We start from the raw sequence: 56,677 nt of genomic DNA on the forward strand, positions 1-56,677 counted from the left end.
CCGGAAACCCGGGTGGGCCTAGAACTTTTTGCCACCTGGTCATAGAAGTCTTGCGTAACAAAACCCAGATCAAGTGCACGCCTTGCAATCACCAGACGACTGACCCGGTAGTGGGCTGCAAGATGCAGGAGATCATCTGGCCCGTTCCACCTGGATTTGAAGTCGGTCTCTGGCACGAGCAGTTCCCCAGCGACAGCGTTGCAGATGCGCTCGGTATTGCTGTTTGGCTTGGTGGTGATGTCAGAAACGCCCGAAATACCCATCCAGATGTGGGCCAACTCGTGCATCAAGGTAAAGAGGGCGGCGACCTCAGCATCTCGGCCGTTGACGAAAATAATGGGAGCCATCGGATCGCTGAGCGCAAAGCCGCGGAACTCTTTCTCATCCAGGCTCCGCCGCGTCGCTCCTTTGACGTAGCTCGCCTTGATGACCAATATTCTGGCCTCTTCGATTTTTGCGCTCAGCTTGGAGAAGTAAGCTGCCGCATCCTGACTTTTGCTTCGGTCATGGTCATCAAATTTCAGGACCTTCCGAATGTCTTGGACAATCGGGGCCACTTTCCGGGAAGTCGAGGTGTTGAAGCGGCCTACGACGGGCACTTCTTGGGCGCCCACCTCGTGCAGGTATTCGGCATACCACTGTTGCTTGGCGACGACGTCTTCCAGGACCTCATAAAAATCATTGCTGAGCGGGACAGGGTTTTGCACCTGTCGTAGGTCTGGAATGCTCGGTCGTTTGGCCTTGGGCGGCTCTGTAAGAAACAGGTATCCAAAGGGCACCCGAGCCTTCTTGGCCAGCTTTGCCGCTTGGGCCGGAGTCAGGTTTCCATTGGCAATGCGAGCACGGTCAGCATCGCGCTTGGTGATGGCCTCGGCAAAGGTCTGGGGTGTGAGGCCTGCCTTGTCCGTGGCCCATTCCAACACCGCCCGGGAGATCGTCACGGGTTCCATGTCGGTCTCATTCATCCCCCTGGAACTTTCAGACGACTATAAGACATCTTCGCTCATGAGGTGAGATTTGGGCCGCCTGAGAGGTGAGCAGGCGACCTGTGGGGCACGCCGAGCGTTGCGACTGGGCTCTGTCAGCGCTATAAAACATACGGCTGCCACGGTCACCCGTGACAGCCGCAGTCTCAAACGGCCTGCCATGGCCCTCTATCAGTCAACCCGCAAAGTTACCCTGATAGGGGGCCTTCTTCGTTGCGTCCGGCGGGCAAGCGTCGTCGGACGCCGTCGTTCTTGTCATGAGCTTCATGGCTGCCTCCTCCTGATCATTGCGGGGTTTCCCCGGTCTCACCTGAGCCAGTGGAGCTCCCAGGTGCCGGATCTTGATTGCCAGTTCCCTCCGTCGGCGGTGGTGGCGCCGCGGCTGCCGCTGAGTCCGGTTGGGCGGCTTGGCCTTGCGGGGCTGCCTGCGCCTGTTGCGCGGCTTGTTGCGCTGCGTAATAGGCGTCCATTGCCGTGAGCTCCGCCATGCCGCCCACCTCGATCAAGCGGTCACGAAAGCGCCCATAAAGTTCATCCTGGACCAGGTTATTGCGCCGCATCCAGTCAACGGCCGCGTTTGGATTGAGCAGCAGCACGTAGTGAAAATCGCCCGATGGGCCTTTCTTTGAAAGAAGGAACAGGTTCTTTTGCAGGACCTTCATCCGGCGGCGCCAGGTGTCTACCGCACGTGCCCCCGTGAACCCCGCTTCCGCGGCAAACGTGGCCGGATTTTCGATCACCACCAGGGGGCTATCAGGGGCGCGAGCCCATAGGCAAAACAGCGTATGGCCGCAAGGTTGCCCCTTGGAGCGGTGGTCGATCACCTCCATGGCGATCGGAAGGGTGCGCGGGACGGTGGTGAAGCCAGAGTTGGCCTTTCGCTTCCATACCCAAACGCCATAGTCGCCCGGGAAGTGGATCTCCATGAGGGCCGCGGCACGTTCTGCCATGCCCGCCCGCTTGGCTTGGAACTGTTTCAAGGAGGGCGGGAGGGCAACCATGGTGGTGACGGGCTCGGCTGGGTGAAGTTGGTGGCGAGCATCGTCACACCGAACGATTCGCCACGCCAGCCGTTTAACCGCGCATCAGGCCACGCCTTCTGGGATACCCAAAACCACTTTTTGAGCGACGCTTTAGGCGCCAATATCAATAATCTTGACTGCACGAATTTGCATGATTTGATGCAAAAAATGGAGAATAAATCTCTTATTTACAATGATATAGGACATTTATGCGGTGCTCCAGTGCTCTGCGTCCTCGACGTTATCCGGGTTCTCCGGTGATCTAGGGGGGATGCAAGGGGGGAGGTTTTTGACCCTAAACGGATGATGAACGGCTTCCGTTGGCTTTGTCCGCAGGCGAAAAACGACTCCGCTACGGGACGTGTTTTGGGCGCCGCCCTTTGCGGCTCACCACCGATTTCCCTTCTGCCTCCAGCCGCTCCGAATGAGCTGCCTGCGCGGCGGCCTGGGCCAAGTAGGCCGCGAACCGCTCCGACACATACGGCACCAGGTCCAGTGGTGGATATGTCACGCCATCCAGGGCGCGTTTGCATTCCAGCAGTGATCCGCGGGCGACATACGTTCGCGCGTCCACACCCTGGCCATCGCTGTGGCCGTTGATCGTCTGGATGACGCTCTTGGGGACGTGAGCACGGTCGCATCGGGTGGTTAGGGTGTGCCGGAAACAGTGCAGGGATTTCTTGGCACTGGTGATGCCACAGGTGTGGCGCAGATGGTGTTGATTGAACCACCGAGAAGTGGTGCGACCTGGGCCACCCTCCGGCCACTGCAAGCCGGGGAACAAGTGCTCGGATCCGGATGCTCGGACGTCCGCCACGTAGCGCTCGAACCCCATTTCCAACAGGCGCGCCGGCACGGGTATCCGACGCACTGAATAGGCCGTCTTGATGCTCTGTCCGTCGCGGAAAGGGGCGATGTCGAAATAAAGGATGGTGTGCTCCACACCTTCCTCATCCGTCTCAGTGTCGCTTTGGATGTCATCTACATAGAGTTGGGAAATCTCATTGACCCGCATGCCGGTGCACAGGGCGATCAAGGGCACCCAATACTTGTTGGGCTCGGTGTAGCGGCTCATATGCTGGGGCGCAAAGATGGCTTGCAGATCCTGCGCGGAGAAGATGTCCTTTTTCTTCCGGATCGCGTTCCGGTAGCGAGAGTTATCCACGTAGTGGAACGGGTTCTCCGTGATCGTCTTGGTCTCCACGCACCAGTTGAAGAAGGCGTTCAAGCCCATGAGGTGCTTGTATTGGGTGCTGAGCTGGATCGTCGTTAGCTTCTTCTTTTTGGTGATGGCGGCCACCTGTCGGGCCGGCATGTCGAGAAGCTCAGGGTGGTCGGTCCGGTAGCGCGGCCAAGAGGCGAGCACGTCCGCCATCGCGGTCGCATCCTTTGCCGTGATGTCAGCCACCGGTTTGTCACCCACCACATCCAGCAGCATGTCCAGGATGTAGCGGCGGTCGCGTGTGGCGGGCGTGGCTTTCTTGGGCCCACGCGCCAGGTTGGCGAGGTTCAAGGCCACCATCTCGCTCAGACGTTTGCCGATGGGTGGGACAACCAGTTCTGCGGATGGGTTTGCTTCCTTCTGCGGCAAGACGGGTGTGGCAGGAAGCAGAACCGGCCCAGGTTCCGAAAAGGGAACAGTATTCGGGCCAGGGGCTGCGGGTGGTACCACTGGCGGCGGTGTTGGCGCTGGCGCTGGCGGAGCAGCATGGACCACAGGCCAAGCCTTGGGGCTGTCGGTCTGAGCAGCCGCGGGCATGGGCAACAGAATGGCGTTCGATGCACGCCCCAACATGAAGCCGCGATCCACCGAGCCAGACCGGCCGGCGCGGGGCTCCATCCGGTCCAACAGCCCGAGCCGCTCAATCAGCTCTATGACCAAGAGATGGCCATCTGCACATGTCGGTGACACTCGGATCCCTTCGCGGGTGGCCACGAGATCGTAGAGATGATGTTCCTGGCTGACAGTGGTGAGAGGCATGGGGAGACCGGACGGCAAACGTGGGCCTTGTTCTAGTGACAAGAAGCCTTCTGTCAAGTCATTGATCTGCCAAAAAAATCCCAATTTTTGGAATCGGGTTTCTGGTGCGGTTTGCTGACCGTCGTCGTCAAAAAAGCCGTGAAAACTGGGTGCCAGCCCGGCCACTGTGTCGATACGCGATCTATTTCAGCCCATATCTGCCATTGACAGGGCGCCATTTTTTGAGAGGTTGGATCCCTCTGCCCGGAGGCCTCCATGGTCGTCTCTCGAAACGTGTTTTTTGCCGCTTCGACCACCCCAGGGAAATAGGTAGGGTCTAATAGTGTTACCACCTATTTTCAAGTAAAACCCTGCCAGCGCTGAGATTTTCCGAGCAGCATTTTTCCGGATACTCATGCGGGACCAGCCCACTCCTCAGCCTTCGTACCACTCCCCGACTGGGTCGGATTTTCTTACAGATTTCCGTGGCGGTTTGAGCCAAACTCGGTTGCATCCATGATTTAGGGGCCGGCGTGGGACTGCCGGCATGGATGGAACATCATCCTCAGGGGGAGGAACGGATGGCGACGTTCACCATTTACCTGCTGCGCGAGAGCGTGGCGACCGCAGAAGATGCTGTCGTCACGGGGGCCAAGCCTCACATCATTGCCGAAGGGTCTTCCGATTACGGAAAACTGTTCGTCAAGCAGACACACCCCAGGCCGCCCAAGTGGGCCGATCTCTTTGAAAGCTACGTGGACAAGAAACTGTTGGGCAGCGTGCAGTCGTCCGCCGCCGCTTTCATTGTCCCTGTGGATGGTCGCCTGTTCGCCTTGACCTTTGGGCAAGGGCGCTTCCTGCTTCATCCCGATGCCTATGAGGAACGGTTTGGCCTGGTCGTGACACTGAATTCCATCGGTTCGGATGCTCTGCGCAGCATTGATAAACGAACCTTTGTTGACGACCAAAACAGCCGCGTTCAAACCAGCCAGGCCTCGTCTGCCCTGAGCTTCGGCGTGGACATCGAACGTGACCTCATCCGTGGGATCGTGGGACGGCCGCTCAGTGCGAACCTGGGGCGCCGTCTCGCCGGTGCGGATGCGTTGACCGTCACCACCGATGCGGCGGTGCCCGATCTCCGCCGGCTGTTGCGCCGTTATCTGAAAAAGTTTCAGTCAAAGGACTATCAGGCGAATTTCCCTTGGGTGGATCAGGTTTGCCAGCTAAATCCCAAGGGACAGAAAGCCACGCGTCTGGATGCGCTCCTGGTCGAGAAACTTAAAGTTGCTTGGACCAAGAACGGGCTGATTGATGGCTGTTGGCTCGCCGTCCCCGACGTCATTGATTGGTCGTTGGTGGATGGCTTCAAGTTCACCCAATCGGCCGGCGAGGGTGTTGCCAACGATTTGCATCTTCCAGGGCTCGTGCAGGCGTTTCCAAATGAAGAGCCGACCTTGCGGTTCCTTCGGAAACACTACGCGATGCCGGTGGATGACGAAGAGAAGGTGCTGGACCGGTGGCCCATCTACCGTTGCATTCATTGCGAGATTGATGAGGGTGACAAGTCCTTCATCCTGTCCGCGGGGCGCTGGTTCGAAATTGACAAAGACTTCGTGACCGACATCGACACGACGTTCAAAAGCATCCCCCGATACGCCAAACCGCTGCCGATCTATGAGCAGGCTCATGCCGATGAAGATGGCTATAACAAGGCAGCAGTAGCGGGGAGCCAAGGGCAGTGGTGTTTGATGGACAAAAAGCTGCTCCCCGTTGGCGGGGTCTACAACAAGGTGGAGTTCTGTGACATCTATGGCGGTGGGGAACTCATCCACGTCAAGCACTATGGAAGTTCCAGTGTCCTGGGGCACCTGTTCAATCAGGGGCTGGTCTCGGGGGAGTTGCTGAAATCCCATGCGGGGTATGTGGACCTGGCCAATGCGGAGCTTTCCCAGGCTCACCAGCTCGCACCCGACGTTAACGGCGCCAAGATGCCCCGAAACGTAACGGGATACATCATCGTCTTCGCCATCATCAGCCAGTCGGATAAGCCGGATCTCCACCTGCCATTTTTTGCCAAGGTGGTTTTAAAGAGTGTCTACACCCGGCTTTCCGAACTGGGCTACGGAAACATCATGCTGGCCAAGATCTCCTGCGATCCAATGGTCAAAGTGATGAAGGCTGTTAAGGCCAAGAAGCAGAGAAAGAAGCGAAAGAAAAAGTAGTGGCGGTGTTTCAAAAAACTGCGGGAAAAAGAAAGGCCGCCTCAATCGGGGACGGCCCACAGGTTCGCGGTGCATCGGCGCGGGCGCCTGACTTCCCGGGTCACCTAAGCTTTAGCGGTCATGATTTCAGCATGGCGTTCAATCGGGCGTGCCACTCTCTGGCTAACTCGTGCTTGAAGTGGCCGCCCATCCACACCCTGTGCGTGGGGTGGTTGATGTCGCGGGTCTCGAGGACCAAGTAGTTATCGTTGTGCGCGATCATGCCGTATGCGTTCGAGCGATCCGTCCACTCGTGCTTCCAGCCGCGAATGTCGAGCGAGTCAAGGAGCCACTCCTTCCCCTTTTTATCCCTACACCACACCTGTCCCGTATTGGCATTGACGGCTAGGTTTTTCGTGCGGTGGGTGGCCTGAAAAGGTTTCCCATCCACTTGAAGGGTGACTGGCTCCTCGACGACGGACGTTGAGCGAAATGCGGGGAAAAACCGCGGCAGGAGAAACCACGCCGAGACCATGCAGAACGGCACGAACAAAGCGGGCGGCATCAGGCGGATGTGGAGTGGCATGAAGAGCAGCCAGCCCCCACTGAAACCGGCGATGATGGCCAGGATGATGCGGAGCAAGGCTTTCATGGTCCGCTCCTCACATCGCCGCCTGGTTGGTTTCCGCACGCAGGAAGCGTCCGGACTTGTCAAAGTAGATGTAGCTGTCTTTGCTGTCCGTGTTGGCGCTCTTGGGTGCAAAGGGCACGTAGTCGCTCACGCTCCCCTTGCTGACGATGTATTGGTAATGCCAGCGCGCGGTGCCATCACTTTCCATCTCGCGCTCCTGGGGCTGGCCAAGCGCGGCGATGACTTGATCTTGGGTCGTTTTCCCAGACACGAACTGGCCGACCCGGTTTTGGTCATAGTCCCTGCCGATCGTGGTTGCACAACCCGTCAAAGCCAGAGCCACGGTTAAGCTGAAAGCTGCCATCCATCCGAACTTCATGTGTCGGTCCCCTGTGATTGAAAGCAGGTGGAGAAGAGGGGCGCCAAAACGTCACCTGCCCAGCCTTGGCGTCGGGGTGAGGGATGCCGTCAGCGTCCCTGCAGTCCGTTACGCCAAATATACGAAAAACAAATGAAAATAGTAAAAACGAATATCTACGCCTGATGCGTAGCGTGGCGGTATGGTCAGCCCGCCCAAAACGCCGAAGTCCAAGCCAAAACCCACCTCCGTTCACCGACCGGAGCACCGGGTGGTGGCTCAGTTGCTCAGGGAGCTGCGACTGGCAGCCAGTCTGACCCAGGCGCAGGCCGCCGCAGCTGTGGGCATCACCCAGGCCGGGATATCGGAAATGGAGAACGGTGCCAGGGGCCTGGATCTCCTGGTGGTCCGGGACCTAGTGAACTTGTACGGCGCGGACTGGCCCGCCGTGATCATGGAACTGGACCGCCGGATTGCGGCCGACTTGACCCCCGCCAAGGCCCTCATGAGGACCAAGAGGCCGGAACAGTAAGTCGGCTTGTCGTTTCACGCTGCTGGCGAGGGATGGCGGCCGGCGCCGCTTTCATGCGACGGCAGGCCGCCATGGATGTCAGGACTTCCTGACCTGATCATCCCCTTAAAAATAGTTAGGCCATGCGCGACTATTGGGAAGATCTCACGGGGATGATCTTCCAATGCCAAAAGGCAAAAGCACCAAGCTCTATGGTTCGTTCGCTATGGCCGAAGGGCGCCAGGTATTCGGAGATATCCACATACAAGGGGAGGCCACAACGCTTACCCTGAAAGACCGTGGATATTTTTTGACCCCTGAGGACAGCAACCACATTTTTGGAGTCTGTGGACCTGGCCGAAAAATCTCCTGTATCGAATGCCACCACTCCTCTATCGGCATGGCTGGCGGGGGCGATGCGCAATACATAGAAATGTTCCCTCATTTTGTTGTCGTCGGCCCAGAGCATGTCGATCCTGCCGCCAAGGTGATCACCAATATTTCGTTTTCGACGACCGATTTGAACGAGCTGTTCTTTGACCGCAATGCCTTTGGGGTTGTCCTCGACGCTGGGCCGATCATGGATACGGTTCTGGCTGGACCTCGAAAATACGGGCCGATTGAAGTGGGCGAATGGCCAGAGGTCCATTACTACACTGGGCAACTTGCAGCCATCAGTGTGGACACATTGATCGGCAAAATTGAGGTCGGGTTTGAGCGCACCACACGCTTGGAGGGGCCGGAAGGTCCAAAGGTGAAAAACGTTCGTCGCCTGTCAGTTACTCCATCAGAACCCATCGCATTTGCACGAGCAATCGGTCATATCAGGGTTTTGCGGCGCTTTTTATCAGTAGTTGCTGGACGGCCCCAGAAGATTAAAGCCATTCGAATTATGACGAGCTCCGGCACTGCCAAGAGTGAGCCCTCTAAGGTGTATTGGAGCGATGCCCCGAAAGGGCCGCAGGGTGATCTGCCTGAGCCGTCATCTTGGGCTCGTCCACTCGATCCCATCAAAAGACCGGAAGAGTTTTCAACCACTATTCGAAACTGGCTTGTTCGAGAGCCGGCTATGAGAGTTGCCCGCCTTAGATTTATCGGTTGTATGGAAAAAGGTGACATATATGACATTGACCGTATTGTGGCCGCGGCAAATATGTTCGATCTGTTGCCAGCGGATGCATCCCCTGCTGACGTGGAGTTGACGCCAGAGTTGGCCGCGTTTCGGGATGAGGCGCTTAAATCGTTGTCGGCGCTACCGCAGTCCCTCGATCGGGATCGAGTGAAAGGGGACATCGGCCGCATGGTGAAGCCATCGCTCACGCACAAGGTGCTCCACCGATGGGCAACTGCAAGCAAAGACCTCCCCGGAGCGTTTCCCGATATGGACTACGTCCTTAAACAGGCGGTGAAATGTCGGAACCATTTTGTGCATGGCGGGGACAGATTCAAATACGACCGCGCCGAGCCATTTGTCCCTTTTCTCACGCAAACCTTGGAGTTTGTCTTTGCCTTTGCGGATTTGGTGGAGGCAGGGTGGAGTGCCAAACAGTGGTGGGGCCAGGGGAGCCATTCTGACGGCTACCCGTTTGGGCAGTTTCGACGTGCCTATCCAGAGCTAAGTAGAGAGTTCAAAGCCGCTATGGGCGGGTGATCTAGCCATCGGGATTGCCTAGCCAGGCATAAGGTGGATAGTCTTCCCCGAAACTTGGCCAACACTGGGAGGCAACTCCAACGGGTGAGCCAAGCGCTGCGGGCATTGATGGGGCTGGACGTTACGCAGCTCCCTCTCTCTCCGCCAGATACGCAAAACGCCCCCACGTGGGGCGTTTTGCGTATCTGGCGGAGAGACGGTGGTAGACGTGCCCCAATGGTTATTCGGCGCTTCCTGCGCCTCACCCTCCGGGCCATCGGCTGCGCCGATGTTCGCTTCGGCATCCTGCCTCCGTAGTCGACAAATTCGTCTGGAACGAATTTGGACAGCCGCAGGCTGGCCCTGGAGCGCGCAACGCGGAGGGGTGGGTCCGATGGATGGGACGAACAATCCCGTGCTCTTTCACCATTGCGTCGCATTGCTTCAAGCCAGTCTCGGTTCAACGCTTACACCGCCACTCCGACGGCGCTACCCTGCACCATCCCCATCCACGATTGCCCCCATGTTCGCCACGCTGCCTGCCCTGATCCGCATCCCGCTTGCGATGCTGTTGCTTGTCATCAACATCGTCCTGCACGTGCTTCCGCTGTTCGCGCTGACCCTGGTCAAGGTAGTGTTGCCCGTTCGCGCGATCCGGCTTGCGTGCTCGCATGCATTGGTGGCGATCGCCGAGAGCTGGATCGCAGTGAACAGCCGGATGTTCGAAGGCTTCACCCGCACGCGCTGGCAAGTGGAGGGGCTCGGCGGTTTGCGCCGTGACGGCAACTATCTGGTGCTGTGCAATCACCAGAGCTGGGTGGATATCCCGGTGTTGCAGAAGATCTTCAATCGCCGGATTCCGTTCCTGCGCTTCTTCCTCAAGAGCCAGCTGATCTGGGTGCCGCTGCTGGGGCCGGCATGGTGGGCGCTGGATTTCCCCTTCATGAAGCGCTATTCGAAGGAGACGCTTGCCACGCATCCGGAGCTGCAGGGCAAGGACATGGAAGCCACTCGCCGTGCCTGCGAAAAGTTTCGCCACATGCCGGTGTCCGTGATGAATTTTGCCGAGGGCACCCGCTTCACGCCGATCAAGCACGATGCGCAGTCCTCGCCCTATCGGTACCTGCTGCGCCCCAAAGCGGGCGGTCTGGCGTTCGTGCTCGACGCCATGGGCGATGCGTTGCACGCGATTCTCGACGTCACCATCGTCTATCCCAACGGTCCCTGCACCATGATGGATCTGATCGCCGGCCGCATCCGCGATATTCGCGTGTACATGCGCGAGTTGCCGATCGACGACGGACTGCGCGGCAATTACGAAAACGATGCGGCGTTCCGCGAGCGCTTCCAGACGCGGGTGAATGCGTTATGGAACGAGAAGGACGCGCAAATCGGACGCATGCTTGAATCAAACAGCGCGATCACGACAGGAGCCTGAGCGATGCGCATTCTGGTAGTCGGCGCCGGTGCCACCGGTGGCTATTTTGGCGGACGCCTGCTGCAGCACGGGCGCGATGTGACGTTCCTCGTGCGTGAGGCGCGTGCGGAAGCATTGGCGCGCCACGGTCTGGTGATACACAGTGCAACGGGCGATGCCAGTCTGCCGGCAGCGCCGACAGCGCTCGCGCGTGATCTGCGCCAGCCCTATGACCTGATCCTGCTGAGCTGCAAGGCGTACAGCCTTGAACAGGTGATGGCCGACATCGCACCCGCGGTAGGGCCGCACACGGCGATCCTGCCGCTGCTCAACGGCATGCGCCAGCTGGATCTGCTGGATGCGCGATTCGGCGCCGAACATGTGCTGGGCGGGCAGTGCGTGATCGCCGCCACGCTGGATGCGCAAGGCGCCGTGCAGCACCTCAATCAGTCGCACAGCCTCACGTTCGGCGAGCGCAACGGCAGCGCGTCCGAACGCATGCAGCGGATCACGCAGACCTTCGCGGATGCGGGTTTCGACGCGCGTCCGAGTGCCACGATTCTGCAGGACATGTGGGACAAGTGGGTGTTCCTGGCCTCGCTGGCCGGGATCACCTGTCTGATGCGTGGCTCGGTCGGCGATATCGTTGCTGCGCCCGGCGGCAAGGTCGCCACGCTGGCGCTGCTGGAAGAATGCCGGACGGTGGCGGAGCGGTCCGGCCATGCACCGAGCGACGCGATCATGCAGCGCGCCCGCAGTGTGCTGACCGAGGCCGGTTCGAGCCTGACCGCGTCGATGCTGCGCGACTTGCAGCACGGCCACGCGATCGAGGCCGATCACGTGATCGGCGACATGCTGGCGCGCGCCGGCCGACAAGACGACGCACGCTCACTGCTGGCGGCGGTGTATGCACATCTGAAGGTCTACGAGGCCGGCAGGGCGCGTGCGCCATTGGCATGACGGCAGCGGGCATCTTTCGGCACAGCTGACCCATGGAGAAAAGCCGCAGCTCGATGGCCGCGGCTTTTCGAGGGTGGCTCAGTAGTTGCGGCTTACCAGATCTTCACCTGCTTCTCGCCGTCGCGCACCATCGCATCGCCGCTCTTGCATTGGAATGCCTGGGCGAACTCCGGCATGTTCGACGGTGCGCCGATCGCGCGGAACTGCGCCGGTGCATGCGGGTCGGTGTTGAGCAGGGTGAGCTGTGCCTGCGGCGTGATGCTGCCGCGCCACACGCGAGCCCAGTTGAGGAAGAAGCGCTGGTCCTCGGTATAGCCGTCGATCTTTTTCTTTGCCTCGGCCGGATTCTTCGCCAGCGCCACCTGCAGCGCGGTGTAGGCCGCATTCAGGCCGCCCAGATCGCCGATGTTCTCGCCCATGGTGAGTTGGCCGTTGACGTGCTTGCCGGGTAGCGGCTCGTAGCTGTCGAACTGCGCGGCGAGTTTCGCTGTGCGCGCCTCGAACGCCTTGCGATCGGCATCGGTCCACCAGTTGACGTTGTTGCCGTGGGCGTCGAACTTGCTGCCCTGGTCATCGTAGCCGTGGCCCATCTCGTGACCGATCACCGCGCCGATGCCGCCGTAGTTGATGCCGTCATCCGCCCTGGCGTCGAAGAACGGCGGCTGCAGGATCGCGGCGGGAAACACGATCTCGTTCTGCTGCGCGCTGTAGTAGGCATTCACCGTCTGCGGCGTCATGCCCCATTCGCTGCGGTCCACCGGCTTGCCGATCTTGGCGACGCGGTAGTCATAGTTGAACTTGTCGGCTGCCTGCACGTTGGCGTAGTAGTTGTCCGGTGTCAGCGTGAGGCCGCTCCAGTCGCGCCACTTGTCGGGGTAGCCGATCTTGGGCACGAAGGTGGCCCATTTCTCCAATGCTTTTTTCTTGGTCGCGTCGCTCATCCACGGCAGATTCTCGATGCGCGTCTTGTAGGCGGCACGCAGGTTGTCGACCAGTTCCTGGGCGCGCTGCTTGGAGGCAGCCGGGAAGTTGTGGGCAACATACAGCTGGCCCAATGCCATGCCCATGCCGTCATTGGTGGTTTCGAGCACGCGCTTCCAGCGCGCCTGCATTTCCTTCTGGCCATTCAGGGTCTGCTGCTCGAACGCGAAGTCTTCCTGCTGGAATGGCGCGGACAGGTAAGGCGCTGCGTCGGCGATCGCGTGGTAGCGGAAATAGGCCTGCCATTCGGTGATCGGCACGTCGCCGAACATCTTCTGCACCTCGGCGAAGAACTTCGGCTGCGACAGCGAGAAGCCGTCCTTCACGTCCGCGCCCTGTGCCTTGAAGAACGCGGCCCAGTCGAAGCTCGGCGTCACCTTGTCGGCATCGGCGATGCTGACGTAGTGGTAGCGGTTTTCCGGCTTGCGCATCTCCACCCGTGCCAGCGAGGCCGCGGCGAGGCGTGTCTCGAATGCCAGCACGGATTTGGCCTGCTGCTGTGCATCGGCGGCGCTGGCGCCGGTGAGCTCGAGCAGCTTGGCGATATGCGCCACGTAGGCCGTGCGGATTTTCTCGAACTCCGGCTTGCTGTAGTAGTCGGTGGTCGGCAGTCCGAGGCCGCCCTGGCCGGCGTAGGCGATCTCGTTGTTGGAATTCTTGAAATCGGCGTTGCCACCGAAGCGGAACAGCACCGGCTCGCCGCGGGCATAGCTGTCGCTGACGTAGCGGACGATATCAGTCGTATTCTTCAGCGCGTCGATGTCGGCCAGCCGCGGCTTGATCGGATCGAAGCCGGCCTTGTTGATGGCGGCTTCGTCCATGCCGGAGGCGTACAGGTAGCCGATCTTCTGCTCGATCGATCCGGGTGCGGCCTTGGTGGCATGACTGGCGGCGTCCTCGACGATCTTGTGCTGCACGTTGAGGCTGGCCTCGCGCAGTTCATCGAACGAGCCCCAGCGCGTGCGGTCGGCGGGGATCGGGTTCGCGGCGACCCATTTCGCATTGACGAAGCCATTGAAGTCGTTGCATGGGCTGATCTTGCTGTCGAGCTCCTGCACGTTGAACACGCTGGCGGGTGCGGCGAGGGCGCCGGTGCACAGGGCAAGGCCTACGGCGAAGGCCAGCGGTTTCACGAGTCGATGTTTCATGGATTCTCCCTTGTTTGCGCGATCGCGCATGTGTTGCCCGATGGTGCACAGGCCTGACCGTGCACCGTAGGCAGGGAAGCCGTGCGGCAGACAGTGTCGAAGGTCACGAGTGGCCGTGGTCGGCCATGCTGCAGATCATGGTGGAGCGAACGGCGTGGGCATTATCATCAGCCGATGAGCGAACCCACGTTCCCCGTATTCCGTGCAGCCGGGGCTGCCGATATCCCCGCCATCGTGGCCCTGGTCGAATCCGCCTATCGTGGCGATTCGGGCCGGCGCGGCTGGACCACCGAATCCGAATTGCTCGATGGCCGGCGCACCGATGTGCAAGCTGTCGGCGAACTGGTGAGCCGACCCGGCAGCTGCATCCTGCTGGCCGAACGCGACGGGCGGTTGATCGCCAGCGCCCATGTGGAGCGGCAGGGCGAGTCCGGCTATTTCGGCATGTTCGCGGTCGACCCCGACCAGCAGGGCGGTGGTCTCGGCAAGGCGGTGCTGGCCGAAGCCGAACGCATCGCACGCGAGCAGTGGCAGTGCCGGGCGATGCGCATGACGGTGATCGAGCAGCGCGCCGAACTGATCGCCTGGTACGAGCGCCGCGGCTATCGCCGCACCGGCGAATACCAGCCCTTTCCATATGGCGACGAACGCTTCGGTATTCCTCGCCGCGACGATCTGCGCTTCGAGGTCCTGCTCAAGGATCTGGTGGGACAGCCGGCATGAACGGCTGGGTACAGGTCGGCACGCGCAGCGAACTGTTGCCGGGCGAATTCAGGGTGGTGTGGGACGGCGACACGCCGATCGCGGTCTACAACATCGACGGCGCGCTGTACGCGGTCGAGGACACCTGCACGCATGATGGCGGCGATCTGGCCGGTGGTGAGGTGCATGGCTTCGAGGTGGAATGTCCACGGCATGGTGCGCGCTTCGATCTGCGCACTGGCGCAGTAACGAGGCCGCCGGCATACGAGCCGATCGCGAGCTTTCCGGTGCGCGAGGAGGGTGGGGCGATCTGGACGCGGGATGATCGATGAGGAAGAGTGCTGCCGTTCTTGGGCAAGCTCCCCCGTCAGGCAGACACTGCATCCCTCACTTTTGGGAGTGATCGGTTTGCAGCATGTCTGTGCTGAAATATCCGATACGGGCTTGAGGAAAACATTCCTCTTTGTAGGTTGGGCTGGGTGAAGCAATGCCCAACTATCGAGAGTGATCGTCAACCTCGGGATTCGCATTCGCTCTCCCCAACCTGCGCGCTGACCTGACGGGTCGCGGATACGAGAAAAGCGATCAGTGTTATTTCAAGGCACAGGAGTGCTTTTGACTCGTCCTGCTTCCCTCACGAGGGTGCCCCAGGACATTCAACCGACTGATGGTCCAGCCCCTCGGCCTCTCTCTTGAAATTCACGGAAACCGGCTTGCCGTTCTGCCATTTCAGGCGAAGGACGTAGAGCGAGTCGTAGTCATCGTCAGTCCAGGTCGGCACCTGTTGCACATCACCGCCGACAGCGGCAATCAGCTGTTGCGCGGCACGCTGAGCCAGGTTGTGCTCCCAGGCGACGTAGATCGTGGCGGAACTGTTGGCTGGATTGAGTAACGCCTGCTCCAGCTGATGAATCTGCCAGAGTCCGAACGACGTGTTGACCGGCAAACCCAGGCGAATCGCCGTCGGCTCGATGGTGGCCAGGGGGCGCACATAGTTGTATTCGATGCCCTTGTCGGTCGCCATGAACCCTGGGTTGGGTGCATAAATGGCGGTGGGTGTCCCGAACCTCGCCTGCAGTACCGGCGGTAGCGCCAACGCGCGGTTCAAGCCCTGGCAATCGAGTTGTCCCAGCCCCTGTGCCGGCTTTTCTCCGTGGCGAAGGAACACGATCGTCTGGTCTGCCCTGGCGTCCGGCATCAGCAGGGTGACTGCCAATACAGTGACCAGCACGGCGAGCGATTTCGCCATATCGATTCCTCATCTGATGGGCTTGAACGAAGCCTTGAGTCTATCGTCCGATGCCTGGACCGTCATGACTGCGCGATGCGGCACACATCGACCGTTCATCTGAGCGGGCGCGTTTCATGTTCAGGGTGGCCCGGATGACCGTTTTTTTTGGTCGTCCCTGTTGTGAGTGAGCACGGTTGTGTGGATGACGTCATGGGGAGTTTCTCGAAATTCCCCCTGAAGAAATCTCCTCACAGGTGGTACATGAACGCCAGCGATTCGGACAGCTGGGTGCGTGAGCCGAATCGCGTCACCAGCGGGCTGTCGCCGGCATGGCCGAGCAATCGCCCATAGCTCAGTGCCAGTGCGAAGCCGGTGTGCTTGCTGGTAGGTACGAACAAGTCGTATTCAAGCGAGGCGAGCTGGCTGCCGGCGGCGGGATGCCAGGCGGGTACATTGAGTACGCTGGCCTGGCTCGGGTTGATGCCGAAGAAGCGGTTCATGGCATGGGCATTCATCGCCTGCCAGTGCAGTTCGACCGAGTGTTGCAGCAGCCATATCTGCGGCAGGTCCCATTCGGCATAGAGGTCGAGATAGGCACCCGCGCCATGGGTGTCGTGGCTGAGATTGGTGCCGATATCGACGTTCTTGCCGAGCTGCCATTCCAGGTAGCCGCCCAGCGTGAGGCGGGGCGACAACGGGGCAATCCGGTTACGCAGCACGCCAAGGTCGCTACTCTCGCGGCCCCACTGGTAGTCGCCGTAGATGCCGCCGTGCAGTACCGAGCCGCCGATCAGGTCGACCTGCAGGCCATCCTGGGTGGAAAGACTGATGCGGTTGGGGATCTCGATGTCGACGTAGGGTATCGGCTGGTATTGCGAGGTTTTTGCGCCGGGCCAGCGCGGCAGGTGCTCGATGCCGACGCCGCCGGCCAGTGTGGGCGGGTCGGTATCGGCCATGCCGGCCTGTGTCCATAGCAGGCACGTCAGCAGGCATGCCGACAGCCAGGGACGAGGGAACAATGACTTGGCGGGCGCGGTTATGCGGATCATGGCGGCGGCAGCATAGAGGCTGTGCCGGCGATTTGCCGTGTAGAGGCCGGTTTCGCTCAGCGTTTGTTCGGGAAGGGGGAAAGGGCGCCGAAAGGCAGCGTTTCTACCCTGTGCAGTATCGTTATTGGCGCGAGTTCCCGATGTCCGTATCTGGCTGGACCATCCTGTGTGATTTCGACGGCACCATTTCCGTCGAAGACGTGATCGACTCGTTGCTCGACCGTTTCGGCCGTCCCGGCTGGGAAGTGCTGGAGCAGGACTGGCGCGCGGGCCGCATCGGTTCGCGCGAGTGCATGTCCGGGCAGGTCGACTTGCTGCAGATGACCCGTGCGGAACTCGACACGCATCTGGCCGGGCTGTGGATCGACCACGCGTTTCCGGGCTTCGTGGCGAAGGCGCGCGAACTGAACGTGCCGATCCGCGTGGTCAGCGACGGTCTCGATTACGCGATCCACAAGATTCTCGGCCGCTACGGCCTGGATGATCTGCCGCTGGCGGCGAACCATCTGGCGCCGGCGCAGCCGCCGAAGCAGTGGCAGCTGACCTCGCCGTTCCAGGCGGACGGTTGCCGCAGCGGCACCTGCAAGTGCGCCTGTGTTGAACAGGCCCGCAAGACCGGCGCGAAGACCCTGCTGATCGGCGATGGCGCCTCGGATTTCTGCGCCGCCGACCGCGTCGATTTCGTGTTTGCCAAGCATCGCCTGATCGAGCACTGTCGCGCCACCGGCATCGACTACGTGCCGATCACCGGCTTCGAGGATGCGCTGGAGTTCCTGCCCAAGCTGCTCGACGGCAGCCTGGCCAGCCATTGGCATCATGAGCATGCGCCCGCGCTGGCCTGATCGCGCGGTGCACCTTGCTTCTTTCTGAATTTTCCTCTCTCTGAATCCCCCGAATCACTCCGGATCTTTCCCCATGAAAATCGACAAGACCGCCGCCGGTTTCATCGACGACGCGCAGCTGCTCGCCGACGAGGCGAAGTACAGCTCCTTCGGCGACACCGTGCATTACGTGGACCCGCCGAAGATCTTCCGCCACGGCGAAGGCAGCTACATGTTCGACACCGCCGGCACGCCGTTCCTCGATCTGCAGATGTGGTATTCGGCGGTCAACTTCGGCTACGGCAACCAGCGCCTCAACAATGTGTTGAAGGATCAGATCGACCGTTTGCCGCAGGTCGCCAGCCAGTACCTGCACCAGACCCGCATCGAACTGGCCAAGACGATCGCGCTGGACGCAAAGAAGAAGTTCGGTCTGGACGGCCGCGTGCACTTCAACGTGGGCGGCGCGCAGGCGATTGAGGATTCGCTGAAGATCGTGCGCAACGCCTGCAACGGCAAGAGCCTGATGTTCGCGTTCGAGGGCGGCTACCACGGCCGTACGCTGGGTGCCTCGTCGATCACCTCCAGCTACCGCTATCGCCGCCGCTTCGGCCACTTCGGCGAGCGCGCGATGTTCCTGCCGTTCCCGTATCCGTTCCGTCGCCCCAAGGGCATGACGGCGGAAGAGTATTCCGACAGCTGCGTGCGCCAGTTCGAGCGCCTGTTCGAGACCGAATACAACGGCGTATGGGATCCCAAGACCGGCCAGTGCGAATACGCCGCGTTCTACGTCGAGCCGATCCAGGGCACCGGCGGCTACGTGTTGCCGCCGATGAATTTCTTCAAGGGCCTGAAGAAGGTCCTGGACAAGTACGGCATCCTGATGGTGTCCGATGAAATCCAGATGGGTTTCTGGCGCACCGGCAAGTTGTGGTCGATCGAGAACTTCGGCGTGACGCCGGACATCGTGGTGTTCGGCAAGGCGCTGACCAACGGCCTGAATCCGCTGTCCGGCCTGTGGGCACGCGAAGAGCTGATCAACCCGACCGTGTTCCCGCCGGGCTCGACCCACTCCACCTTCAACTCCAATCCGCTTGGCACGTCGCTGGGTCTGGAAGTGATCAAGATGGGTTACGAGCTGGACTACGAGACCACCGTGCCGAAGAAGGGCGCGCATTTCCTCGACGGCCTGCGCGACCTGCAGAAGAAGCACAAGGAAATCGGCGACGTCGACGGCCTGGGCCTCGCGCTGCGCGCCGAGATCTGCACCGATGACGGCTTCACGCCGAACAAGGCACTGCTCGACAAGATGGTCGACATCGGTCTGGCCGGCGACCTCGAGCACAACGGCAAGAAGATCGGCCTCGTGCTCGACGTGGGTGGCTGGTACAAGAACGTGATCACGTTCGCGCCGTCGCTCGACATCACGCACGAAGAAATCGATCTGGCGATGTCGCTGCTCGACCAGCTGCTGACCAAAGCCAAGAAGGGCTGATGTCGGCCGCGCGTGGCCCACGCGCAAAAAGAACCCGGCGACCTGTCGCCGGGTTCTTTTGTTTGTTGCAGGGTGAAACCTGGTTACGGGGCGTGCTTGAGCGCGAGTACCGCGTTGAGTCCGCCGAACGCGAACGAGTTGCTCAGCGCCGCGCGCACCGGCATCGGTCGGGCGACGTTCGGTACATAGTCCAGGTCGCAGGCCGGATCGACCTTGTCCAGGTTCGCCGTGGGCGGCACCACGCTGTCGCGCAGGGCGCCGATGACCGCGACCAGTTCCAGCGCACCGGAGGCGCCCAGCGCATGGCCGTGCATCGACTTGGTCGACGACACGGCGAGGCGATCGGCATGTGCGCCAAACGCGAGGCGGATCGCCTTGGTCTCGGTGGCATCGTTGGCAAGCGTGCCGGTGCCGTGGGCGTTGATGTAGTCGACATCCTGCGGGGCGAGGCCGGCATCGGTCAACGCCTGGCTCATCGCCGCGGAGGAGCCTTCGGCGCTGGGCATCACGATGTCGGTGGCATCGGCGGTCATGCCGCTGCCGGCGAGCTCGGCAAGGATCATCGCGCCGCGCGCCTGCGCGCGTTCCAGCGATTCCAGCACGAAGATGCCGGCACCTTCGCCGAGCACCAGGCCGCGCCGGTTCGCACTGAATGGGCGGCAGGTGTCGTCGGCCAGCACCCGCATGGCTTCCCACGCGCGCAGTGCGCCATAGGTGAGGCAGGCTTCGGTGCCACCGGTGATGGCGACGTCAGCCATGCCATAGCGGATCATCTGTGCGGCCTGGATGATCGCGTGGTTCGCCGAAGCGCAGGCGCTGGCCACCGCATAGGTCGGGCCGCGCAGGCCATAGGCGATGCTGATCTGGCTGGCCGAGGCGTTGGTCATCAGGCGCACGATGGTGAGCGGGTGTGCACGCTGCGAATTCTCCGCATACAGCCGTCGACTCTGTTCGTCCTGGGTGGTTTCGCCGCCGACGCCGGTACCGACCACCACTGCGGTGCGCACACCGAGCCCGTTCTGACGGAAGTCCAGTCCGGATTGCGCGATCGCCTCACGCGCGGCATGCAGCGCGAATTCCGAGGTGCGGTCGAGCATCGGCAAGGTGCGTTCGTCGATATTCGCCGCCGGATCGAAACTCGCCGGCACCTGCGCGGCGACCTTCACGCGCAGACGATCGGCGTCGGGATGCTGCAGCGGGCCGATGGCACTGCGACCTTCACGAAGACCCTGCCACAGCGTTTCGGCGCCGACACCGAGCGGGCTGATTGCACCCATGCCGGTGATCACCACACGGCGCATCGGATTGCCCTGTGTCATTTCGCGGCCTTTTCGTCCAGCGCCTTCTGTACGGCGTCGATCAGGCTTTGCACGGTGTCGCTGTCGAAGTTGGCGCCTTGCTGGTCGGGGAAGGTGATGTCGAAATGCTCCTCGATGTCGAAGATCAGTTCGATCGCCTCCAGCGAGGCGATACCCAGGTCTTTCAAGGTGGACTCGGGCTTGATGATGGCCACATCGATCTTGGCCTGCTTGGCGATGATGTCGAAAAGCTCTTGCTGGGTCGTATCGTTCATGACGAGTAGGCTCCTGGCTGCACACGACAATGTTACATATCAACCAGTCTAGGCAAATTTGCTTACTTATGCCTTTCATATCGCAATTGGAGCCGGATGCCCTGCTCGCGCATTTCCTGGCGCAGCCGCCGATCGGCTTCACGGTGGAGCTGTCGCCGCAGGGCATGCCGAGCTTCGTGGCGCCGTTCGATCTGCTGACCACGGCGGACGATGATCTGCGTCGCCGGGTCACTCGTTTGCCGCTGTATCGCTGGTGGGGGCGCCTGCTGCGCTGGCGCACGCGCTTTGCCGGTACCACGGTGTCCGAATATGCGCCGCTGCCATCCGCGGTGACACCGGCTGATCTTGCGCAGGGGCTGAAGGCCGCGTACGGGCATGAATGCCGGCTGCTGATCGTCAAGGACATTGCACAGGATTCGCCCCTGCTCAGTGACGGCGAGAACACCTATGCGCGTGAATTCGCCCGCGCCTGTGAGGCTGCAGGTTACGTGATGCTGGAAGGGCAGGCGCTGGCCTGGGTTCCGATCGATTTCGCGTCGAACGACGATTACCTCGCACGGCTATCGTCCGGTCGACGGAAGAATATCCGGCGCAAGCTGCGCTCGCGTGCCGATCTCGAGATCGAGGTCGTGCGTACCGGCGATGCGCGCTTCCATGATGAAGCCACGCTGGCGGAGTTCCATGCGCTGTTCGACAACGTGTACGCACAAAGCGAGATCCACTTCGACCGGCTGAGCGCGGCGTTCTTCCGCGAGGTGTTGCAGGATGCCGGCAGCCACGGCGTGGTGTTCGTCTATCGCCACGCCGGGCAGATGATCGGCTGGAATCTCTGCTACGAGCACGGTGGCAAGCTGATCGACAAGTACGTCGGCTTTGCCTACCCGCAGGCGCGCGAGCACAACCTGTATTTCGTCAGCTGGATGCACAACCTCGACTACGCGCGGCAGCGCGGGCTGACCCATTACGTCGCCGGCTGGACCGATCCCGAGGTGAAATCCTTCCTCGGTGCCAGCATGACCTTCACGCGGCATGCGGTATATGCACGCAATCCGTTGCTGCGCGCCTTGCTGCGCAAGCTCGGCAGTCATTTTGAAAGCGATCGCAGCTGGCAGGCGGCAACGGAGGCTACCGATGAGTGATCTCGCAAACCGGCCCGTCGTACTCGATATCGACCGTTCGGTCGGGCCACTGCCTGATCGCCTGGTACTGCCGCTGGAGCATTGGCAGGAGTCGATCCGCTTCGGCTGCTCGCTCGCGACCATGCGGCGATTCGGCACGATGCTCGACGAATTGCTGCCGGCCCAGTACGGCACCGTGTTCATGGGCAGCGGTGATTTCCACCACCTGAGCTGGCCGCTGATCGCGCGCCTGCCGCGAGATACATCGTTCCAGGTCGTCGTGCTGGACAACCACCCGGACAACATGCGTTTTCCGTTCGGCGTGCATTGCGGTTCATGGGTACGCAAGGTGGCGATGCTGCCGCAGGTCAGTCACGTGCATGTGCTGGGCATCACCTCGGCCGACATCGGCGGCGGCCACGCGTGGGAGAACTACCTGACCCCATTGCGGCGCGGCAAGCTGAGCTACTGGAGCATCGGCGTGGACACCGGCTGGTCGCGCCGGCTCGGGCTGGCGCAGGCATTCCGTGGCTTCGACACGCCCGAGGCGATGGTCGATGCGTTCGTCGACCTGCAGCGCACACAGGCGGTGCCGAGCTATCTGTCGATCGACAAGGACGCGTTCTCGCCCGAGGTGGCGCACACCAACTGGGATCAGGGCCGGCTGTTGACCGGGCATGCATTGAGCTTAATCGGCAGCCTGCGCCACGGCCTGGTCGGCAGCGACATCAACGGCGAGGTTTCGCACTATCGCTATCAGAGCTGGTGGAAGCGCCGGTTGTCGGCGATGGACGAGCAGCCCGCAATCGATCCGGCCATGCTGGCCGACTGGCAGGCACAGCAGCATGCGCTGAATCTGCAATTGCTGGAGGCGATTGCAGCGACGTCCGGCTGAGTTCAGCGCAGTACGGTTTCGAGCACGCCGCAGATCGCCTCGAAGTCCCCGTCAGTCATCCATGGGCTGTTGCCGATGCTCAGGCTGCGCGCGGCGAAATCACGCGCATGTGGCACATCCTTCGCCGGCACCACGCCGGCGAGATAGGTGTAGTCCGGCAGGGCATGGATGAACAGGCGGCTGACCCCCAGACCGGCTTGCCACAGGTGTGCCAGCGCGGCATCGCGTCGTCGCTGGTCGGGCAGCAGCAACAGGAAGAACGGCCAGGTGCCATGTGTGCCAATCGGGTCACCCAGCACTTCAATGCCCTCGATACGGCGCAGCCGTGGCAGGTGGCGTTGCGCCTGCGCGGACAGCTGATCGCGGAAGGCCGGCAGGCGGGTGGCCGCATGCGCACCCACGGCCTGGCGCCAGCGACCGACGCGGTGCAGCGGTATCGTCAGCGGAAAGTCGTCGCCCACGGCGACCACCGGATCGCCACGGCGCAAGGCCCGGCGCAGCGGCCTGCCGTATGCCAGCCGCAGGCCGCGCGGCCGGTACAGCGTGGCGTAGCCGAGCAGTTCGATGCTGCGCTTCGCTTCCCAGCCGAGGCTGCGCGGCACGATGCGTGCGGATGTGCGGGCCAGTCGCTCGCGTAGCTCCGGATCGCGCGCCAGCAACAGGCCGCCCTCGTAGATCGACAAACCCTTGCCGGCGGCCAGGCTGAAAAATCCCACGTCGCCGGCCAGCCCCACGCTGCTGCCGTCGCGTCGTGCGCCCAGCGCCTGTGCGGCATCCTCGATCACGTACGCGCCGATGTTGTTGGCGACCGCCAGCGCGTCATCGACATCGGCGACGCGGCCGGCCAGATGGGTGGGCATGATCGCGAGCGTGCGTTCGTCGCAGGCCGCGCGCAATGCGGCGGGATCCATGTCGTAATGACCGGCGCGCAGATCGCACAACTGCAGTTCGAGCCCGGCCTGCTGCACCGCGATCGCGACCAGCGGACAGGTGTATGCGGGCACCACGACGCGGCGACGCTTGGGTTGCAGTTCGCGCAGAGCGGTCAGCGTGACCAGCAGGCTGGCGGTGCCGGAGCATTCCAGTTGCAGTGGCGGGGTGCCGAGCTGAGTGGCGATATCGTCTGCCAGTGTCGCGGCACCCGGACGCAGGTCGGCGAACCTGAGCGGCAGGCCGGCGGTGGGTGGCAGTTCGTGGCGACGGGGCAGCATGCGCAGCTTCACCGGTGCTCAGGTTTCGGCAGGTTCCGGCACGTGCTCGCGGCTCTCGGCCATGCCCAGGCAGACGATGCCGGCGATGATCGCGATCGCACCGAGGACGCGGGCCGTGTTGAGGTGCTCGTCGAACAGCCAGATCGACAGCAGCATCACCGATACCACTTCGAGATGCGAGGCGGCGAAGGCGGGACCGATCGGCGCGTGCTTGAGCAGGGCCATCCAGGTGAAGAACGCGCCGACATAGCCGATCACGGCACCGTAGACCCATGGGTGGCCGAACACGCGCAGCACCCACTCGAGGCTGGCCGCCACGGGCAGCGCCTGGGTGCCGGCGTACTTGAAGCTGATCTGCGCCAGGGTGTCGAACCCCATCAGCAACAGGAAGCCGATCAGGTAGAAGCGCTTCATCCGCCGACTCCCACGATCACCACGCCGAGCGTCACCAGCAGGATGCCGGCGACCCGCAGCCGGGTGAGTTTTTCGCCGAACAGGAAGCGCCCGGCGACCATGATCGCGACGATGTTGATCGAGCCCAGCAGCACGCCTTCGGACAACGGGAGCAGCGACAGGAAAGCGATCCACACCAGGAACTCGATCACGTAGCTGCCAACACCGAGCCAAAGCCAGGGCCGTGACGCCATGTGCTTCCAGCGCGCCAGGCCATCACCGGCTGCTTCGTCGCCGGCGGCGGCTTTGAAGGCCAGCTGGCCGCCGGTGTCCAGCACGATGTTGAGCAACCACAGACCGGCCACCAGCGGAGAGATGGAACCCTCTGCCAGCATCATCAGGCAGCGACGCGCTGCGTGCTGTTCGACGCGGCAATGCTGTCGAAGAAAGTGGCCGAGCGGTCGATCAGGGTGCGCCGCTCCTTGTCGATGGTGATCATGTGATAGCTGTCCTTGAGCAGCAGCAGCTCGGCCGGTGCGCTGACTTCGCGCATCACCAGCTCGGCATTCTTCAGGCTGGCGACGTCGTCCTCGCTGGCGTGTGCGACCAGACACGGTGCGGTCACCTGCGACAGCTGGCTGCGCACTTCGGCGGCCAGCCCGTACATCTCGGCCAGCGAATACCACGGATTGCCCGGCAGACCGGCAGCAGCGCTGTCGCCGCTGAGCATCGCCGTGCTGACCTGCGCGCGCAGGCGCTCGTCGCGGATGCCGTAGGGCGGTTGTTCCATGAAGCTGCGGTCACGGCCGATGCCGAGTTTCTTCAGCAGCGGCAGCAGGAACGACAGTCGCGCCATGCGCGGAATGCTCCAGCCGTCGTAGCGGAAGGTGGCGCCGTAGACGCCAACGCCGGAAATCTGCCGTGGTCGATCCGCGGCCAGTTTCAGTGCCAGCAGAGCGCCCATCGACAGGCCGCCGACGAACAGGTGGTCGACCTTGCCGAGCATCTCGTCTGCAGCCTTCTCGACGCTGGCATACCAGTCGCGCCAACCGGTGGCGAGCAGATCCTCGACGTTGCCGCAGTGGCCGGCCAGCTGCATGCCGTGCACGGTAAAGCCGGCACGGTTCAGCCCCTTGCCGAGCAGGCGCATTTCCATCGGCGTGCCGGTCAGGCCGTGGATCAGCAGCACGCCACTGCGGCCACCTTCGAAAAAGAAATCAGTTTGCTGGATCACACGCTAGCCCTGTTTGCCGGGCCGCCATCGCTTGATCGACAGCGGTCCTCGATACATTGCAGGGTCGCAGATCGCGGTTTCTTCAGTCTTTCGGGGCTGCCGGGGCCGCTTTTTGAGCTGTGCCGAAGCGCACGATCACGCGCTGGCCGATGCGCAGATCCTGGGTTTGATCGGTGCCGGGCTGGTCGAAGGCGAGTACGCATTCCACCGTGCGCGCGTTGGCGCGCACCTGCGGGTCGTTCTCCAGCGTGGCTGGCCCGTAAACCTGGCCGATACGCAGCACGTGCGCGCTCCAGCGGGCATTGTCGCTGCCGCTGTCGGCAACCACCTCGGCGTGCATGCCCGGCTGGATCACCCCGACGAAACTCTCGTTGAGTTCGGCACGGACAATCCGCGGCTTCTGCGGCAGCAGGGTGAACAGCGGGCCGGACGACGGCGACACGCTGGCACCGGGCTGGGCCAGCACGTGAACCACCTCGCCATCGAACGGCGCGCGCAGGCTGCGCTGCTTCAGCTCGTAGCGGGCTTCGTCCAGTTTCTGGCTGGCCATGTCCCGTGCGGCCTGGTCGGCCTGCTGCTCGGCATCGAGTTGCGCCGCGGCTTCGCGCGCGTCGTCGGCGCTCTGGCCATCGCCGGCGCCGGCGGCCGCCGCCGCGGTGAGCCGGCGGGCGCGTTCTTTCGCAGCCGTCTGCTTGACTGCCAGCAGCTTCAGTTGCGCCTGAGCCTGTTCCAGTTGCGTCTGTGCCGCATCTACCGCCAGTCTGGCCGGCTCGGTATCCAGCGCGGCGAGCAGCTGTCCCTGTTTGACGTGATCGCCTTCATGCACGGCGACCGTGGCCAGGGTGCCTTCGCGCGACATCGACAAGTTCAGCAGGCCGCCTTCGATATCGATCCTGCCACGAGCCACCGCGGCATACGCAGCAACGGGTTTGGCCGTGGTGCTGTTGGGAGCATCGGCGGATCTGGAACACGCGCTGAGCAGGTATGGCATGGCGATGGCGATGGCGAGACAGCCGAAACGAATCAGCAGCGAGGCCCGCGGGTGCCGTGACGAAAAGGGTACGGGCGGCTTGATGATGGGCTGCTTCATGACGGAATTCCCTGATCTGATGCGGTCGGCGCGGACGGACGCCGATCGCTGAGTATGCGGCCATCTTCCATCGCCAGGACGCGATCGGCGTGGACGACCAGGCGCGGATCGTGGCTGACGCACAGCACGGTGGTGCCGTGGGTGCGGGCGATCCGGTGCAGGATGTCGATGATCATCTGACCGTTCGCCGCGTCCAGCGCACTGGTCGGTTCATCGGCGAACAGCAACTCCGGCTCCTTGGCGAGTGCGCGGGCGATCGCCACGCGCTGCTTCTCGCCGCCGGACAGCTCGGATGGCCGCAGGCGCATGCGGTGCGCCAGGCCGACTTCTTCCAGCGACTGCTGTGCACGGCGGCGGGCCTCGCTGCGCGACAGGCCCATGTGGTTCAGCGGCAGCTCGACCTGCTCGAACGCGCTCAGCGCGGGAAACAGGTTGAAGCCCTGGAAGACGAAGCCGGTGTGCTGCAGGCGGAAGCGTTCCAGCGCGCGCATGTCGAGCTGGCCGAGTTCGCTGCCGAGTGCCCGCACATGCCCGCTGTCGACCTTCTGCAGGCCGCTGAGGATCGCCAGCAGGGTGCTCTTGCCGCAGCCGGAGGGACCCGAGATCAGGGTCAGTTCGCCGGCATCGAGGCTCAGCGAGAGGTTGTCCAGCACCTGGGTGCGCTGATGGCCGGACACGAAGGCCTTGCTGATCCCTGCGGCCAGCAGGGCGGGCGCGCGTGCGTGTTCGGTGGTGGCGGCAGGATGCATCGCGGCTACCTCAACAGGGTGGCAGGGTCGGCGCGGCGCATGCTGCGCATCGCGGCCAGTCCGGAAACCGCGGCCAGGCCCATCACCAGGACGATGCAGGCGAGCGCCGCCGGCACGTTCAGCACCACCGGCACATCCTGGCTGCGTGCCAGCAGCATCAGCACGATGCCGAGCACGCCGGCACCGAGCAGGCCGAGTGCCCCCACCCAGAATGCCTGTTCCAGCACCACCCGGCGCAGTGCGCCCACGCCCACGCCCAGCGCATTGAGGGTGGCGTATTCACGCATCGAACCATTGACCGCGGCGATCAGGGTCTGGCTGGTGATCACCGCGCCGACCAGGAACACGATGCCGGCCAGGAACAGCACGCCGGCACCTGCACCCGTATCGAACAGCCAGTAGCGCACCGAGATCCTGGCAAAATCCTTGGCGCTCCAGGTCGTGTAGGGACCGAACGCCGCGCTGCCGCGCAGGCGCGTGGCAACCGCCGCGGCCTGGGCCGGATCGCGCAGCTTGGCGACCAGGTAGGTCGGGCCGCTGTCGGTCGGATCGTCATTCAGCCGTCGCGCGGTATCCAGCGAGCACAGCACGTTGACACCGCCAAGTGCGCGCAGGCCGCTGCTGATACCGACCACGCGCACTTGATGGCCATTGATGGTGGCGGTCTGGCCGATGTCGACGCCGAGTTGGTCCAGCACCGAACGGTCGACGACGACCGCGTCCGGTTCCGCCAGCCGCGCGCGCAGGTCGGGCGCCAGCGCCTTGGAGAACATCAGACCATCGGGACGCGGGTCGATGCCGGAAACAAACACCGAGACACCGCCGGTTTCGGTGGGGCCACGCCAGTCCCCATCGACCCAGATATAGGGTTCGACACGCCGTACGGCCGGGTCCATCAGGATGCGCGACTCCACGTCGGCATCGATGGTTCGGCCCGAACCCACGCTCTGGGTGCCGGGATAGCCCACCCAGACATCCGCCGACGAGCCGGTGATGTAGAGACTGGTGCTGCCGAAGATGCCCAGCACCAGCGCAATCTGCAGCAGTTGCAGCAGGCCGGCGAAACCGACCGCGAGCATCGCCGGCAGGAAGCGGCGCCATTCGTAGATCAGCGTCTTGCGCGCGAGGGCCACCATTAGTGGTGCGCCTCGTCGTCGGCTGTCGGTGGCGTATCCGTCTCGGCAGCGGTTGGCAATGGCGCACCACCGAGTGCCTTGAACAACGCGACGTAGGCCAGGCTGTGCCCGGCACGGGCGTCGGCCAGTTCGATCGCGGCCTGATCGGCGGCAATCCGGCTCTCGGCAAGATCGAGCGGGCTGCCCAGTTGCAGGTCCACCCGGGTCTGTGCGGCCTGGTCGACGCGCTGCAGCGCCTGCCATGCGAGCAGACTCTGCTGTTCGCGCTGCTGCTGCTGCTGCACGGTGCCCAGTGCAGTCTCCACCTCGGTCACGCCTTGCAGCACGGCTTGCCGATAGGCCAATACGCTGGCTTTCAGCTCGTGATCCTTGGCGTGCTTGGCGGCCAGCCGGATGCCCCAGTCGAACAGGGGAATATTGAGTTCCGGCCCCAGCGAGACGATCGAATTGGGAGTGGTGGAATGCCTGGTGTTGTTGTCGATGTCGGTCGACCAGTCGATCGAGCCGCCGATGCCGATGCTGGGAAACAGGTCGGCATGGGCCAGCGCCAGTGCGCCGGCGGCCTGCAACACGTCCGCTTCGGCACGGGCAATCTCCGGGCGCGTGCGCACCAGGTCGGCCGGGGTGCTGTCGAGCTTCCACGCGCCCAGTTCGGGCGGCGCGCCCGCTTGCAGCCACGCGGCATCGGGCTGGTTCTGGCCAAGTAGCATGGCCAGTCGCTGGGCGCTGGCATTGATGGCCTGCCGGGGTGCGGCCAGGGCAGCTGTGGACTGCGCGAGTGCGGCCTGGGCCTGGTCCACCGCGCTGGATGCCGTCAGTTGCAGATGCTGGCGCACCTGCTGCAGTTGCCATTCATGCTTGCGGGCCTGATTGATCCGCAACAGCAGTTGTTCCTGCTGCTGCGCGGTGCGCAATTCGACCCATTCGCGCACGACCTCGGCGACCAGCGAGACCTGCGCGGTGCGCAGATCGGCGATGCCGGCGTCCAGCGCGCCGCGCGCTTCGCGACGGGTGCCCTCGGCCCGGCCGAACAGGCCAAACTCCCAGCTGGCATCGAAGCCGACCAGTTGGTAGGAGGCGTTTGCGCTCGGTTCGACCACATCGTTGGTGCTCGCACGCAACGACGGCAGGTAACGTGCCTGGGCACTATCGTGCAACGCACGCACGGCACGCAGGCGCTCGACGGCCTGCGCCACATCAAGATTGTTGGCCAGTGCACGGTCGACCAGTGCATCGAGCCCGGAATCACCGAAGGCATGCCACCAGCCGTGCAGGTCGCTCGGCTTGGCCGGATCCGAGGCGATCGCATGTTGCCATTGCGCAGGCACCGGCGGGGTCAGCCTGGGCATGGGGGCAGCGCAGCCGGCGAGGCCGCCGAGCAGGGCGCCGATCAGGCAGCCGCGAAGCAGGCCGGCGGCGGTTGCCTTGCTCAAGGTTCGGGATGGCACGATATGCATGGTTCCATGGCGATGATCCGGCGTTGCTGCGTTCAATGGATATCCGTGATGGTCATCGTTGGTCGTTGCCGCGGTGGTGTCATCGACTATTGTGAAGGCGAAGCACGGGATCGCAATAGGGGAGCGACCGGACGTACAGGCACGGTGCACTGAACTGGGTGGCCGGACCTCATCTCAGGCCACCGGCGGGAAGTGCACTTCGACGCACAGGCCACGTTCCTCGCCCGACCGATAGGTCACTTCGGCCTGATGTCGTTCAGCGATGCGCTGGACGATCGCCAGGCCCAGTCCGCTGCCTTCCTCGCCATTGGCGGCGGCGCGGAAGAAACGCTCGCTCAGACGCGGCAGCAGTTCGGGGGCCACACCGGGGCCGTCGTCCTCGACACGGAGGCTGGCGCCACCGTCGGTCCGTGCATGCAGCGCGACGGTGACTGTGCTGCCGCGGCCACCATAGCGCACGCTGTTGTCGATCAGGTTGTCCAGCAGATCCTGCACGCTGGCAGCATCGCCGAGGATGCACAGCGCTTGCTTGGCAGCCGGCCCTTGATAGCCCAGATCCACGCCGGCGACCAGGGCATCGTGCACACGCAACGAAACAGCTTCGGGAATCAAGCGGGCAAGATCGAGCAGCCTGCACTCCTCGTTGTCGTCCGGTGAGGCTTGCGCGCGCGCCAGCGACAGCAGTTGCGAGGTGGTCCGTGCAGCACGATGGGTCAGCCGCTGGATGTGCATGAGCGCGTCGGTCACGGTCTCCGGCTGCGGGTCGGCCAGCGCGCGGTCGACATGCAGGCTCAATCCGGCCAGCGGTGTGCGCAGCTGGTGAGCCGCATCGGCGATGAAGCGGTCATGCAGGGCCAGCATCCCGCGCAGGCGGCCGAACAGCGCGTCGATGGTGCGTGTCAGCGGCTGGATTTCCTGCGGTACATCGGGGCCGTTGATCGGCGTCAGTTCATGCGTGCGTGCGGCCAGCCGGGCTGTCAACGGATCGAGCACGCGCAGGCCGCGACTGACGCCGAACCAGACCAGCGACAGCACGCAGACGATCAGCAAGGTCTGCATCAAAGTTGCCAGCAGCAGGATTTCCCGCGCCTGTTCGTGGCGGTCGCGCAGGGTTTCGGCCACCGTGATGATCAGGCTGTCCCCGGCATCATGACTGGTGTTGGTGTGCACGCTGGCAGCGCGCAACGCATGCTTGTCCAACTGCGTGTCATATAGCGCCGGTGCATCGCCCAGCACGGGTGCCTGCGAAAGTTGCGGCAGGCGTCCATTGCCCGCCAGCAGTCCGTGCCGGGTGCTGATGACGCTGAAATAGCTGTGGCCGGCCGGATCGTATTCGAGCAGGAATCGCGCCTGTGGCGACAGCGTGCCGCCGAGCTGGTCGTTGCCGAGCATCTTCGCCAGCGTCAACGCATCGTCGCTGAGATCGCGGTCATGCACCTTGTTGGCGTAGCCCAGGGCCACGCTGTAAGTCAGCAATGCGTCCAGCAGCAACAACGCAGCCATCGGAATCAGCAGGAAAATCAGCAGGCGGCGGCGCAGACTGGGGCGGCGACGGCGGATGGGCTGCGGGCTCATGCCGGATCGTTCCCGGATTCCTCGGCTTCTTCCAGCAGATAGCCCAGCCCGCGGATCGTGCGCACGCCGGTGCCGCTACCCTGCAATTTGCGGCGCAGGCGATGGATCGCGATATCCAGCCCGTTGTCGGTCAGTTCCTGGTCCCAGTCGCACAACGCCTCGATCAGCTGTGCGCGGCTGGTGACGCGGTCGGCACGCAGGGCCAGCGCTTCCAGCAGGCCGAACTCGCGTGCAGTCAGCTCCAGCGGCACCTGGTCAATCCAGGCGCGATGCCCGGGCAGATCCAGCCGCAACCGGCCCAGTTGCAGCTCCGGTTTGCCCTGGCTGCTGGCCCGGCGCAGCAACGCACGCACGCGCGCCTCGAACTCGGTCAGCGCAAAGGGTTTCACGAGGTAGTCGTCGGCACCCAGATCGAGCACGCGAATGCGTTCTGGCAGGCCGTCACGCGCCGTCACCACCAGCACGGGCAACCCCGTGCCGCGACCACGCAGACGACGCAATACCTCACTGCCGTCGAGCGACGGCAGACCCAGGTCCAGCACCAGCAGGTCATATTCGTGGTCGCGCAGCGCCGTATCGGCGAGGCTGCCGTTGGCAACGTGATCCACGGCATGGCCGCCGTGTCGCAGCGACGCGCAAATGCCTTCGGCGATGGATGAATCATCCTCGGCCAGCAGGATGCGCATGAGGGACTCCCGGGGAGGTGGGCCGCGGATCAACAACCATGAGGCGTGGTACGACCCGATGTCAGCCTGCTGCCCATGGCGGGCACGGCGTGTTGTCGGATTCTCCGGCGTTGCGTCCTTGCAGACAAGCCATGTCCGCTGCAGTTCCCGCTCGCGGCAGCGGCGTTCGGGGGACGGTCAGGCAGGATCGAAGCCGGAAGCCACCCTGGCGGGTTGCTGCCGCGTGTGAAGGTCATGCCGAGGCGTATGCGCGCCGGTGTTCGCGGTGCGGCGGATAGTAGGCGAACACGTGGCTGTTGCTGCCGTAGAAATCCATGTCCTCGATGTGCTCGCCGCCAAGCCGCTCGGCCACCCGATCGGAGGCTTCGTTGCCGATCCGCACCAGGCTGATCACGCGCTGGGCATGCAGCTGGTTCCAGGCAAAGTCGAGCACCACGTCGCCCGCTTCGGTGGCATAGCCGTGGTGGCGGTGTTCCGGTTTCAGCATCCAGCCCAGCTCCAGATCCGGCCAGCCATCGGGATACATCAGGCCGGCGCGGCCGATGAATTCACCGCTGGACTTCAGCTCCAGCGCCCACATGCCGCAGCCGCGCAGCTGCCAGTGGCCCAGCAGCATGGCCAGCGAGCGCCAGGCATTGGTGCGGTCCAGCGGCTGTCCGTCGCCGATCCAGCGCGTGCTGTCCGGGTCGGCCAGCATCGCGGCGTAGTCATTGAAGTGCTGTTCGGTCAGCGCGGTCAGGCGCAGGCGCGCCGTTTCAAGAGTTGGAATATCAAACATCACAATCAGCGGTGGGTGGCGTCCAGCAATCCGGCCAGCGCACGGGTGCTGCTGGCGAGGCTTTCATGCCAGGACAATCCGGTGATTGTCTCACCTGTGACCGAATCGACAAAATCTTCGTTCTCACCGGGCGGGAGCAGGTGCCGATAGTCCACCGTGATCTCGGTGCCGGGCGGCAACTCGGCCAGCGCGAACACGAAGCCGAGATGCCACAGTCCGTTGGGCGTGAAGCTGTGGTTGATGTAGCACTCGTCCGGCCAGTCGGGCGACAGCGTGTAACGATCCTCGAACCAGCGCGCGCTGGCGTGGAACTGTGCGCTGAGCTCCGGCGAGGCGGTGATGTCGGCGTGGCGGTAGGTGTGATTGATGCCGTCGGGCGCGGTGATGATGCGTCCGGCTGCCACGGTTTCATCCAGGAACAGGCCCTTGCCGGCGCCGTGGATGGCGGAGGCGGCAATGTGATAGCGCGGCAGGATCATGGCGGATATAGCGGCAGGAAAGGGCGCGCGAGTGTAACGCAAGCGGCGCGACCCACGATGGATCGCGCCGCCGGACTCCGATCCATGGAAAGGGCTCGCCGATTATTCGCCCGTCGCGGCATCCTCGACGGCGGCTTTCTTGCTCCGGCGTCGACTCTTGACAGGCTTGTCCGCCTTGGCTGCGGTCGTGGTTTCGGCGGCGGTGTCGGCGAGCAGGATGGCTGCCCGGTTGCGTTCCAGCGTCGCCTGACCGATGCCCTTGACCTGGGCCAGGTCGTCCGCGCTCTTGAAGGGGCCGTGCGCGTCGCGCCAGGCGACGATCGCCTGCGCCTTGGACTCGCCGATGCCATCGAGCGAACTGGCGATGGTGGCGGCATCGGCCTTGTTGATGTTGACGGGCGTCGCGGCGAACGACAGGGCGGGCAGCGCGAGGATCAATGCAAGGGCAAACGAAGCAAGTTTGTGGAACATGGCCTTTCTCCCTGGTGTGATGGCGGTATCCGGGTACCGCGCCGTCACTGTGGCTGGCGGCGGGTGGCCATGCAGTCGGCAACGCCATGGCGAGACTGTGCGCCAGCGTTGCAGTCTGATGTGGGCATCCCCTGATGCCATGTCGGCGCGTTGCCGGTAACGTAATGCGCCGAATGAACCAGAGCATTCCTGGGGGCGCTGTTACAATGCCGGACTGATCTTCGCCGGAGCTTGACCATGGATACTGCCCGTCTTTCCCGTTACGTCAGCGGTTTGTGGGACGACGAAATCGTGCCGCAACTGGTCGAGTACATCCGCATTCCCAACAAGTCGCCGATGTTCGACAAGGACTGGGCCGCACACGGCTACATGGACGCTGCGGTGAAGCTGATGGAAACCTGGGCGCGCTCCAAGCTGGCGGCGTTGCCCGGTGCCACGCTGGAGGTGGTACGGCTGGAAGGGCGCACGCCGCTCATCTATATCGAAGTGCCCGGTCAAGGCGACGACACCGTGATGCTGTACGGCCATCTGGACAAGCAGCCGGAAATGACCGGTTGGGCCGAGGGCCTTGGTCCGTGGACGCCGGTGATCAAGGGCGACAAGCTGTATGGCCGCGGTGGCGCCGACGATGGCTACGCCATCTTCGGTTCGCTGGCCGCACTGCTGGCGTTGCACGAGCAGGGCATCCCGCACGCGCGTTGCGTGGTGATGATCGAGGCCTGCGAGGAATCCGGCAGCTACGACCTGCCGTATTACGTCGATCATCTGGCCGCGCGCATCGGCAGCCCATCGCTGGTGGTCTGCCTGGATTCGGGCTGCGGCAACTACGATCAGCTTTGGCTGACCACCTCGCTGCGCGGCATGACCGGCGGCAATCTCACCGTGCAGGTGCTGGAGGAGGGCGTGCACTCGGGCGATGCCTCCGGCGTGGTGCCGTCGAGTTTCCGCATCCTGCGCGAATTGCTGTCGCGGCTGGAGGATCCGGCCACCGGCCAGATCAAGCCGAAAGAGCTGTACGTCGAGATTCCGGCACAACGGATCGAACAGGCCAGGCTCTCGGCCGAGGTGCTTGGCGACGATATCTACAGCAAGTTCCCGTGGGTCGAAGGCATGCGGCCGGTGACCCATGATCTGGCCGAACTGGTGCTCAACCGCACCTGGCGTCCGCAGCTGGCCGTCACCGGCGTCGGCGGCATGCCGCCGCTGGACAGCGCCGGCAACGTGTTGCGTCCGCAGACGTCGGTGAAGCTCAGCCTGCGCGTGCCGCCGACGCTCAATGGCGCCAAGGCAGGCGAGTTCCTCAAGCAACTGCTGGAAAAGGATCCCCCGTATGGGGCCAAGGTCACCTTTGCGCTGGAAAAGGACGGCAGCGGCTGGAATGCGCCGGCGCTTTCGCCGTGGCTGGAGCAGGCGGTGGCCGAAGCCTCGCAGCACCACTTCGGCGCGCCGGCGACCTATATGGGTGAGGGTGGCAGCATCCCCTTCATGGGCATGCTGGGCGAGAAATTCCCCAAGGCACAATTCCTGATCACCGGTGTGCTCGGCCCGCATTCCAACGCACATGGTCCGAACGAGTTCCTGCACATCCCTACCGGCAAGAAAGTGAGCATGGTGGTGGCTGAAGTGGTGGCGCGGCACCACCAGCAGGGTGCGAAGGCCTGAGCCCGATCACCGGCGCATGAGCACGGATACCACCTATGTGGCTGCCAACTTGGCGCAGATCCGCCGACGGGTCGACGACGCCTGCCGCGAGGCCGGACGTGATCCAGCCACGGTAGGCATCCTGCCGGTCAGCAAGACCTTCGGTCCGGACGTGGTCCGGGCAGCGGTTGCGCTGGGCCTGCGCCGCTTTGGTGAGAACAGGGTGCAGGAGATTCGCGACAAGGCAGCCACGCTGGCCGATTGCGGCATCGACTGGGTGGTGATCGGTCACCTGCAGACCAACAAGGCCAAAGAGGTGGCGCGACTGGCCAGCGAGGTGCAGTCGCTGGATCGGCTGGAACTGGCGGCGGCGCTGCATCGGCAACTGCAGCAGGCAGGTCGGTCGATGGACGTGCTGGTACAGGTCAAGACCTCGCCCGAGCCAAGCAAGTACGGACTGCTGCCGGCCCAGCTGCCCACTTTCCTGGATACCCTGCGCGGTTATGACACCCTGCGGGTGCGGGGCCTGATGACGCTGGCGATCCATTCCGACGTAGCCGACGAAGTGCGCGGCTGCTTCCGTCTGTTGCATCAGCTGCGCGACCAGTCGATGGCGCAAGGTCATGATCTGCCAAGACTTTCGATGGGAATGAGCGGCGACTTTCCGCTGGCCATCGCCGAAGGCGCCACCGAGGTGCGTATTGGCACGGCGATCTTCGGTGGCCGACCCTACCCGACCCCGGATTAACGGCATGAAAGTCTGATCAGGCTCTGAAATTACCGGGAAAGATCGTGGCGTGGATTTTAATTATTTAAAATCAATTAGTTATGCTAGCGTGCAGCAGGTCACGGTTTTTTGAAACGATGGAGTTCAATTAACCTCGATAGAACAAATGGCCTATGTCTTCTTGCTAACTTCACGTTCCAGTCACGTCGTCAGCTTCGCAGGCGGCCAATCCTGATGTACTCCAGGGGATTTTTCCCGCATGCCAATCAACCGATTGACCGCCTTCTCCGTGCTCGCTGCAGCCTTGCTCGTTGTCGCACCCGTGCAGGCCAACACCAGCAAGACGCACAGCAAGCCGGTCCATGCGAAGCACGTGCAGCACAAGCAGGCGAGCAGCAAGTCGGCCCATCACAAGCCGACGCACAACAAGCTGGCAAGCGCGGCGCACAAGACACTCCACACCCATTCGGCGAAATCCAGCACAACCCTTGCAGACACCGCCATCGCCGATACGACAGATACCGTCGAGGCGACATCGACACTGCCGGCAGCCCATCTGCTCCAAGCCAATGCCTTCGCGGCGACCGCAGCTCCGGTCAGTATTGACGCCACGCCGACCTGGCTGAACCAGGCGCCGGTATTCAATCCGGCCCAGATGCTGGTGCAGTCCACCAAGCCGACTTATTTCGGTGCGTTGACCGCCGGTGATCGGAGCGCCGTGGTCGGGAATACCGTGGCAATCGGCAAGTCGGGTCAGACGCCGGACACAGCCGGTGCCGAGAACGTCACCGATCTGCGCAAGGCGCTGATCACGATGGCGATGAATCTGCGTGATATCCGCTATGTGCGTGGCGGCCGCGATCCCTCGACCGGTTTCGACTGCAGCGGCTTTGTCCGTTACGTATTTGCCCATGCGATCGGCCTGCAGTTGCCGACCAATTCGGCCTCGCAGTTCCTGGCCGGGCTCAAGGTCAACCGCGCCGACATGAAGCCCGGTGATCTGGTGTTCTTCCGTACCCATGGCAAGCGGAATATCTCGCATGTAGGCATCTACATTTCCGAGGGTCGCTTCATTCATTCGCCTGCCACCGGCAAGTCGGTGGAGATTTCCAGCCTCAACGATGCCTACTGGGCCAAGCGCTTTGCCGGCGCCAAGCGTCCGGAGGCGATCGTGCAGGTCGCGCACAACGGTTGATCCGATGCTTGCTGTCGTCGCTGCCGAAAGCCGCCGCGAGGCGGCTTTTTCGTTCCTCGCGCCAAGCCAGTAATGTCCTGGATGAACGATCTTGTGCAATGCCGGTCAGCGTACCCATGTCGGTGTCGCACCGATGCCTGTGCAGCGCTTGCCTTGCTGCCGTTGATCCACCGGGAACCTTCTGATGCCGTTTGATCTGCCGCCCGTCACACGCAACCTGCTCATCGCCAATATCGCCGTATTCCTGCTGCAGCAGGTGATGGGCGACGTCATCGTGCAGTATTTCGCGCTCTGGCCGCTTGGCAGTGGCCTGTTCGGCGTCTGGCAGATCATCACCAGCGCATTCCTGCATGGCGGCCTTACCCATATCCTGTTCAACATGTTTGCGCTGTACATGTTCGGCGGAGCGATCGAGCGTACGCTGGGTGCGCGCGAATTCACCATCTACTACTTCGTCTGCGCGATCGTCGCCTCATTGCTGCAGCTGGCGGTGCTGTGGTTCTTTCCGCCGACGGAATACGGTCCCACGCTCGGTGCGTCCGGTGCGATCTTCGGCCTGCTGCTGGCGTTCGGCATGATGTATCCGCACGAGAAAGTGATGCTGATGTTCCTGCCGATCCCGATGCCGGCATGGCTGTTCGTGACGGGGTATGCCGTCGTCGAACTGACCATGGGCGTGACCGGCTTCGAGCCGGGTGTTGCGCATTTCGCCCACCTTGGTGGCATGCTGGGCGGCATTGTGCTGATCCAGTACTGGCGCGGGCGGCTACCGCTCAAGCCGAAGCGGCGCCTGATGCGCTGACCGATATCCATCCATGAGAAAACCATGTCCGAATCCCTGCAACGCCGGCTGACCCCGCGCCACATCACCTTCATGGCGCTGGGCATGTGCATCGGCGCCGGCCTGTTCCTCGGTTCGGCCAGCACGATCCGGCTGGCCGGGCCGTCGGTGCTGTTCGCCTACCTGTTCGGCGGCGTGATGATCTTCATCATCATGCGCGCGCTGGGCGAGATGGCCGCGCACGAGCCGATCGCCGGTTCCTTCAGCGCCTACGCGCACAAGTACCTGGGACCATTCGCCGGCTATCTCACCGGCTGGAACTACTGGATCCTGATGATGGGCGTGGGCATTGCCGAGAGCACTGCGGTGGGCATCTACATGAAGGCGTGGTTTCCCGAACTGCCGCAGTGGATCTGGGCGTTCGGCAGCGTGGCGATGATCGGCGGCCTGAACCTGATGGCGGTGAAGGTGTACGGCGAGCTGGAGTTCTGGTTCGCGCTGATCAAGGTGCTGACCGTGGTACTGATGATCCTTGGCGGCGCCGCGATCATCTGGCTGGGCTGGGGCAATGGCGGACATCCGGTCGGCCTGTCCAACCTGTGGACGCATGGCGGCTGGTTCCCGAACGGCATCACCGGCATGGTGCTGGCGTTGCCGGTGCTGGTGTTCTCGTTCGGCGGCATCGAGACGATAGGCATGGCGGCGGCCGAGGCGGCGCAGCCGGAGCGCACCATTCCGCGCGCGGTGAACTCGGTGATCTGGCGCATCCTGATCTTCTATATCGGTGCGCTGTTCGTGATCATGGCGATCTATCCGTGGAACGCGCTGGATGCCAACAGCAGTCCATTCGTCGGCACGTTCGCGAAGCTCGGCATTCCGCAGGCGGCAGGACTGATCAACTTCGTGGTGATCACCGCGGCACTCTCCAGCTTCAACTCCACCACCTTCAGTGGCAGCCGCATGCTGCACAGCCTTGCCGGCAAGGGGCAGGCGCCGACGGCGATGGGGCGGGTGAACGCGCACGGCGTACCGGTACGCGGTGTGCTGGTGACCATCGTGTTCCTGTTGTTCGGCGTGCTGATGAACTACCTGGTGCCCGGGCGCATCTTTGGCATGATGATGTCGATCCTCGCCTTCAACACCGTATGGACCTGGGGCATGGTGCTGATCGCGCACTGGCGCTTCCGTCGGCAACAGACAGCCGCGCTGGCCTTCCGCTTGCGCTGGTGGCCATTGAGCAGCGTGGTGTGCCTGGCATTTCTCGCCTTCGTGCTGGTGATGCTCGGCTACAGCGCGGATACCCGGGTGGCACTCTATGTGGGCGTGGCTTGGGTGCTGTTGCTGACGGTGGCCTACAAGGTGTTTGGCATAGACCGTCGCCTGCGGGCAACCGGGTATCAACCCGCCGCTTGATCAGACGGGAAGTGAACAAGGGGAGCGCGCTGCTCAACGCAGCGCGAGGAAGTCCGGGCTGACCACGAAGCGCACCGCGTCCAGCCGCAGGCGGGATTGCGGCAGCGCCGCCAGCAGGGCGGAACGCTCATCGGCGACGGCGGTGATTTCGGTTTCGCTGACTGACGGATTCACCGCACGCAGCGCGAGCAGGCGCGACAGCTCCGCATCCAGCGTGGTCGTGGCCAGCGCCACGGCCTCGTCGATGCTGGCCCGTCCGCGCGTACCGGCGAGTGTCTCGGCACGTTCCAGCATCGGGGGCACCAGCTTGCCGAGGAACTTGCGGTAGCGCGCCACTTCGATATTGCGGTCGCCGGCCTTGCGCAAGGCGATGTCGCTGGGTGAGAAATCGACGCGTTCGGCCAGCCGGGTGTCGACCGTGACGGTGATCGGCAGGGTCGGCAGGAAGCGCTCGGCGTCGAGTTGTCGATCGGCGACGCATTCGAGCAGGAACACGGCCTGCAGCAGGGCCGTGCGCGGCGACAATTCATCGTCGACCATGAAGGCGGCGTTGCCCTGTTCACCTGACAGCGCCAGATCCAGCGCACCGGCCACCAGCGGGTGATCCAGCCGCAACAACGGCAGGTCTTCGCGTGCCAGCGCCACCTCGCGGGCGAACGTCACCGACTGCGGGCCTTCAGTGAAACCGGGCAGGGCATCGGTGGACAGGTATTGCGGATCGAGCAGCAGCACCTGGCCGCCGAGTTCTTCGGCATGGATGCCGAAGGCTTCCAGCAGGCGTTGCACGAAGGCATCGCGGCCGGGATCACGATCTTCGCGGGCAAACGCCTGTTGCAGTTCGTCGGCGTGCAGGTCGCGGCTGGACGCCAGTTCAAGAAGGTGGTCGCGACCGGCACGGATCAGTTCAGCCATTTGTTCGTGGCTGGCACGCGTCTCGGCGAGCAGTACATCCATCTCCTGATCGCGATTGTCGTCGCCACGTGCATGTTCATCGGCCAGCCGTGCCAGCGGTTCGCCATAGCGGCGCAGCAGCTCGCGGCCGTCGGCCGGGCTCAGGCGGAACGCGTCGATGCCTTCGTCGTACCAGCGCGCCAGCACATGCTGCGCGCTGTCGGCGACGGCAAGGATGTGGATGTTGATGTCGTGTTTCTGGCCGATGCGGTCGAGCCGGCCGATGCGCTGTTCGAGCAGGTCCGGATCGAGCGGCAGGTCCCACAGGACCAGCCGGTGCGCGAACTGGAAGTTGCGCCCTTCCGAGCCGATCTCCGAACACAGCAGCAGGCGCGCGCCGTCGGGCTGGGCGAAATACGCCGCGTTGCGGTCGCGCTGGATGATGCCGAGGCCTTCGTGGAAGCGCGCCACACCGACGCCGCTGCGAGTGCGCAGCGCTTCCTCCAGCGCCAGCACCTTGGCCTGGCTGCGGCAGATCAGCAGGAACTTGTCCTGCGGGTGCTGGTCGAGCAGGGTGATCAGCGCGTCGACGCGTGGATCGGTGTTGTAGTCGACCTCGATCAGGGCCGGCGGTTGCTGGATGTCGGCATGGAATTCGGCCAGCAGGGACTGGCGCGCGCTTTCCTCCAGCGTGCCGGCGTCGAGCAGATGCCACTCGGGCAAGCGCTTGGGAAAGCCGCCCACGCCGGCGCGGTTGTTGCGGAACATCACGCGGCCGGTGCCGTGGCGGTCGATCAGTGCGGCGAGCAGTTCACGCGCGTTCGCCGGCTTGGTCGATTCGGCCAGCTGCGCGGTGAGCGTCTGATCGCCGTGGAAGGCCTTGGCCAGGGTGTCACGCTGGGCATCGTCGAGCGCGACGCCATCCAGCAACCGGTCGGCAATCCGCGACAGCGCCTGATAGCTGTCGGCCTCGGCCAGATAGCCGTCCAGATCGTGATAACGCTGCGGATCGAGCAGGCGCAGGCGGGCGAAGTGACCGCTGCGACCGAGTTGTTCCGGCGTGGCAGTGAGCAGGATCACACCGGGGATCGCGGCAGACAGTTTCTCCACCATCGCGTAGCGCGGGCTGGCGGCTTCCGGCGACCACGCCAGATGGTGCGCCTCGTCGACCACCAGCAGATCCCACGGCGCGTCCAGCAATTGCTGCGCGTACTTCGGCGAGTTCTCGAGAAAGCCGAAATCGGCGATCACCAGCTGCTCGTCCTCGAATGGGTTGCCGCCGTCGCCGGATGGCTGCTCGTCGGATTGAGTCAGTGCCTCGCAGCGCTCCTCGTCATAGATCGCGAAGCTGAGATTGAAGCGGCGCAACAGCTCGACGAACCACTGGTAGACGAGGGTATCGGGCAACAACAGCAGCACGCGCGAGGCGCGGCCGGTGGCGAGCTGGCGCGCGATGATCATGCCGGCCTCGATGGTCTTGCCCAGGCCGACCTCGTCCGCCAGCAGAACCCGCGGAGGCCGGCGCGCCGAGGCGATGCCGGCCACGCGCAGTTGGTGCGGCACCAGCCCGATCCTCGCTGCGCCCAGGCCCCAGGCCGCCGAGCGGCGAGCCTCGGCACGGCGCTTGAGGCCTTCCATGCGCAGCTCGAACTGCGCCACCGGGTCGGTGCGGCCACCGATCAGGCGATCATCGGCCTGGCTCACGCTCTGCTCGTCGTCGAGCTGGCCCTCGTGCAGTTCGCGACCCTCGCCGCGATAGATCAGCAGCTCCTCGCGGATCTCCACGCGCTCCACCAGGAACGCGATGCCCTTGCCGGCCACTCGCTGGCCGGCGCGGAATTCGGCACGCAGCAGCGGTGCCGAGTCGACCGCGTACGGGCGCAGCACCCCGGCCTTGGCAAACAGCACCTGCACGCCGCGTCCTTCGACGCGCAATACGGTGCCGAGGCCCAGCTCGGGTTCGGCAGAGGAGATCCAGCGTTGACCAGGTACGAACATTGCGCAGCCGCTTAGCGTCGAGGGTTGCCGATTATCCGCTCAACGGCTGTGGCTGACCATGCCTTCAAACGCACGGTCGTTCGGGGTGGAGCCAGCATCACCACACCGATGGATCACCAGCAGCCGGTACCACCGCTGCTGGTGCCGGTGGCATTTTGTACCCCGAGGTCCGTGATTGAATAACTGCCGCAACTGTCGTTGGTCTGGTTGCCTACGGGTGCCGCCGTTGCCGTGTAGCCGGTAGCGGTCGGCGTGCCCAAGGTGATCGTCACGCTGTAATAGTCCTCGTTGGTGTTGTTCGGGACCTGGATGGCACCATTGCCATCCACATTCGCATAGCCGACGGACCCCAGGGTGGCGGGGTAGTTGTTGTTGGTGGCGTAGTACTTTTCTTCCCGGCTGGCCAGATCGAGCAGGGCGGTTTTTGCCGAGGCCCGCCGTGACTTCATGATCTGCTTTTGATAAGACGGAATGGCAATGGCCGCGAGGATGGCCACGATCGCCGCCACGATCATCAGCTCGATCAGGGTGAAGCCGGCGAGCTTCCGCGGTGCCGGATTGTTTGATCCTGATCGAAGCAGTTGTGTACCGCTGGCTTCTGGCATGGCTGTTGAATCCTGGGTGGTGAGATGTCGCATGGTGAATGTCGTGTGCATGGCTGTTCACCTCACTCAATGCAGTTCGATCCAGGTCAACCGCCCACCGTACGATCCACCCGGGGGATTGATCTGGTTGACCGTGCCGGCTCCCGTCGTGGTCTGGTTGACCAGGTAGGGATGGTTGTCCGCCGTCACGACGGATGGGCTACCTGTCGCATTGAGCGCGATGGCGCTGACCGGCTGGCCATTGACGTTGGCGAAATTGCCATTGCCGGTCGAGAAGAACGACTCCTGGAAGGCACCACCCGTTCCCGGATTGAGCGCCATGGTCCAGCCCTGGGCGCCCGCCACGTTGCAGGTGAGCGGGGTGTTGTTCGCCGGTACCGTGGTGTTCACGATGAACGCACCATCGGTTTCGATCGGACTGTAGACGACCTGTTCGGTCTGATTGTTGCCGGTGACTCCGGAGCCGCCATTTACACCGGTGACGCCAGCATAGTTCGGCAGGTTCATGTACCAGCCGAAATCGGTTCCCGTGGTGGGTGTGCTGGTTCCGTTGGCACAGGTGGTTCCGGCGAAACAGAGCGTCGTATTGCTGACGGTTTCTACGCCCTGTCCGGTACTAATGGCGCCCGTGCTGGTCACCGTCTGCACTTGCAGGGTGCTGATTGAGATCGGTGCAGCCGTCGTCGGGGCACTGGACGATCCGATCAAGCCGGCATAGCTGGATCCGGCGGTTCCTGACTGCCCCATGTACCAGTCCCAGATGCCATAGAGCGCCTGCTGGCCAGGCGAGTACTGGATCGAAGAGACCGTCGACTGCGGCGTCACGGAGCCGGTACCGAACTCGATCATGACGCGTGGTTGCCCGACCGCTGTGGGTGCTACCGAGAGTGCCACCACGGCCGTCGTGATCGGCTGGGTCGTGGTCACCTGCGAGGCGGCCGGGCACGGCGATGTCGTCACCGTGCAGGTAGTCGTGCTGGGCGTCGTGAACAAGGGCGTCGCGCCGGTATGGCCGTAAGTGGACACCGCCCAGCTGCTTGCAGTGTCGCTGGTCAGATCGAACCGCCATACGTTGCCATAGACGTCGCCCGCGTAGACATAGTCGGTGATGTGATCGCCATCGAGATCCGCTGGGGTTACATACGCGATGCCGTCGGGATTGGTTGAGCTGCCCACGCCGGTATCCAGGAAATACACCGCGGAAGGTGCACCGCTGGCCGAGATCGTCATGACATAGATGCCGGCATGACCTGTCGTGCTGTTGAGGCCATTGCCGAAGATGATGCCCCACAGGCCATTGTGCAGGCGGCGGATCTGTGGCGTGCCGTAGGTCTGGCCCAGATTGTTTCCGCACGTTGAACGGGTGCCGCACAACGCGCTCAGTGCCGCGGCATTCCATTCACCGATCACGCTGCTGGCGGTAAAGCTGGTCGTGCTGGGGTTGGTGATGTCCAGGGCGAAGATCGCGTTGCCACCTGCACCCAGGCCACTGACCAGCCAGGTATGCCAGGCACTCCCGTAGAAGAGATCGCCGGTCCCCGGTGTCGCATCCACATAGTAATTATGCGAGTACTGCGGTGATGAGTAATCCAGCGTCGGCGTGGTGCTGTTGTGGATGGTTTGCAGGATGGCCTGCGGCATGTAGGCCACCAGTTCCTTGCCATCATTGCCGGTGGAGTTGTAGGTGGTGCCGTCGGCGGCATACGAGCCGGTTTCAAAGCCGTGCATGAAGCCGTCATTCGAACCGTCGTAGACGACATTCAGTCGGGTGGCCATGCCCGTAGTGCCACTACCCGCAAACGTTGGGTAAGTTTGCGCGCCAGAGCCGTTCTCCGGAACGGTGTCTGTGGGGTGCAAATTATCCTTCCAGGTTGCCGGGTAAGGCGCCGAGGGAGGGCCGACCCAGGTCGGGCTGGAGTTGATGATGTCGGCCAGCACACTGTTGCGATTCCGGAAAATCTGCGTGGCGCTTGCCGTGCCGGTGGGGACTTCATTGCTGCGGTCGCCGCTCAGAAAGGCAAGACGATTTGCGCCCGCGTTGTCGTCGTTGAGCCAACCTTGTTCGATCGTGCCGAGCGTGTTGAAGGCGGCCGTGTCACTCGTGGCGGAGAAGCCGCCGGTATTGGAGAAGTTGACTGCGCCATTGCCATCGACGCCGTCCCAGGTGAGCAGGGTGCGTGGCGTCTGTGCTGTCCCGCTGGTGGCGCCGGTGGCGGTGCAAGCTCCGCCGGTCAGGACGCAGGATGCATCCCAGTTGGCCGTTGCATCGATCGACACCACACCCGTAGTAGCGTTGAAATCAAGATTCTGCGCGTCCAGTTCACCCCACCAGTTGTTGGGATGGTAATAGGCCAGGTAGACCTGGGTTCCGGTCCGGACCTCACCCGACTGCTGCACGTTCAGTCCGGCCGAACTGGCCGACACATCCGCCGGGGTGACCTGGAAGCAGGTGATCTCGTGGACGTTGTCACTGCCACCGGTGGAACCGCCGAAGCCGAACAGGTACGAGCTGGGTTGCGCGGCATTGGACGCGGTGATGAGCTGATTGGTGAGCACAGGATTGTAAGTGCCGCCATTCCAGCTGTACCAGAGGCTCAGCTTGTTGTCGCTGGTGATCTGCAGCTTGTAGGAAATTGGTGTGGCGCCAGCCTTCGTACTGGTGCCAGCCCTCGAGGTGGCTGCTTCATTGGCGATGGGAGTACTCGAAGGAAGGTTGACGAAGGCGCCGGGTATCGCGGCGTAATCAGGGAATGTCTGCGTAAGGGTGGGCGTATTCGATGTGGTTGTTTCGGTGATCGGGTAATAGTTACCGTCCGAACCCTGCCCGAACATCATGCCTGTGCCGTTCCAGCCGTCATTGTTGGTCGTGGTCGGTGTCGAAACCGTTGCGCTCGCCGTAGGGGTAGTGCCGCTGTATGAATAAGCTGTCGTGGTGACAACGGTGCTCGTTTTGCAGGTATAGGCAGTGCCTTTGTAGGTCACGTTCTGCGTGCCGGTCACAGCCTTGGCCGAGTTTGTGGAGCTCGATTGCTGATAGAGCGTGCCTGAATAGTTCAGAGGCGACCCTGTGGGGGTGCCGGCGCCGCCGGTAGTGGTGCTCGTCGGATTCAGCGAGTTATTTTGGCTGGGATCGCAAGCTTTTTTCTGCGAATTGCTGGCGCCGCTCGGAGCGCTATAGGTCACACTGGTAGTGACTTGGTTGGTGTAATACCCGCTCGCCCGATAGGTATAGGCATAGGAATACGTGGTGGCCCCACTGTAACTGTAGGTGCCCCCGTTTTTGCAGGTCGCTTGAACATCACTTGTGGTGGCAGAAGGATTGACAGCCTGGAGAGATGCCAGATTGATATTGCCATAGGCACGCAGGCCGATTCGACCGGGCTGATATTCCTGGCCATTGCCGCCATTGCTGCTGGTGGCCTGATCGCCTGATCCAGTGTTGTCGCTGTTATTGAGGAAATTTCCGAACTCGTCCATGCCCAGGCCCAAATAGGCATTGGCCATGCCATTGTATGGGTTGTTGGTGTTCGAGCAGCTGTAACCGAGGCTGCCGCCCCAGGCGCCGATATTGGGGGTCGCCTTTGTGGCATCCAGCAGGTAGAAGCCGATACCATCCGCACCATGACCGCCCGAGTTATCACCACCATAGGTGTATGTGGTGAAGGTGACCTGGATGCCGTTATTCGACGGATACGATTGCGTGTCGATAATGGCGCCATTCTGGTCGTAGTAACACGTATTTGTAGTGGTGGTTGTGCCGTTTTTTGTCGTTGTTACCGGGGCACAGCCATTGGTCAGGCGTAGAGCGCCTGAACCCGCGGGATCCGTGTTGGGATTCCCGTTATTGGTGGTTAATCCGGTCTGGGTTTGGGTTCCATAGTAGGTATTCAGGTAGCAGGCGGGTATCCCCGTAGCACCGGCAGCAGGCATTCCCTGTGTACCGGCGGTAAGGCAGGCGCCATTGAACGCCTGCCAGGGCAGTTGGGCGGTGGTCCCGGTGAAGCCGTCCTGGATGACATTTGCCGTTTGCGCGTCCGCCACGGGCAGATGGGCCATGAGGCATGCGAGGACGATCCCTGCGGCAAAGGTCCGAATCGTTTTCATCACAGCCCCCCGAGATTTTTGACATTGGTCGTCAACTGGAAAACGCTCTGTACAACGGCGGTCGCGTTGGCGTTGCCGCCATAGCCCAGGGCAGTGATCTGGTAGATCTGGTCAAGCCCGCTGGGTGACAGGCCAAGGTATCGAATATAGAACTGCGGGTAGTCGTAGTACGTACCACTGCCGCCGGTGGATGAAATCGTGATGGCGGGTACCATGGTTGTATATTTCGTGCCGTTGCCGATGATCATCACCGCACTGCTGGATGGGTTCTGAACGATGGAAACGTCGTTGGTGCAAACCGTTATTACAGCGAGAGCCGCGTTGCAGTTGCCGCTTTGCGCGAGCAACGACAGGTTGGTCGTCAATTGGTACTCGGCGTATTGCAGTGCGCTCTGAGCGATCTGGAAGGCGCGTCCCTTTTCCTTGGTGTTCGCCGCCATGTTTTCCTGCACACTGAAGCTGTGATACATGCCCACAGCCAGCACCGTCAGGATGATCAGGATCAGCAGGCTGGTGATAAGCACGAATCCGCTTTCGGCCCGAGCCCTCGATGTTTTTGCGAAATTCATAGGCTTTGTCGGTGATGGTTTCTGGCGTGAAATAGACATGGGTCAGATGGACGGAGTCGTTTGCGTCACCGAGACAACTCGACTGATCACAGGCAATGTCTGCTGGGTCTGTCCGGGCTGTCCGTACAACGGATTGTTGAACGTCAGTTGTATGTTGACGGACCGAACGGATGGCCAGTCGTTATCGGCAGTGACGGTGGCGGCATCCATGTATTGATGCACCGAGAAATCGTTCTGGGTATCGACGCCGTAAAGAATGGTGAGTTTCGCGATGCCGGTGATGACGGTCTGCCACGTCGGTGTGGCGGAGCCGGCATTGAGCGAACACTGCAAGTCACCGTTGGCGTCGATTTGATAGGTGTTGACGACGATCGTACCCACGGGATCGAGCTGCCCCTGGCAGTCGAGCGTGTTGATGCCATCGGACTGATAGCGAACCCACAGGGTATCGCTTGCCGTCGCGGTGGCCGCCGACGTGCCATAAAAAGCCTGATAGGCCATCTGCGAGCCGTTGACCACGGGCGTGACGGTAAAGGGCGTGGTTGCCGGAAACGCCGTGATCACCGAATAGGGTGGACTCGGTGCGACGGGGTAATTGAGAGCGTACGGATAGTAACCACCGGTCTGCACGGTGTTGGCCATGATGGTCAGCGCCATGCGCTGGTTGTCCTGCAACTGGGCCAGCTCCGCCTGCGCCTTGAACGTCTGGCGTGTCTGGAACCAGATATCGAACAGACCGGCCAGCAGGAACGTACCGATGGTGAGCGCAATCATCAGTGAGATGAGGCCGATACCACGTTGATTGGCGGGATTCGTGCGCATAATGCTCAGAATTGGTTGACGAGCGTATAGCTCATGTTGTTCGCCAAGGTAGCCTTGCTCTGCGTACCATTGTTGACGGCAGCCGTTGCTTTCTGCGTCCAGGTCACCGTGATGCTGCAGATGGAGGGCGAACCTATCTGACAGGTGATGGTTGCATTGGAGCCGGGGATCTGGGTAAACAATTGCTTCGCCCATTGCTGCAGGTCGTAGCCGGCCATCGCAACGTTACCCAGGTCGGTAGCCGTTTTGAGGCACGGTGTCGTGGAGCAGTCGGTGGCCTGCGAATTTAGGGTGGTGTCACTCAGTACCGGCGCCGCTGCCGTACCGGTTACGCTGATGGTGGCAGGCATGTTCCCACTGGCCCAATAGTCGGGGTTGGCCTGCATGGCGTCGGCCAGACTGCGCGCCTCGATGGCTGCCAGCGATTCCGTTTGCGAGGTATGCGTGCTGGCAATGGCAGTTGCCTGCATCGCTGCGATGCCGAGCAGACCGATCGAGATGATGACCAGCGCAACCAGTACTTCCATCAGGGTGAAGCCCTTGGTGCGGGCGCACGAGAGGCGGTTCATGGGCAATCATCTCCCGGGTTCTGATATTGCGTGGACAGTTGGCTCGTGCCCACTCCAGCCACCAGCAGGCAGCGGCGCCAAGCTACGGTGTTGGCCTTGTCGTGCAGACTGAACACATCGAATTCGGTGCTGCCACCAGCGATTTGCGTGCCGCCCATGCGGTTGAACTCCAGCACGTTGAGCGTTCCGCCATATGCGCCGAGGGCCCCAGTGCTGCCCGCCAGCGTGTCGCCTCCCTGCAGTGCGGAATGAACGCGCAGCAAGGTATCTCCGCCTGTTGCGCTATAGGTCTGGTCGGCGGGACTGGCGACGTCGGTGAAGACGATCCAGCCGGTACTCCAGTCCGTACCGTCGCAAGCCGGAGCAGCAGCGCTCGGGGTTGCCGAGGCACAGATCGTGACGGGCACGCCTTGTTTGACGGCGGCCGAGCGCGCCAGTTCTATATCAGTCGTGAAGTCACCGATCTCGCTGGCCATTCGGTCCTGCACGGTGACGCTCTTGTAGGAGGGAATGCCCAGGGCCAGCATGATGGCGACGATGGCAATCACCACGAACAGTTCGACCAGTGTGAAACCGGCCACTGGCTTGCGGTGCGGGTGCATCGTATTCATGAATCGCCCCCTGTATGGCGTCGAATGCCCGGATGTCGTTTCATCGGGCCGTGTGCGATGAGTCCCCTGGCGCCCCTGTTGCTGGTACCCCTGTCATCCATCCGGACGATCCAGGTAAAGGTTTCAATCTGCTGGAACGCGCTGCTGTGCCGGGCGCGGACATGCGGATTTGACCTGCCAGGATGGCCGAATGGCAGAAATAGCTTGATCCAAATGGACGTCGATTTGAACTGCCGCCCATCGGGGAAAATCCACCGTTCGTCGGCTTGAACTTGATGTGGATCAACAAGTTATCGCAAGTTCTTGCGATTCGTCACGTCGACTGCTTATCGTTGCTGCTGGCGGCGATGCCGGCGCGGTGTCCCGGTGCATGCGGCGACCGGGCTGATCTGATTCACGTTGTCCGGAAACGAAAAGACCTCTTCGTTGCATCGAAATCCATTTTCGTGCTGCCGGTGTATTAGGCGTTGCAGCCGTTCCTGCTCAGGTCTCGGCCCACTGCCGCAGCAGGTTGTGGTAGATGCCGGTCAGTTGCAGCAGCGCATCGGCATCGGCGCCGGACTGGGTCAGGGTCTGGATCGAGCTGTCCAGTTCGAACAGCAGGCGGCGGCGGCTGTCGTCACGGATCAGACTCTGTACCCAGAAGAACGAGGCGACGCGCGCGCCACGCGTGACTGGTGCGACCCGATGCAGGCTGCTGGACGGATACACAATCAGGTCGCCGGCGGGCAGTTTCACGTCGTGCTCCCCGTAGGTGTCGCTGACGATCAGCTCGCCGCCGTCGTACTCATCCGGTTCGCTCAGGAACAGGGTGCAGGAGATGTCGCTGCGCAGTTGTCCGGCCTCGGCCGGGAGTGCCATGACCGCGCCGTCGACGTGGAATCCGTACTGGCCACCGCCTTCGTAGCGGTTGAAGCGCGGGGGCAGCGTGCGCAGTGGCAGGGTCGCTGCGTGATAGACCGGATGTTGCGCCAAGGCGTGCAGCACCAATTGGCCCAGTCGCTGCCGCAGTGGCGAAGCATCCGGCAGTTGCTGGTTGTGCTTTACCTTTGCGCCCTGCGCACCGACGGTCTCGCGGCCGTCCGTCCAGTCGGCGGTATCCAGTGCGCTGCGCAACTGCGTGACCTGGTCGCGGCTGAGGACTTCGGGAATATGCAGCAGCATGATGGATTCCGGCGTTGGGTTCCTGCTCTCGAGTCAGCACGTGGCTCGGAGAGCGGGCAGCGTTCGAGCGAGGGTGGCACTCAGTCCCCGCATCGAATCCCTGTCCTGCGCATCCTCCGGAACGGTGGGCTCTGCAGCCAGGGATCAGAAGTGGAAGTTGGCTGTCAGCATGGCCGAGCGGGTGACCCCCGGAATATAGCGGTAACCGCTCTTGTTGATCGCCGCGACGTAATCCTTGTCGAACAGGTTGTACACGTTCAATTGCAGATCGAAATGTTTGTTGACCGTGTAGCTGGTCACCGCGTCGAACACCCAGTAGGCCTGCGTATACGCAGGCGTGCCGATGGCACTGTCGGTACCGCGCTGCAGCTCGCCGGAGTAACGCGCGCCACCGCCGATGGTCAGGTTGAACGGGAGGCGGTAAGTGGTCCATGCGGTGAAGGCGCTCTTCGGGGTATAGGCCAGCGCGCTGGAACCGACGGAGGTCACCGAATTGCCATTGATCACCTTGGTATTCATGATCGTGTAGCCGGTGCTGAGCGACCAGTTGTCGGTGAGCTTGCCGACGGCGTTGATCTCGATGCCTTGCACGCGCTGCTTGCCGATCTGGTCGTACACGGCGGAATTGGTCGGATCCTGCACCAGCTGGTTGGTGACCGTGGTGCGGTACAGCGCGCCGGTCAGCAGCAAACGGTCGTCGAGCAGGTCCCATTTCGTGCCGATCTCGGCCGTGTGCGCCTTCTGCGGTTCGAGGTCGGGATTGTCCAGGCTGTTGGCCGAACTGCTGAAGGTGAGCGTATTGCCGCCCGGCGGCTCCTGCGACATGGCGAAATTGACGTAGATGCTCCCATTGGCGGTCGGTTTGTACAACACCCCGAGCTTGTAGTTTGGCAGGTTGCCGGAGACGCGGGTGTCGATGCCCGGCACGACACTGCCGGCCGGCAACGTGCCGCACGCGGGCGTGGTCTTGCTGCCGCAGACCACCGTGCTGGTGAAATCGGTGCTGTAGTGGTCCAGCCGTGCGCCGGCATTGATCTGCCACTGCTCGCCGAACTTCATGGTGTCGAACAGGTAGGCCGCTTCGGTAGTGGTCTTGCCGCTGGTGAAGGTGCCGTTCGGGCCGTAGATCAGTCCGCCGACATTGGCGTCGGGATCGTAGAGGTTGGCTGCCGGCCAAGTGCTGCCATTCAGCGCGACGATACCCAGCGCGGTGGCCTTTTCCTGGGTCAGCTCGATGCCTGCGCTGAGGTTGTGCGTGACGGCACCCGTCTCGAAATTGGCAGTCAGGTTGGTCTGGTTGGTGGCGATGCGGTTGTTCTGATGCTTGAAGTTCAGATTGCTGCGCGCCACGGTCCAGGTCGACGGGTCGGCCGGATCCGGCGTCAGCAGGTTGGCCGCGGTTGCCATGAACGAGGTCAGCAGATAGTCCTGCCGCGTGCGGCCCCAGCGCAATGTGTCGTGCAGCGCGAAGTTGTCCGAGAAGTCGTGCTCGATGATCGCGGTGAACATGTCCTGCTGGTCGCGGTCATGATCCTGGCTGGTGCCGTAGAAATTGCTTGGGTCAACCGCCGGTGCGTCGGCGAGGAAGGGGCGTGACGGATCAGGGCTGCTGTAACCGGGCAGGCCGATGGTCGAGACGCCGCCGTCGGGAATGTTGTTCTGCTTGATATGCAGGAAATCCAGGTAGACACGGGTCGGCGTACCCAGCCCGAAAGCCAGGGACGGCGCCACGCCCCAGCGGTTGTTCTCCACGTCGTTGCGCCCGGGCACGCCGCTGTTCTGACCCATGACGTTGAGCCGGAACGCGGCGTTCGCGCCGATCGCCTGGTTCCAGTCGGCAGTGCTGCGTTTCTGGTCGGCACTGCCATAGCTGACCGAGCCGGAAACGCTGTTGCCCAGCTGCGGCTGCTTGCTGACCATGTTGATCGCCCCGGTGGGCGCTGTGCGCCCGTACTCGGTGCCGTCCGGCCCCTTGGTCACCTCGATCTGCTCGATGTTGAACACGTCGCGCGAGATCGTGCCGAGGTCGCGCACGCCATCGACGAAGATGCTGCCGGAGGTATCGAAGCCGCGCATGTAGATCGCATCGCCGGTGCTGGTCGTGCCGTTCTCGCCAGCGTAGAAGGTGCCGACGCCGGGGCTGTTGCGCAGTGCCTCGGTCAGCGTGGTGGCACCTTGTTGCTGGATCAGCTCCTTGCTGATCACGCTGACCGTCTGCGTGGTGTCGAGGATCGGCTGGGTGAATTTGGGCGAGGAGACCTTGTCGATCTTGTAGTCGTTGGGGGTGGCTTCCACCTTGACGCCCGGCAGGGTCTTTGCGTTGGCGACCTGTGCGTCGGTGGCGGGGCTGGTTGCCGGCATGTCGGCAGCAGCAACGGGCAGCGCCAGCGCCAGGCCGGTGAGCAAGGTGGCGGCCGTCGCCATGCTGCTGGTTGATGGTGACTTGGCTCGGGCAGTGGCGTGCTTGCGGCTTTTGATGAAGGCCATGGGGATTCCGTGGTGGATACAGCGTCGCGTGTCGACAGGGCCTGGCGGGTCTGGCGAATGCGGGTTTTCGCAATGGCTGGATGGCAGGTATTCAGGTCTGTAGTGGCACGTGCAGCAGGTGGCTGCGTGGCCGTGCAAACCGCAGTGAACGGTGAAACGGTGATCTGATCAGGCGAGATACCTCGGCGTCGCCGAAGTGCTTCCTGTCAGAGCAGATGCATACGATATTTTTAATGAGAATGATTTGCAATACATTTGTTAGGCGGATGTGTGCCGCTGGGCCGCAAAGAGCCATGCATGGCCACGCCATACAACGAAAAGGGCCCCGCACTTGCATGCGGGGCCCCGGTTTTCATGCCGCAGTGATTTGCGGCATCCAGCAGTGACGACTTACCAGATCTTCACCTGCTTGTCGTCCGCTCGCACCATCGCATCGCCGGTCTTGCACTGGAACGCAGTGGCGAAGGCAGGCATGTTGGATGGTGCGCCGATTGCGCGCAGCGAGGCTGGGGCGTGCGGATCGACGTTGAGGTACAACAGAGCCTGCTTCTCGCGCACGTTGCCACGCCACACACGGGCCCAGTTCAGGAAGAAGCGCTGGTCCGGGGTGTAGCCGTCGATCTTCTTATCGGCTTCGCCAGGGTGCTGCTTCATGGCGGCCTGCAAGGCGTCGTAGGCCACGTTGAGGCCGCCCAGATCGGCGATGTTCTCGCCCAGGGTCAGCTTGCCGTTGACGTGCGCATCCGGCTTGTCCTTGATCGGTGTGTAGTCATTGAATTGCTGTACGAGCTTGTCGGTGCGGGCATCGAACTTGGCGCGGTCGTCCTTGGTCCACCAATTCTTCTGGTTGCCGGCGCCGTCGAACTGGCTGCCCTGGTCGTCGAAGCCGTGGCTGGCCTCGTGGCCGATCACCGCACCGATGCCACCGTAGTTGATGGCGTCGTCGGCCTTCGCATCGAAGAACGGCGGCTGCAGGATCGCGGCCGGGAAGTTGATCGTGTTGTCGGTCGGGTTGTAATACGCATTGACCGTCTGCGGGGTCATGCCCCATTCCTTGCGGTCGGTCGGCTTGCCGATCTTGGCGATGTCGTAGTCGTAGTTGAACTTGCCGGCGGCTTCGACGTTCGCGTAGTAGTTGTCGGCGGTGACGTTCAGGCCCGACCAGTCGCGCCACTTGTCCGGATAGCCGATCTTGGGCAGGAAGGTGTTCCACTTGTCGATCGCCTTGGCCTTGGTGGCATCGCTCATCCAGTCAAGGTTCTGGATGCGGGCCTTCAGTGCATTGCGCACATTGTCGACCAGCTCCTGCGCACGCGCCTTCGCCTCAGGCGTGAACACCTTGGCCACGTACAGCTCGCCCAGCGCCTCGCCCATCGAACCGTTGACCGCACCCAGCACGCGCTTCCAGCGCGGCTTCTGCTGCGGCTGGCCGGCCAGGGTCTTGCCGTAGAAGTCGAACTTGTTGTCCTGGAAATTCTTGCTCAGGTAGTTCGAGGCATCGTCGATGGTGTGGAAGCGCAGGTAGGCCTGCCACTGGCTGATCGGCGCGCTGGCCAGCAGCTTGTCGAATTCGGCAAAGAACTTCGGCTGCGACAGCGAGAAGCCCTTGTCGATGGTCACGCCCTGAGCGGTGAAAAACTTGTCCCAGCTGAAGTGCGGCGTGGCCTTGTCGGCGTCCTTGACGCTGACGAAGTGGTATTCGTTGTTCGGGTCGCGTTCCTCGACCGGCGACAGCGAGGCGGCAGCCAGCTTGGTCTCGAACGCCAGCACGTCGTCGGCCTGCTTCTTGGCATCGGCCTCGGACACACCGGTCAGCTCGAGCGCCTTGGCGATATGGGCGACGTAGGCATCGCGGATGTCCTTGTACTTCGCGTCGCTGTAGTAATCCTTGGTTGGCAGGCCCAGGCCGGCTTCGTTCGCGTAGGCGATCTGCATGTCGGCGTGCTGGAAATCGGCACCGGAACCGAACTGGAACACCTGGCCGTCACCTTCGGTGTAGGCCTTGGTGATGTAGTCGGCCACGTCGGCACCACTCTTCAGGGCGGCAATGGCATCGAGCTTCGGCTTGATCGGGTCGAAGCCCGCCTTCTCGATGGCATCCTCGTTCATGCCCGACTGATACAGCAGGCCGATCTTCTGCTCGATCGAACCGGCCTTGGCGCTGGCAGCGTCTTTGGCGGCCGCATCGACAATCTCGTGCTGGGTGTTCAGGCTGGCCTCGGCCAGCTGGTCGAAGGCGCCCCAGCGGGTGCGATCCTGCGGGATCGGATTGGCGGCGACCCACTTCGCATTGACGAAGCCGTTGAAGTCCTGGCAGGCGTTGATGTTCGGATCCAGCTCGCTGACGTCGAACACGCTTTTCGGTGCGGCCGCTGCGCTAGAGGCCGTAGTGGCGGCTGCGGCTGGGGCACTCTTGGCCGGGGCGGGCTGCTGCTCTGCCGTCGGTTCCTGCTTGCCGCAGGCGGTAAGCGCCAGGCTTACGGCCAATGCCAGTGCCAGCGGCTTCAGATACTGCTTGGTCATGGATATCCCTCTGTGAGTTATATCGCCCGTCGGGCGGGTACGGTGGTTGCTCACTGGCTACGTACTGTCGGATCTTCCCCAAAACGCAGCCATGCCTTTTCACGCTAGGTCAAACGTCATGGGTGAGACAGTGTCAAAGGTCAGGGGGTGACCCTTCCGGCGAGCCGGTGGCGTATGCGGTCATGGCGACAACTCCAGGCGCGACGGAGAGCAGGGTGTCGCGAATGCTCATGCATGATCCTCGGGACTGTCGTGTCGCAGCGTTGCGGGTGAGGCGGGCAGGGTATCGGGTGCCACGGCACCACCGGAAATGATGAAGGCCATCGCCTGATCCATCGTCCAGTCGGTCGGCGTCAGTTCGTCCAGCGGCACCACGACCAGATAGCCGCCAGTGGGGTTCGGTGTGGTCGGGACGAACACTGCCGCCATCTCGCGGCCGGTGTCGTCCTCGCTCATCACCCGGGTGACGAAACCGACCGTCTTCATGCCGCGGCGCGGGAATTCCACCAGCACCACCCGCTGCACGCCGGAGGGTTTGTTCTGCAGCACCGCCATCAGTTTCTTGGTGCCGCCGTAGATCGTCTGCACCACCGGGATGCGTGCCAGCAGGCCATCGAAGGCATTGATGA

At 62.8% G+C, this 56,677-nt stretch carries 51 protein-coding genes (2 of these 51 only partly in view); 17 read left to right on the forward strand and 34 right to left on the reverse strand.

Features of this window, described 5'->3' with window-relative positions:
- Positions 1-950, reverse strand: partial view of an ImmA/IrrE family metallo-endopeptidase gene (locus ACYVKM_RS16720; protein WP_460878739.1) — the 5' portion only. Its footprint begins 172 nt before the window's first position; only the first 950 of its 1,122 coding nucleotides appear in the window; the start codon lies at positions 948-950; its stop codon lies off the left edge, out of view.
- Positions 951-1,270: 320 nt separating this feature from the next.
- Positions 1,271-1,936, reverse strand: coding sequence for a hypothetical protein (locus tag ACYVKM_RS16725; RefSeq protein WP_460878740.1), 666 nt, complete (start codon positions 1,934-1,936; stop codon positions 1,271-1,273).
- Positions 1,937-1,951: 15 nt separating this feature from the next.
- Between ACYVKM_RS16725 and ACYVKM_RS16730 the strand changes: the two genes are divergently transcribed.
- Positions 1,952-2,269, forward strand: coding sequence for a hypothetical protein (locus ACYVKM_RS16730; RefSeq protein WP_460878741.1), 318 nt, complete (start codon positions 1,952-1,954; stop codon positions 2,267-2,269).
- Between the two features lie 91 nt (positions 2,270-2,360).
- Here ACYVKM_RS16730 and ACYVKM_RS16735 read toward each other — a convergent pair whose 3' ends face one another.
- Positions 2,361-4,154, reverse strand: a complete 1,794-nt coding sequence (locus tag ACYVKM_RS16735) for a site-specific integrase (RefSeq protein WP_460878742.1) — start codon at positions 4,152-4,154, stop codon at positions 2,361-2,363.
- Positions 4,155-4,549: 395 nt separating this feature from the next.
- On the opposite strand from ACYVKM_RS16735, the gene ACYVKM_RS16740 reads away from it, so the two are divergent.
- A complete protein-coding gene (locus tag ACYVKM_RS16740) occupies positions 4,550-6,190 on the forward strand; it encodes a DUF6119 family protein (RefSeq protein ID WP_460878743.1) in 1,641 nt (546 codons plus the stop codon).
- Positions 6,191-6,308: 118 nt separating this feature from the next.
- On the opposite strand, the gene ACYVKM_RS16745 is transcribed toward ACYVKM_RS16740, so the two are convergent.
- Both ACYVKM_RS16745 and bamE read right to left on the reverse strand, forming a co-directional pair.
- Positions 6,309-6,821 carry a hypothetical protein gene (locus ACYVKM_RS16745; protein WP_460878744.1) on the reverse strand — a complete coding sequence of 171 codons (513 nt, stop codon included), beginning with the start codon at positions 6,819-6,821 and terminating at the stop codon, positions 6,309-6,311.
- A 10-nt stretch (positions 6,822-6,831) separates the two neighbouring features.
- Positions 6,832-7,179: an outer membrane protein assembly factor BamE domain-containing protein gene (gene bamE, locus ACYVKM_RS16750; protein WP_460878745.1), complete on the reverse strand. Its 348-nt coding sequence runs from the start codon at positions 7,177-7,179 to the stop codon at positions 6,832-6,834.
- 253 nt (positions 7,180-7,432) lie between these two features.
- Here bamE and ACYVKM_RS16755 point away from each other — a divergent pair, with 253 nt between their 5' ends.
- The 4 genes from ACYVKM_RS16755 to panE all read left to right on the forward strand — a co-directional run bounded on the left by ACYVKM_RS16755 (position 7,433) and on the right by panE (position 11,676).
- Positions 7,433-7,690: a helix-turn-helix domain-containing protein gene (locus ACYVKM_RS16755; RefSeq protein ID WP_460878746.1), complete on the forward strand. Its 258-nt coding sequence runs from the start codon at positions 7,433-7,435 to the stop codon at positions 7,688-7,690.
- 163 nt (positions 7,691-7,853) lie between these two features.
- The gene (locus tag ACYVKM_RS16760) at positions 7,854-9,320 is read left to right on the forward strand and encodes an ApeA N-terminal domain 1-containing protein (protein WP_460878747.1); all 1,467 of its coding nucleotides are present in this window, start codon (positions 7,854-7,856) and stop codon (positions 9,318-9,320) included.
- 502 nt (positions 9,321-9,822) lie between these two features.
- On the forward strand, positions 9,823-10,737 hold the full coding sequence (locus tag ACYVKM_RS16765) for an acyltransferase (protein ID WP_460878748.1): 915 nt from the start codon (positions 9,823-9,825) through the stop codon (positions 10,735-10,737).
- Between the two features lie 3 nt (positions 10,738-10,740).
- The gene (gene panE, locus ACYVKM_RS16770; RefSeq protein WP_460878749.1) at positions 10,741-11,676 is read left to right on the forward strand and encodes a 2-dehydropantoate 2-reductase; all 936 of its coding nucleotides are present in this window, start codon (positions 10,741-10,743) and stop codon (positions 11,674-11,676) included.
- 92 nt (positions 11,677-11,768) lie between these two features.
- Here the strand turns inward: panE and ACYVKM_RS16775 are convergent, their stop codons facing one another.
- Positions 11,769-13,805, reverse strand: coding sequence for a M13 family metallopeptidase (locus tag ACYVKM_RS16775; RefSeq protein ID WP_460878750.1), 2,037 nt, complete (start codon positions 13,803-13,805; stop codon positions 11,769-11,771).
- A gap of 174 nt (positions 13,806-13,979) precedes the next feature.
- Between ACYVKM_RS16775 and ACYVKM_RS16780 the strand changes: the two genes are divergently transcribed.
- Both ACYVKM_RS16780 and ACYVKM_RS16785 read left to right on the forward strand, forming a co-directional pair.
- Positions 13,980-14,528, forward strand: a complete 549-nt coding sequence (locus ACYVKM_RS16780) for a GNAT family N-acetyltransferase (protein WP_460878751.1) — start codon at positions 13,980-13,982, stop codon at positions 14,526-14,528.
- Positions 14,525-14,839 carry a non-heme iron oxygenase ferredoxin subunit gene (locus ACYVKM_RS16785; RefSeq protein WP_460878752.1) on the forward strand — a complete coding sequence of 105 codons (315 nt, stop codon included), beginning with the start codon at positions 14,525-14,527 and terminating at the stop codon, positions 14,837-14,839. Before ACYVKM_RS16780 ends, ACYVKM_RS16785 begins: the two co-directional genes overlap by 4 nt.
- Before the next feature lie 302 nt (positions 14,840-15,141).
- Here the strand turns inward: ACYVKM_RS16785 and ACYVKM_RS16790 are convergent, their stop codons facing one another.
- Together ACYVKM_RS16790 and ACYVKM_RS16795 are read right to left on the reverse strand one after the other, a co-directional pair.
- Positions 15,142-15,756, reverse strand: a complete 615-nt coding sequence (locus tag ACYVKM_RS16790; protein ID WP_460878753.1) for a hypothetical protein — start codon at positions 15,754-15,756, stop codon at positions 15,142-15,144.
- Positions 15,757-15,986: 230 nt separating this feature from the next.
- Entirely contained in the window at positions 15,987-16,694 is a 708-nt protein-coding gene (locus ACYVKM_RS16795; protein ID WP_460878754.1) for a MipA/OmpV family protein, read from the reverse strand.
- A 233-nt stretch (positions 16,695-16,927) separates the two neighbouring features.
- Between ACYVKM_RS16795 and ACYVKM_RS16800 the strand changes: the two genes are divergently transcribed.
- Together ACYVKM_RS16800 and ACYVKM_RS16805 are read left to right on the forward strand one after the other, a co-directional pair.
- A complete protein-coding gene (locus ACYVKM_RS16800) occupies positions 16,928-17,629 on the forward strand; it encodes an MtnX-like HAD-IB family phosphatase (RefSeq protein ID WP_460878755.1) in 702 nt (233 codons plus the stop codon).
- Positions 17,630-17,702: 73 nt separating this feature from the next.
- A complete protein-coding gene (locus tag ACYVKM_RS16805) occupies positions 17,703-19,103 on the forward strand; it encodes an aspartate aminotransferase family protein (protein ID WP_460878756.1) in 1,401 nt (466 codons plus the stop codon).
- Positions 19,104-19,186: 83 nt separating this feature from the next.
- Here the strand turns inward: ACYVKM_RS16805 and ACYVKM_RS16810 are convergent, their stop codons facing one another.
- Together ACYVKM_RS16810 and ACYVKM_RS16815 are read right to left on the reverse strand one after the other, a co-directional pair.
- Positions 19,187-20,422, reverse strand: a complete 1,236-nt coding sequence (locus tag ACYVKM_RS16810; RefSeq protein ID WP_460878757.1) for a beta-ketoacyl-[acyl-carrier-protein] synthase family protein — start codon at positions 20,420-20,422, stop codon at positions 19,187-19,189.
- Entirely contained in the window at positions 20,419-20,676 is a 258-nt protein-coding gene (locus ACYVKM_RS16815; protein ID WP_460878758.1) for an acyl carrier protein, read from the reverse strand. Before ACYVKM_RS16815 ends, ACYVKM_RS16810 begins: the two co-directional genes overlap by 4 nt.
- Before the next feature lie 68 nt (positions 20,677-20,744).
- Between ACYVKM_RS16815 and ACYVKM_RS16820 the strand changes: the two genes are divergently transcribed.
- Together ACYVKM_RS16820 and ACYVKM_RS16825 are read left to right on the forward strand one after the other, a co-directional pair.
- Positions 20,745-21,815, forward strand: coding sequence for a peptidogalycan biosysnthesis protein (locus tag ACYVKM_RS16820; RefSeq protein WP_460878759.1), 1,071 nt, complete (start codon positions 20,745-20,747; stop codon positions 21,813-21,815).
- The gene (locus ACYVKM_RS16825) at positions 21,808-22,689 is read left to right on the forward strand and encodes a hypothetical protein (protein ID WP_460878760.1); all 882 of its coding nucleotides are present in this window, start codon (positions 21,808-21,810) and stop codon (positions 22,687-22,689) included. Before ACYVKM_RS16820 ends, ACYVKM_RS16825 begins: the two co-directional genes overlap by 8 nt.
- A gap of 2 nt (positions 22,690-22,691) precedes the next feature.
- On the opposite strand, the gene ACYVKM_RS16830 is transcribed toward ACYVKM_RS16825, so the two are convergent.
- The 13 genes from ACYVKM_RS16830 to ACYVKM_RS16890 form a co-directional block, all read right to left on the reverse strand.
- Entirely contained in the window at positions 22,692-23,900 is a 1,209-nt protein-coding gene (locus ACYVKM_RS16830; RefSeq protein ID WP_460878761.1) for a DegT/DnrJ/EryC1/StrS family aminotransferase, read from the reverse strand.
- 18 nt (positions 23,901-23,918) lie between these two features.
- The gene (locus tag ACYVKM_RS16835) at positions 23,919-24,314 is read right to left on the reverse strand and encodes a DMT family transporter (RefSeq protein ID WP_460878762.1); all 396 of its coding nucleotides are present in this window, start codon (positions 24,312-24,314) and stop codon (positions 23,919-23,921) included.
- On the reverse strand, positions 24,311-24,691 hold the full coding sequence (locus ACYVKM_RS16840; RefSeq protein WP_460878763.1) for a hypothetical protein: 381 nt from the start codon (positions 24,689-24,691) through the stop codon (positions 24,311-24,313). The genes ACYVKM_RS16835 and ACYVKM_RS16840 overlap by 4 nt, the downstream gene beginning before the upstream one ends.
- Positions 24,691-25,527: an alpha/beta hydrolase gene (locus ACYVKM_RS16845; RefSeq protein WP_460878764.1), complete on the reverse strand. Its 837-nt coding sequence runs from the start codon at positions 25,525-25,527 to the stop codon at positions 24,691-24,693. The genes ACYVKM_RS16840 and ACYVKM_RS16845 overlap by 1 nt, the downstream gene beginning before the upstream one ends.
- Positions 25,528-25,609: 82 nt before the next feature.
- A complete protein-coding gene (locus tag ACYVKM_RS16850; protein WP_460878765.1) occupies positions 25,610-26,617 on the reverse strand; it encodes an efflux RND transporter periplasmic adaptor subunit in 1,008 nt (335 codons plus the stop codon).
- Complete coding sequence (locus ACYVKM_RS16855; RefSeq protein WP_460878766.1) at positions 26,614-27,366, reverse strand: ABC transporter ATP-binding protein; 753 nt, start codon at positions 27,364-27,366, stop codon at positions 26,614-26,616. Before ACYVKM_RS16855 ends, ACYVKM_RS16850 begins: the two co-directional genes overlap by 4 nt.
- A gap of 5 nt (positions 27,367-27,371) precedes the next feature.
- Complete coding sequence (locus tag ACYVKM_RS16860; protein ID WP_460878767.1) at positions 27,372-28,502, reverse strand: ABC transporter permease; 1,131 nt, start codon at positions 28,500-28,502, stop codon at positions 27,372-27,374.
- A complete protein-coding gene (locus ACYVKM_RS16865; RefSeq protein ID WP_460878768.1) occupies positions 28,502-29,935 on the reverse strand; it encodes an efflux transporter outer membrane subunit in 1,434 nt (477 codons plus the stop codon). Before ACYVKM_RS16865 ends, ACYVKM_RS16860 begins: the two co-directional genes overlap by 1 nt.
- Before the next feature lie 198 nt (positions 29,936-30,133).
- Positions 30,134-31,534 carry an ATP-binding protein gene (locus tag ACYVKM_RS16870; protein ID WP_460878769.1) on the reverse strand — a complete coding sequence of 467 codons (1,401 nt, stop codon included), beginning with the start codon at positions 31,532-31,534 and terminating at the stop codon, positions 30,134-30,136.
- Positions 31,531-32,220, reverse strand: coding sequence for a response regulator (locus tag ACYVKM_RS16875; protein ID WP_460878770.1), 690 nt, complete (start codon positions 32,218-32,220; stop codon positions 31,531-31,533). Before ACYVKM_RS16875 ends, ACYVKM_RS16870 begins: the two co-directional genes overlap by 4 nt.
- A gap of 232 nt (positions 32,221-32,452) precedes the next feature.
- The gene (locus ACYVKM_RS16880) at positions 32,453-32,998 is read right to left on the reverse strand and encodes a GNAT family N-acetyltransferase (RefSeq protein ID WP_460878771.1); all 546 of its coding nucleotides are present in this window, start codon (positions 32,996-32,998) and stop codon (positions 32,453-32,455) included.
- Positions 32,999-33,003: 5 nt separating this feature from the next.
- Positions 33,004-33,477: an SET domain-containing protein-lysine N-methyltransferase gene (locus ACYVKM_RS16885; RefSeq protein ID WP_460878772.1), complete on the reverse strand. Its 474-nt coding sequence runs from the start codon at positions 33,475-33,477 to the stop codon at positions 33,004-33,006.
- A gap of 102 nt (positions 33,478-33,579) precedes the next feature.
- Positions 33,580-33,948: a ComEA family DNA-binding protein gene (locus tag ACYVKM_RS16890; RefSeq protein ID WP_460878773.1), complete on the reverse strand. Its 369-nt coding sequence runs from the start codon at positions 33,946-33,948 to the stop codon at positions 33,580-33,582.
- A gap of 237 nt (positions 33,949-34,185) precedes the next feature.
- Here ACYVKM_RS16890 and ACYVKM_RS16895 point away from each other — a divergent pair, with 237 nt between their 5' ends.
- From ACYVKM_RS16895 to ACYVKM_RS16915, 5 genes are all read left to right on the forward strand, one after another.
- On the forward strand, positions 34,186-35,610 hold the full coding sequence (locus tag ACYVKM_RS16895; RefSeq protein ID WP_460878774.1) for a M20 family metallopeptidase: 1,425 nt from the start codon (positions 34,186-34,188) through the stop codon (positions 35,608-35,610).
- Between the two features lie 16 nt (positions 35,611-35,626).
- Positions 35,627-36,337 (forward strand): YggS family pyridoxal phosphate-dependent enzyme, encoded by a 711-nt coding sequence (locus ACYVKM_RS16900; RefSeq protein WP_460878775.1) that lies wholly within the window; start codon positions 35,627-35,629, stop codon positions 36,335-36,337.
- A gap of 481 nt (positions 36,338-36,818) precedes the next feature.
- Entirely contained in the window at positions 36,819-37,511 is a 693-nt protein-coding gene (locus ACYVKM_RS16905; protein ID WP_460878932.1) for a C40 family peptidase, read from the forward strand.
- A 184-nt stretch (positions 37,512-37,695) separates the two neighbouring features.
- The gene (locus tag ACYVKM_RS16910) at positions 37,696-38,313 is read left to right on the forward strand and encodes a rhomboid family intramembrane serine protease (RefSeq protein ID WP_460878776.1); all 618 of its coding nucleotides are present in this window, start codon (positions 37,696-37,698) and stop codon (positions 38,311-38,313) included.
- Between the two features lie 24 nt (positions 38,314-38,337).
- Positions 38,338-39,705 (forward strand): amino acid permease, encoded by a 1,368-nt coding sequence (locus tag ACYVKM_RS16915; RefSeq protein WP_460878777.1) that lies wholly within the window; start codon positions 38,338-38,340, stop codon positions 39,703-39,705.
- A 33-nt stretch (positions 39,706-39,738) separates the two neighbouring features.
- On the opposite strand, the gene rapA is transcribed toward ACYVKM_RS16915, so the two are convergent.
- From rapA to ACYVKM_RS16970, 11 genes are all read right to left on the reverse strand, one after another.
- Entirely contained in the window at positions 39,739-42,594 is a 2,856-nt protein-coding gene (gene rapA / locus ACYVKM_RS16920) for an RNA polymerase-associated protein RapA (RefSeq protein WP_460878778.1), read from the reverse strand.
- A 113-nt stretch (positions 42,595-42,707) separates the two neighbouring features.
- A complete protein-coding gene (locus tag ACYVKM_RS16925; protein WP_460878779.1) occupies positions 42,708-43,199 on the reverse strand; it encodes a type IV pilin protein in 492 nt (163 codons plus the stop codon).
- A 66-nt stretch (positions 43,200-43,265) separates the two neighbouring features.
- Complete coding sequence (locus ACYVKM_RS16930; RefSeq protein WP_460878780.1) at positions 43,266-47,255, reverse strand: pilus assembly protein; 3,990 nt, start codon at positions 47,253-47,255, stop codon at positions 43,266-43,268.
- Positions 47,256-47,302: 47 nt separating this feature from the next.
- Positions 47,303-47,872 (reverse strand): pilus assembly PilX family protein, encoded by a 570-nt coding sequence (locus ACYVKM_RS16935; RefSeq protein ID WP_460878781.1) that lies wholly within the window; start codon positions 47,870-47,872, stop codon positions 47,303-47,305.
- Between the two features lie 42 nt (positions 47,873-47,914).
- Complete coding sequence (locus tag ACYVKM_RS16940; protein WP_460878782.1) at positions 47,915-48,694, reverse strand: PilW family protein; 780 nt, start codon at positions 48,692-48,694, stop codon at positions 47,915-47,917.
- A 5-nt stretch (positions 48,695-48,699) separates the two neighbouring features.
- On the reverse strand, positions 48,700-49,263 hold the full coding sequence (pilV, locus tag ACYVKM_RS16945) for a type IV pilus modification protein PilV (protein ID WP_460878783.1): 564 nt from the start codon (positions 49,261-49,263) through the stop codon (positions 48,700-48,702).
- The gene (locus tag ACYVKM_RS16950; protein WP_460878784.1) at positions 49,260-49,865 is read right to left on the reverse strand and encodes a GspH/FimT family pseudopilin; all 606 of its coding nucleotides are present in this window, start codon (positions 49,863-49,865) and stop codon (positions 49,260-49,262) included. The genes pilV and ACYVKM_RS16950 overlap by 4 nt, the downstream gene beginning before the upstream one ends.
- Positions 49,866-50,357: 492 nt before the next feature.
- Entirely contained in the window at positions 50,358-51,038 is a 681-nt protein-coding gene (locus ACYVKM_RS16955) for a Fe2+-dependent dioxygenase (protein WP_460878785.1), read from the reverse strand.
- Positions 51,039-51,182: 144 nt separating this feature from the next.
- Complete coding sequence (locus ACYVKM_RS16960; protein WP_460878786.1) at positions 51,183-53,525, reverse strand: catecholate siderophore receptor Fiu; 2,343 nt, start codon at positions 53,523-53,525, stop codon at positions 51,183-51,185.
- A 390-nt stretch (positions 53,526-53,915) separates the two neighbouring features.
- Positions 53,916-56,048: a M13 family metallopeptidase gene (locus ACYVKM_RS16965; protein ID WP_460878787.1), complete on the reverse strand. Its 2,133-nt coding sequence runs from the start codon at positions 56,046-56,048 to the stop codon at positions 53,916-53,918.
- A 228-nt stretch (positions 56,049-56,276) separates the two neighbouring features.
- Positions 56,277-56,677: the 3' portion of a DUF502 domain-containing protein gene (locus ACYVKM_RS16970; RefSeq protein WP_460878788.1), read on the reverse strand. Its footprint extends 277 nt past the window's final position; 401 of the gene's 678 nt are visible here — the last part of the coding sequence; its start codon lies off the right edge, out of view; it ends in the stop codon at positions 56,277-56,279.

The organism is Rhodanobacter koreensis, assembly GCF_054782855.1.

Bases quoted from the DNA above. Each gene is read 5' to 3' on its own strand.
- ACYVKM_RS16935 (WP_460878781.1), bottom strand. From the start codon at position 47,872: ATGAATTTCGCAAAAACATCGAGGGCTCGGGCCGAAAGCGGATTCGTG.
- ACYVKM_RS16810 (WP_460878757.1), bottom strand. From the start codon at position 20,422: ATGACACAGGGCAATCCGATGCGCCGTGTGGTGATCACCGGCATGGGT.
- ACYVKM_RS16760 (WP_460878747.1), top strand. From the start codon at position 7,854: ATGCCAAAAGGCAAAAGCACCAAGCTCTATGGTTCGTTCGCTATGGCC.
- ACYVKM_RS16955 (WP_460878785.1), bottom strand. From the start codon at position 51,038: ATGCTGCTGCATATTCCCGAAGTCCTCAGCCGCGACCAGGTCACGCAG.
- ACYVKM_RS16725 (WP_460878740.1), bottom strand. From the start codon at position 1,936: ATGGCAGAACGTGCCGCGGCCCTCATGGAGATCCACTTCCCGGGCGAC.
- ACYVKM_RS16875 (WP_460878770.1), bottom strand. From the start codon at position 32,220: ATGCGCATCCTGCTGGCCGAGGATGATTCATCCATCGCCGAAGGCATT.
- panE (WP_460878749.1), top strand. From the start codon at position 10,741: ATGCGCATTCTGGTAGTCGGCGCCGGTGCCACCGGTGGCTATTTTGGC.
- ACYVKM_RS16915 (WP_460878777.1), top strand. From the start codon at position 38,338: ATGTCCGAATCCCTGCAACGCCGGCTGACCCCGCGCCACATCACCTTC.
- ACYVKM_RS16925 (WP_460878779.1), bottom strand. From the start codon at position 43,199: ATGCCAGAAGCCAGCGGTACACAACTGCTTCGATCAGGATCAAACAAT.
- ACYVKM_RS16850 (WP_460878765.1), bottom strand. From the start codon at position 26,617: ATGAAGCAGCCCATCATCAAGCCGCCCGTACCCTTTTCGTCACGGCAC.
- ACYVKM_RS16790 (WP_460878753.1), bottom strand. From the start codon at position 15,756: ATGGCGAAATCGCTCGCCGTGCTGGTCACTGTATTGGCAGTCACCCTG.
- ACYVKM_RS16795 (WP_460878754.1), bottom strand. From the start codon at position 16,694: ATGGCCGATACCGACCCGCCCACACTGGCCGGCGGCGTCGGCATCGAG.
- ACYVKM_RS16765 (WP_460878748.1), top strand. From the start codon at position 9,823: ATGTTCGCCACGCTGCCTGCCCTGATCCGCATCCCGCTTGCGATGCTG.
- ACYVKM_RS16805 (WP_460878756.1), top strand. From the start codon at position 17,703: ATGAAAATCGACAAGACCGCCGCCGGTTTCATCGACGACGCGCAGCTG.
- ACYVKM_RS16835 (WP_460878762.1), bottom strand. From the start codon at position 24,314: ATGAAGCGCTTCTACCTGATCGGCTTCCTGTTGCTGATGGGGTTCGAC.
- ACYVKM_RS16740 (WP_460878743.1), top strand. From the start codon at position 4,550: ATGGCGACGTTCACCATTTACCTGCTGCGCGAGAGCGTGGCGACCGCA.
- ACYVKM_RS16780 (WP_460878751.1), top strand. From the start codon at position 13,980: ATGAGCGAACCCACGTTCCCCGTATTCCGTGCAGCCGGGGCTGCCGAT.
- ACYVKM_RS16825 (WP_460878760.1), top strand. From the start codon at position 21,808: ATGAGTGATCTCGCAAACCGGCCCGTCGTACTCGATATCGACCGTTCG.
- ACYVKM_RS16855 (WP_460878766.1), bottom strand. From the start codon at position 27,366: ATGCATCCTGCCGCCACCACCGAACACGCACGCGCGCCCGCCCTGCTG.
- ACYVKM_RS16800 (WP_460878755.1), top strand. From the start codon at position 16,928: ATGTCCGTATCTGGCTGGACCATCCTGTGTGATTTCGACGGCACCATT.
- ACYVKM_RS16910 (WP_460878776.1), top strand. From the start codon at position 37,696: ATGCCGTTTGATCTGCCGCCCGTCACACGCAACCTGCTCATCGCCAAT.
- ACYVKM_RS16885 (WP_460878772.1), bottom strand. From the start codon at position 33,477: ATGATCCTGCCGCGCTATCACATTGCCGCCTCCGCCATCCACGGCGCC.
- ACYVKM_RS16860 (WP_460878767.1), bottom strand. From the start codon at position 28,502: ATGGTGGCCCTCGCGCGCAAGACGCTGATCTACGAATGGCGCCGCTTC.
- ACYVKM_RS16965 (WP_460878787.1), bottom strand. From the start codon at position 56,048: ATGACCAAGCAGTATCTGAAGCCGCTGGCACTGGCATTGGCCGTAAGC.
- ACYVKM_RS16930 (WP_460878780.1), bottom strand. From the start codon at position 47,255: ATGGCCCATCTGCCCGTGGCGGACGCGCAAACGGCAAATGTCATCCAG.
- rapA (WP_460878778.1), bottom strand. From the start codon at position 42,594: ATGTTCGTACCTGGTCAACGCTGGATCTCCTCTGCCGAACCCGAGCTG.
- ACYVKM_RS16895 (WP_460878774.1), top strand. From the start codon at position 34,186: ATGGATACTGCCCGTCTTTCCCGTTACGTCAGCGGTTTGTGGGACGAC.
- ACYVKM_RS16785 (WP_460878752.1), top strand. From the start codon at position 14,525: ATGAACGGCTGGGTACAGGTCGGCACGCGCAGCGAACTGTTGCCGGGC.
- pilV (WP_460878783.1), bottom strand. From the start codon at position 49,263: ATGAACCGCCTCTCGTGCGCCCGCACCAAGGGCTTCACCCTGATGGAA.
- ACYVKM_RS16830 (WP_460878761.1), bottom strand. From the start codon at position 23,900: ATGCTGCCCCGTCGCCACGAACTGCCACCCACCGCCGGCCTGCCGCTC.
- ACYVKM_RS16775 (WP_460878750.1), bottom strand. From the start codon at position 13,805: ATGAAACATCGACTCGTGAAACCGCTGGCCTTCGCCGTAGGCCTTGCC.
- bamE (WP_460878745.1), bottom strand. From the start codon at position 7,179: ATGAAGTTCGGATGGATGGCAGCTTTCAGCTTAACCGTGGCTCTGGCT.
- ACYVKM_RS16820 (WP_460878759.1), top strand. From the start codon at position 20,745: ATGCCTTTCATATCGCAATTGGAGCCGGATGCCCTGCTCGCGCATTTC.
- ACYVKM_RS16880 (WP_460878771.1), bottom strand. From the start codon at position 32,998: ATGTTTGATATTCCAACTCTTGAAACGGCGCGCCTGCGCCTGACCGCG.
- ACYVKM_RS16745 (WP_460878744.1), bottom strand. From the start codon at position 6,821: ATGAAAGCCTTGCTCCGCATCATCCTGGCCATCATCGCCGGTTTCAGT.
- ACYVKM_RS16840 (WP_460878763.1), bottom strand. From the start codon at position 24,691: ATGATGCTGGCAGAGGGTTCCATCTCTCCGCTGGTGGCCGGTCTGTGG.
- ACYVKM_RS16900 (WP_460878775.1), top strand. From the start codon at position 35,627: ATGAGCACGGATACCACCTATGTGGCTGCCAACTTGGCGCAGATCCGC.
- ACYVKM_RS16940 (WP_460878782.1), bottom strand. From the start codon at position 48,694: ATGCGCACGAATCCCGCCAATCAACGTGGTATCGGCCTCATCTCACTG.
- ACYVKM_RS16960 (WP_460878786.1), bottom strand. From the start codon at position 53,525: ATGGCCTTCATCAAAAGCCGCAAGCACGCCACTGCCCGAGCCAAGTCA.
- ACYVKM_RS16870 (WP_460878769.1), bottom strand. From the start codon at position 31,534: ATGAGCCCGCAGCCCATCCGCCGTCGCCGCCCCAGTCTGCGCCGCCGC.
- ACYVKM_RS16815 (WP_460878758.1), bottom strand. From the start codon at position 20,676: ATGAACGATACGACCCAGCAAGAGCTTTTCGACATCATCGCCAAGCAG.
- ACYVKM_RS16950 (WP_460878784.1), bottom strand. From the start codon at position 49,865: ATGCACCCGCACCGCAAGCCAGTGGCCGGTTTCACACTGGTCGAACTG.
- ACYVKM_RS16890 (WP_460878773.1), bottom strand. From the start codon at position 33,948: ATGTTCCACAAACTTGCTTCGTTTGCCCTTGCATTGATCCTCGCGCTG.